Annotated in this window: 33 protein-coding genes, 1 tRNA gene and 1 pseudogene; 16 read left to right on the top strand and 19 right to left on the bottom strand. The window is 69.5% G+C overall.

Annotated features, from left to right (window positions below; all coding sequences use genetic code 11):
* Positions 1-100 precede the first annotated feature (100 nt).
* The gene (locus SSNG_RS13355) at positions 101-580 is read left to right on the top strand and encodes an SsgA family sporulation/cell division regulator (protein ID WP_007264357.1); all 480 of its coding nucleotides are present in this window, start codon (positions 101-103) and stop codon (positions 578-580) included.
* 31 nt (positions 581-611) lie between these two features.
* On the opposite strand, the gene SSNG_RS13360 is transcribed toward SSNG_RS13355, so the two are convergent.
* Complete coding sequence (locus SSNG_RS13360) at positions 612-1,982, bottom strand: FAD-linked oxidase C-terminal domain-containing protein (protein ID WP_042800955.1); 1,371 nt, start codon at positions 1,980-1,982, stop codon at positions 612-614.
* A gap of 96 nt (positions 1,983-2,078) precedes the next feature.
* Here SSNG_RS13360 and SSNG_RS13365 point away from each other — a divergent pair, with 96 nt between their 5' ends.
* Positions 2,079-3,623: a tetratricopeptide repeat protein gene (locus tag SSNG_RS13365; protein WP_007264359.1), complete on the top strand. Its 1,545-nt coding sequence runs from the start codon at positions 2,079-2,081 to the stop codon at positions 3,621-3,623.
* Positions 3,624-3,896: 273 nt separating this feature from the next.
* Here the strand turns inward: SSNG_RS13365 and hppD are convergent, their stop codons facing one another.
* Positions 3,897-5,042 (bottom strand): 4-hydroxyphenylpyruvate dioxygenase, encoded by a 1,146-nt coding sequence (gene hppD / locus SSNG_RS13370; protein WP_007264360.1) that lies wholly within the window; start codon positions 5,040-5,042, stop codon positions 3,897-3,899.
* 129 nt (positions 5,043-5,171) lie between these two features.
* Here hppD and SSNG_RS13375 point away from each other — a divergent pair, with 129 nt between their 5' ends.
* The 5 genes and pseudogenes from SSNG_RS13375 to SSNG_RS39550 form a co-directional block, all read left to right on the top strand.
* Positions 5,172-5,642, top strand: a complete 471-nt coding sequence (locus SSNG_RS13375; RefSeq protein WP_007264361.1) for an Lrp/AsnC family transcriptional regulator — start codon at positions 5,172-5,174, stop codon at positions 5,640-5,642.
* A 79-nt stretch (positions 5,643-5,721) separates the two neighbouring features.
* On the top strand, positions 5,722-6,333 hold the full coding sequence (locus tag SSNG_RS13380; protein ID WP_007264362.1) for a helix-turn-helix domain-containing protein: 612 nt from the start codon (positions 5,722-5,724) through the stop codon (positions 6,331-6,333).
* Between the two features lie 91 nt (positions 6,334-6,424).
* Positions 6,425-6,649, top strand: coding sequence for a hypothetical protein (locus tag SSNG_RS13385; RefSeq protein ID WP_007264363.1), 225 nt, complete (start codon positions 6,425-6,427; stop codon positions 6,647-6,649).
* On the top strand, positions 6,646-7,947 hold the full coding sequence (locus tag SSNG_RS13390; protein WP_007264364.1) for an MFS transporter: 1,302 nt from the start codon (positions 6,646-6,648) through the stop codon (positions 7,945-7,947). Before SSNG_RS13385 ends, SSNG_RS13390 begins: the two co-directional genes overlap by 4 nt.
* An 814-nt stretch (positions 7,948-8,761) precedes the next feature.
* Positions 8,762-9,744 (top strand): annotated as a pseudogene (locus SSNG_RS39550) (site-specific integrase); the annotation flags it as partial.
* Between the two features lie 625 nt (positions 9,745-10,369).
* Here SSNG_RS39550 and SSNG_RS13410 read toward each other — a convergent pair.
* From SSNG_RS13410 to SSNG_RS13420, 3 genes are all read right to left on the bottom strand, one after another.
* A complete protein-coding gene (locus SSNG_RS13410) occupies positions 10,370-10,783 on the bottom strand; it encodes a polymorphic toxin type 43 domain-containing protein (protein ID WP_128636948.1) in 414 nt (137 codons plus the stop codon).
* A gap of 680 nt (positions 10,784-11,463) precedes the next feature.
* Positions 11,464-11,694, bottom strand: a complete 231-nt coding sequence (locus SSNG_RS13415) for a hypothetical protein (RefSeq protein WP_007264369.1) — start codon at positions 11,692-11,694, stop codon at positions 11,464-11,466.
* Positions 11,691-11,888: a hypothetical protein gene (locus tag SSNG_RS13420; protein ID WP_007264370.1), complete on the bottom strand. Its 198-nt coding sequence runs from the start codon at positions 11,886-11,888 to the stop codon at positions 11,691-11,693. Before SSNG_RS13420 ends, SSNG_RS13415 begins: the two co-directional genes overlap by 4 nt.
* 155 nt (positions 11,889-12,043) lie before the next feature.
* Between SSNG_RS13420 and SSNG_RS13425 the strand changes: the two genes are divergently transcribed.
* A complete protein-coding gene (locus SSNG_RS13425) occupies positions 12,044-12,766 on the top strand; it encodes a GntR family transcriptional regulator (RefSeq protein ID WP_007264371.1) in 723 nt (240 codons plus the stop codon).
* 70 nt (positions 12,767-12,836) lie between these two features.
* On the opposite strand, the gene SSNG_RS13430 is transcribed toward SSNG_RS13425, so the two are convergent.
* On the bottom strand, positions 12,837-13,682 hold the full coding sequence (locus SSNG_RS13430) for a GntR family transcriptional regulator (RefSeq protein WP_128636949.1): 846 nt from the start codon (positions 13,680-13,682) through the stop codon (positions 12,837-12,839).
* Between the two features lie 258 nt (positions 13,683-13,940).
* On the opposite strand from SSNG_RS13430, the gene SSNG_RS13435 reads away from it, so the two are divergent.
* The 5 genes from SSNG_RS13435 (at position 13,941) to SSNG_RS13455 (ending at position 18,530) form a co-directional block, all read left to right on the top strand.
* Positions 13,941-14,267, top strand: coding sequence for a hypothetical protein (locus tag SSNG_RS13435; RefSeq protein ID WP_241695228.1), 327 nt, complete (start codon positions 13,941-13,943; stop codon positions 14,265-14,267).
* Positions 14,267-15,595 (top strand): FtsK/SpoIIIE domain-containing protein, encoded by a 1,329-nt coding sequence (locus SSNG_RS37910; RefSeq protein WP_007264374.1) that lies wholly within the window; start codon positions 14,267-14,269, stop codon positions 15,593-15,595. Before SSNG_RS13435 ends, SSNG_RS37910 begins: the two co-directional genes overlap by 1 nt.
* Before the next feature lie 136 nt (positions 15,596-15,731).
* Positions 15,732-17,090, top strand: a complete 1,359-nt coding sequence (locus SSNG_RS13445) for a replication initiator (RefSeq protein WP_007264375.1) — start codon at positions 15,732-15,734, stop codon at positions 17,088-17,090.
* The gene (locus tag SSNG_RS13450) at positions 17,083-17,265 is read left to right on the top strand and encodes a helix-turn-helix domain-containing protein (RefSeq protein ID WP_007264376.1); all 183 of its coding nucleotides are present in this window, start codon (positions 17,083-17,085) and stop codon (positions 17,263-17,265) included. Before SSNG_RS13445 ends, SSNG_RS13450 begins: the two co-directional genes overlap by 8 nt.
* Positions 17,265-18,530 carry a site-specific integrase gene (locus SSNG_RS13455; protein WP_042800960.1) on the top strand — a complete coding sequence of 422 codons (1,266 nt, stop codon included), beginning with the start codon at positions 17,265-17,267 and terminating at the stop codon, positions 18,528-18,530. The genes SSNG_RS13450 and SSNG_RS13455 overlap by 1 nt, the downstream gene beginning before the upstream one ends.
* Positions 18,531-18,727: 197 nt before the next feature.
* On the opposite strand, the gene SSNG_RS41145 is transcribed toward SSNG_RS13455, so the two are convergent.
* Together SSNG_RS41145 and SSNG_RS13460 are read right to left on the bottom strand one after the other, a co-directional pair.
* Positions 18,728-19,036 (bottom strand): hypothetical protein, encoded by a 309-nt coding sequence (locus tag SSNG_RS41145; protein ID WP_007264378.1) that lies wholly within the window; start codon positions 19,034-19,036, stop codon positions 18,728-18,730.
* Positions 19,033-25,698, bottom strand: a complete 6,666-nt coding sequence (locus SSNG_RS13460; RefSeq protein ID WP_241695042.1) for a polymorphic toxin-type HINT domain-containing protein — start codon at positions 25,696-25,698, stop codon at positions 19,033-19,035. The genes SSNG_RS41145 and SSNG_RS13460 overlap by 4 nt, the downstream gene beginning before the upstream one ends.
* Before the next feature lie 430 nt (positions 25,699-26,128).
* On the opposite strand from SSNG_RS13460, the gene SSNG_RS13465 reads away from it, so the two are divergent.
* The gene (locus SSNG_RS13465) at positions 26,129-30,133 is read left to right on the top strand and encodes a ricin-type beta-trefoil lectin domain protein (RefSeq protein WP_129593303.1); all 4,005 of its coding nucleotides are present in this window, start codon (positions 26,129-26,131) and stop codon (positions 30,131-30,133) included.
* 84 nt (positions 30,134-30,217) lie between these two features.
* Here the strand turns inward: SSNG_RS13465 and SSNG_RS13470 are convergent, their stop codons facing one another.
* Both SSNG_RS13470 and SSNG_RS13475 read right to left on the bottom strand, forming a co-directional pair.
* Entirely contained in the window at positions 30,218-31,015 is a 798-nt protein-coding gene (locus SSNG_RS13470) for a S16 family serine protease (protein ID WP_042800962.1), read from the bottom strand.
* 146 nt (positions 31,016-31,161) lie between these two features.
* Complete coding sequence (locus SSNG_RS13475; protein WP_007264382.1) at positions 31,162-31,803, bottom strand: helix-turn-helix domain-containing protein; 642 nt, start codon at positions 31,801-31,803, stop codon at positions 31,162-31,164.
* Between the two features lie 370 nt (positions 31,804-32,173).
* Between SSNG_RS13475 and SSNG_RS42060 the strand changes: the two genes are divergently transcribed.
* Positions 32,174-33,199: a hypothetical protein gene (locus tag SSNG_RS42060; protein WP_042800963.1), complete on the top strand. Its 1,026-nt coding sequence runs from the start codon at positions 32,174-32,176 to the stop codon at positions 33,197-33,199.
* Positions 33,200-33,268: 69 nt separating this feature from the next.
* Here SSNG_RS42060 and SSNG_RS13485 read toward each other — a convergent pair whose 3' ends face one another.
* The gene (locus SSNG_RS13485) at positions 33,269-35,056 is read right to left on the bottom strand and encodes a DEAD/DEAH box helicase (protein ID WP_007264384.1); all 1,788 of its coding nucleotides are present in this window, start codon (positions 35,054-35,056) and stop codon (positions 33,269-33,271) included.
* Positions 35,057-35,409: 353 nt separating this feature from the next.
* On the bottom strand, positions 35,410-36,885 hold the full coding sequence (locus tag SSNG_RS13490) for an MFS transporter (RefSeq protein ID WP_007264386.1): 1,476 nt from the start codon (positions 36,883-36,885) through the stop codon (positions 35,410-35,412).
* A 196-nt stretch (positions 36,886-37,081) separates the two neighbouring features.
* Between SSNG_RS13490 and SSNG_RS13495 the strand changes: the two genes are divergently transcribed.
* A tRNA-Cys gene (locus SSNG_RS13495) sits at positions 37,082-37,153 on the top strand.
* Between the two features lie 76 nt (positions 37,154-37,229).
* On the opposite strand, the gene SSNG_RS13500 is transcribed toward SSNG_RS13495, so the two are convergent.
* From SSNG_RS13500 to SSNG_RS43745, 7 genes are all read right to left on the bottom strand, one after another.
* Positions 37,230-39,572 (bottom strand): hypothetical protein, encoded by a 2,343-nt coding sequence (locus SSNG_RS13500; protein WP_042800964.1) that lies wholly within the window; start codon positions 39,570-39,572, stop codon positions 37,230-37,232.
* A gap of 24 nt (positions 39,573-39,596) precedes the next feature.
* Positions 39,597-40,013 (bottom strand): hypothetical protein, encoded by a 417-nt coding sequence (locus SSNG_RS13505; RefSeq protein WP_007264388.1) that lies wholly within the window; start codon positions 40,011-40,013, stop codon positions 39,597-39,599.
* 28 nt (positions 40,014-40,041) lie between these two features.
* Positions 40,042-41,145, bottom strand: a complete 1,104-nt coding sequence (gene mycP, locus SSNG_RS13510) for a type VII secretion-associated serine protease mycosin (protein WP_241695043.1) — start codon at positions 41,143-41,145, stop codon at positions 40,042-40,044.
* 102 nt (positions 41,146-41,247) lie between these two features.
* Positions 41,248-42,651, bottom strand: coding sequence for a hypothetical protein (locus tag SSNG_RS41150; RefSeq protein WP_007264390.1), 1,404 nt, complete (start codon positions 42,649-42,651; stop codon positions 41,248-41,250).
* A complete protein-coding gene (locus SSNG_RS13515; protein WP_241695044.1) occupies positions 42,651-43,172 on the bottom strand; it encodes a DUF2563 family protein in 522 nt (173 codons plus the stop codon). The genes SSNG_RS41150 and SSNG_RS13515 overlap by 1 nt, the downstream gene beginning before the upstream one ends.
* Positions 43,173-43,250: 78 nt before the next feature.
* Positions 43,251-45,566 carry a xanthine dehydrogenase family protein molybdopterin-binding subunit gene (locus SSNG_RS13520; RefSeq protein ID WP_007264392.1) on the bottom strand — a complete coding sequence of 772 codons (2,316 nt, stop codon included), beginning with the start codon at positions 45,564-45,566 and terminating at the stop codon, positions 43,251-43,253.
* A 50-nt stretch (positions 45,567-45,616) separates the two neighbouring features.
* Positions 45,617-46,934, bottom strand: a 1,318-nt coding sequence (locus tag SSNG_RS43745; protein WP_241695045.1) for a (2Fe-2S)-binding protein, incomplete at its 5' end; no start/stop codon positions are given.

Consider the following 46,934-nt stretch of genomic DNA (forward strand, 5'->3'; position numbering starts at 1 on the left):
GCGGAAACCCGCGTCATACCCGGGCACGAGGGTGCTCTCTCCTCGTGCGGGGCGAGATCCGCCCCACGTCCGCAGACGAACGCACCGAAGTGAGGCCGCGATGCACCACCCCGTCATCGAGCGCGAACTCGAACTGAAGCTGGTCCTGTCCCCCGAGCGCAGCATCCCCGTCCCCGCGAAGCTGCTGTACCTCACCGACGACCCCTACGCCGTGCACGTCACCTTCCACACCGGCTCCAGCACCCCGGTCAACTGGACCTTCGCCCGCGAACTGCTCGTCGAGGGGGTGTTCCGGCCGTGCGGCCACGGCGACGTCCGGATCTGGCCCACGAAGATCGACAACCAGTCCGTCCTGTGCATGGCACTGAGCTCCCCCGACGGCGACGCCCTCCTGGAGGCCCCGGCCGGCTCGGTGTCGGCCTGGCTGGAGCGCACCCTGCGCGTGGTCCCGCCGGGGACGGAGGCGGAGCGGCTCGGCCTGGACGACGCACTGGCCGAGCTGCTCACCCCCACCCCCGCCGACGAGCTGTGGCTGCGCGACCCGTGGCCCGCGGACGAGTCCGCGGACGGCGACCTGTGAACGGCACCCGTACGACGCGGCGACGCGGACCTCAGAAGAGCTTGCCGGGGTTCAGCAGCCCGAGCGGGTCGAAGGCCTGCTTCACGGCGCGCTGCATCTCCAGCCCGACCGGGCCGAGTTCGCGGGCCAGCCACTCCCTCTTCAGCACCCCCACCCCGTGCTCCCCGGTGATCGTCCCGCCCAGGGACAGCCCCAGGGCCATGATCTCGTCGAAGGACTCCCGGGCCCGCCGCGTCTCGTCCTCGTCGGCGGGGTCGAAGCAGACCACCGGGTGCGTGTTGCCGTCGCCGGCGTGCGCGCAGACGCCGATGAGGAGGTCGTGCGCCGCGGCGACGGCGGCCGTCCCGTCCAGCATCTCGGCGAGCCGCGACCGCGGTACGCACACGTCGTCGATCATCGTCGCCGGCCGGAGCGCCTCCAGGGCGGTGAGGGACATCCGGCGGGCCTGGAGCAGCAGTTCCGACTCCGCCTCGTCCTCGGCGGGTACGACGGAACCCGCCCCGGCGGCGGCGCACAGCCTGCCGACGGCCTCCAGCCCGGCGGGCGCGTCCGGGGTGTCGAAGGCGGCGAGCAGCAGCGCCTCCGTGCTCTCGGGCAGGCCCATCTTCCCGAGGGCGTTGACGGCGCGGACGGTCGTACGGTCCATCAGTTCCAGCAGCGAGGGCGTCAGGCCCGCCTCCATGACGGCGCAGACGGCCTCGCAGGCGGCGGCGACCGAGGGGAACTCGGCGGCGAGCGCCAGCTGCCGGGGCGGCGCCGGCCGCAGCGCGAGGACGGCCCCGACCACCACCCCGAGGGTGCCCTCGGAGCCGACGAACAGCCGCGTCAGGTCGTACCCGGCGACGCCCTTGGCGGTACGCCGCCCCGTGCGCAGCAGCCGCCCGTCGGCCAGGACCACGTCCAGCCCGAGCACGTACTCGGCGGTGACGCCGTACTTCACGCAGCACAGCCCGCCGGAGGCGGTGCCGATGTTGCCACCGATGGTGCACTGCTCCCAGCTGGAGGGGTCGGGCGGGTAGTACAGGCCCTGTTCGGCGACGGCCCGCGAGAGGACGGCGTTGACCACGCCCGGCTCGACGACGGCGATCCGGTCGACGGTGGAGACCTCCAGGATCCGGTCCATCTTGACGAGGGACAGCACGATGCAGCCGTCGGAGGCGTTGGCGGCCCCGGAGAGGCCCGTGCGGGCGCCCTGCGGGACCACGGGGACCCGTAGGGCGGTGGCGGTGCGCATGACGTGCTGCACCTGTTCCACCGTCCGCGGCAGGACGACGGCGGCGGGGGTGCCGGCGTCGCAGAAGCCGGCGGTGTCGCGGGCGTAGGAGGCGGTCACCTGAGGGTCGGTCAGCAGCGCTCCGGGCGGGAGTCCTTCGCCGAGTCGCACAATGAGATCGTCATCCATGGGGCCACAGTGACAGCCGGGGCCATCGGTGTGAACACGGCGGCGACCGGCTTCGGACACCTCGGCGGGCTCTTCATATTGACGCACAGTGAGCGCATGCACGGTTTCGACGAGCAATCCCAGCAGCCCGCGCCGCCCGTGACCTTCACCGGACGCAAGACGGTCGTGGCGGCCGCGGTCGCGGTGGTCCTGATCGCCGGGGCCCTGCTGATCCGCCCGGCCCGTACCGGTGACGACGCCCGCCCGCCGGGGCCGAGCGAACGGGCCGCGTCGGCGGTGGGCATGGGCGCCCCGGCGGCGGCGGTGGACCTGACGGCGCTGGTGGCGGACCGGGAGAAGTGGGTGGCCTCGCACGCCGACGACGACGCTTCGTGGGCGGTGCTCGGGTCTGCGTACCTGGAACAGGCCCGGCGGACGGCCGATTCCGCCTGGTACCCGAAGGCGGAGAAGGCGCTCAAGCGGTCGCTGGAGGTCCGCCCCGCCGAGAAGGGCAACTTGGACGCGATGACCGGCATGGGCGCGCTGGCCGGCGCCCGGCGGGACTTCGCGACGGCGCGGAAGTGGGGCGAGCTGGTACGGGCGCAGGCGCCGCGGCGCTGGACGGCGTACCCGGTCCTGGTGGACGCGTACACGGGCCTCGGCGACTACAAGGCCGCGCAGCGGGCGATGGACCGGCTGATGGAGCTCCGGCCCGGCCTGGCCGCGCACCTGAGGGCCGCCCAGGTGTACCGGGACCGGGGCTGGCGGGAGGACGCGGTGGTGGCGCTGGAGGCGGCGGGCGGGGAGGCGAAGTCCCCGGCGGAGAAGGCGTACGTGCTGTTCCGGCTCGGGGAGCTGGCGTGGGAGCGCGGCGACCCGGCGGAGGCGCTGCGCCAGTACGAGGCGGCGCTGCGCACCGACCCGTCGCAGGGCGAGGCGCTGGGCGGCCGGGCCAGGGCGCTGGCGGCCCTGGGACGGGGCGGCGAGGCGGTACGGGACTACCGGCTGGCGCTGGGCCGCACCCCGGTGCCGAGGCTGGCGCTGGAGCTGGGCGAGCTGCTGGACTCGCTGGAGCGGCCGGAGGAGGCGCGGGCGCAGTACCGCTCGCTGGCCGCGCTGGCGGCGGCGGGCGCCGCGAACGGGGTCAACGAGGAGGTCGTCCTCGGCCTGTACGAGGCGGACCACGGCGATCCCGCGCAGGCGGTGCGCCGCCTGTCGGCGGAGTGGGCGCGGCACAAGAGCGTGCAGGTGGCCGACGCGCTGGGGTGGGCGCTGCACAAGGGCGGCGAGGACTCGGACGCGCTGGAGTACGCGAAGAAGGCGACCGACCTGGGGCTGCGCAGCGCCGACTTCTCGTACCACCGGGCGGTGATCGAGCGGGGGCTGGGCGACGAGGCGGCGGCGCGGCGGAGCCTGCAGGCGGCGCTGCGCACGAACCCGGTGTTTCTCCCCGGTGCGGGGGGCCGCTGGCGAAGGAGGCCCTGGCGTCGATCGGGCAGCCGCCGGCGGGCGGGCCGGAGAACATGCAGCCGCGCACTTCCGTGGGGTGGCGCCGGAGCTCCCGAAGCCCGAGGGCCTGCGGGGCCGAAGCCGGCGGCAGCCCCGAAGCCGAAGCCGAAGCCTGCGGCGCCCCGACCGAAGCCCTCCGCATCGGGCACATAGCCGACCCCCGCTGCGCGGAGCGGTCCCCTACCCGCCCTTCCACCGTTCCCCGGGCGCTGCCCGGACCCGCGCCTCAAACGCCGGCGGGGCTGATCTCAGCCTCGCCGGCGTTTGAGGCGCGGGGTCCGGGGCGGAGCCCCGGGGAACGGGCGAAGGGCGGGGCGGGGAGCAGCCCGCGCAGCGGTACGCCCGTACCCGCCGCCCGGCCCGCGCGAGCGGAACGGCCCCCGCCGGAGGTGACCGGCGGGGCCGTGAAACCCGGGACGGCGCAACCTACAGGTTGCCCCGCTTCTCCTGCTCCCGCTCGATCGCCTCGAACAGCGCCTTGAAGTTGCCCTTGCCGAAGCCCATCGACCCGTGCCGCTCGATGATCTCGAAGAACACCGTCGGACGGTCCTGCACCGGCTTGGTGAAGATCTGCAGCAGGTAGCCGTCCTCGTCCCGGTCCGCGAGGATCTTCAGCTCGCGCAGCTCGTCGATCGGCACCCGCGTGTCGCCGACCCACTCGCCGAGGGTGTCGTAGTACGCGTCCGGCACGGACAGGAACTCCACGCCCGCCGCGCGCATCGTGCGCACCGTGGAGACGATGTCGTTCGAGGCCAGCGCGATGTGCTGGACGCCGGGGCCGTTGTAGAACTCCAGGTACTCGTCGATCTGCGACTTCTTCTTCGCGATCGCCGGCTCGTTGATCGGGAACTTCACCTTCTTGGTGCCGTCCGCGACGACCTTCGACATCAGCGCCGAGTACTCGGTGGCGATGTCGTCGCCCACGAACTCCTTCATGTTCGTGAAGCCCATGACCTTGTTGTAGAACGAGACCCACTCGTTCATGCGGCCCAGCTCGACGTTGCCGACGCAGTGGTCGATCGCCTGGAAGGTCCGCTTGGCCGGCGGGGCGACCATCGGCTCGACGGCCGTGTAGCCGGGCAGGTAGGGGCCGGTGTAGTCGACGCGCTCGACCAGGGTGTGGCGGGTCTGGCCGTAGGTGGCGATGGCGGCGAGCACGACGGTGCCGTTCTCGTCCTTGACCTCGTACGGCTCGTCCAGGCCGCGCGCGCCCTGCTCGACGGCGTACGCGTAGGCGGCGCGGGCGTCGGGGACCTCGATGGCGAGGTCGATGACGCCGTCGCCGTGCTCGGCGACGTGCTCGGCGAGGAAGCGGCCGTGGTCGGTGGTCGCCTTGATGACCGAGGTCAGGACGAACCGCGCGCCGCCGTTGGTCAGGACGTAGCTGGCGGTCTCGCGGCTGCCGGTCTCCGGTCCGGAGTAGGCCACGAGCTTCATGCCGAAGGCGGTGGAGTAGTAGTGCGCGGCCTGCTTGGCGTTGCCGACGGCGAAGACGACCGCGTCCATTCCCTTCACCGGGAAGGGGTCTGCCTCACGCGCGGTCTGCGGGGTGGTGTCCAGGGTCTCAGTCATGAGCGCAGATTCCCGCTCTTCCACAAGCTGCGCAATAGTTTCCATTTCTGCTGTACAGAATGCCCAGCCGAGCCGGAGGATTACTGAGAGATCTGTGCAGTATGACCAGCCGATCGAGGGAAGGTTTCCATGGGCATCGACGAACTCGACGGCCGCCTCATCGTCCTGCTGGCGCGCGAGCCCCGCATCGGCGTGCTGGAGGCCTCGCGCCGCCTGGGCGTGGCGCGCGGCACGGTGCAGGCGCGGCTTGACCGGCTCCAGTCGAACGGGGTCATCCGCGGGTTCGGCCCGCAGGTGGATCCGACGGCGCTGGGGTATCCGGTGACGGCGTTCGCCACGCTGGAGATCAAGCAGGGGCAGGGGGCGGACGTACGGGCGCACCTGTCGGGCGTCCCGGAGGTGCTGGAGCTGCACACGACGACCGGGCACGGGGACATGCTGTGCCGTCTGGTGGCGCGGTCGAACGCCGACCTCCAGCGGGTGATCGACCGGGTGGTGGGCTTCGAGGGGATCGTGCGGGCGTCGACGGCGATCGTCATGGAGAACCCGGTCCCGTTGCGGATCATCCCGCTGGTGGAGCAGGCGGCCGCGGACGACTGACCCCCGTCGGCCAGAGTTCCAAAGAGAAGGTTGCAAAGAAACGCTTGCATAGAACTCTTTGCAAGCCTACGGTTGAGTCATGCCCGAGATCGAGAACGCCCCGGACGCCGAGCAGAACGAGCCGTCGGTCCACACCCTCGACGCCCGCTCACTGCGCGGTCTGGCCCACCCCCTGCGCATGCGCCTGCTGTCCGCACTGCGCAAGGACGGGCCGGCCACCGCCTCCCAACTGGCGGCCGCCCTCGGCGAGTCCAGCGGGGCCACCAGCTACCACCTGCGCCAGCTCGCGGCGTACGGCTTCATCGTGGAGGCGCCCGAGCACGGCAAGGGCCGCGAGCGCTGGTGGAAGTCCGCCCACGACGGCACCCGCCTCGACGAGTCGCTGCTCCAGGACGACAGCCCCGAGACGCGGGGCGCCGCGGCGGCCTTCCGGCACGAGATCGCCACGATCCACGCGCAGGAGCTCAGCACCTGGCTCGGCAACTCGTATTCCTGGCCGAAGGAGTGGCGGTTCGACGCCTCCGACATGAGCGACTTCACCCTGCGCCTGACGCCCGCGCAGAGCCAAGAGCTGATCTACAAGATGCACGAGCTGGTCAACAGCTACCAGGATGCGCCGCAGTCCGAGGACACGGAGACGGTCCGCGTTCACACGCACGCCTTCCCCCGGCACGGCCGCACCCGGCCGTAGCGACCCCGCCCGTAGCGACCCCGCCCGTAGCCACCCCGCCCGCGCGCGGAGCCATACCCCGAGATCTCACCTCCGCAGAAGGAGTCCCGTCATGCACGCCTTCCCGCACACCGAGATGCACGCCGCCCGCACCGCCGAACTGGCCGCCGAGGCCGCCGCCTGGCGCCTCGCCCGGGAGGCCGCCCCCGCCGGCTCCCCCGCTCTCCCGGCCATGGCCGCCCTGCGCAACCGGCTCGGCGAGGCCCTGGTCTCGGCCGGCACCCGCCTGCTCCAGCCGGCCCCCGCCCACGCCCGCGTCCGGCACCACGCCGCATGAGCCGCCGGCCCTTCACGGCGGTCCTGGCCGCCAACACCATCTCCATCGCCGGTAGTTCCCTCACCCTGATCGGCGTCCCGTGGTTCGTGCTCCAGACCACGGGGAGCGCCGGCCGGGCCGGGGTCGTCGCCTTCTGCGCCACCCTCCCCGTCGTCGTCGCCGCCCTGGTCGGCGGTCCGGTCATCGACCGGATCGGCCGCCGCCGGGTCTCCGCGGCCTCCGACGTGGTCTGCGCCGCGTCGGTCGGGGCGGTCCCCCTCCTCCACCACGCGGGGCTCCTCGACTTCTGGATGCTGTGCGCGCTGATGGCCGTCGGCGGCCTCCTGCACACCCCGGGACTGACCGCCCGCTACGTCCTGCTGCCCAGCCTCGCCGAGCACGCCGGCACCACCGTCGCCCGCGCCGCCGGCCTCTACGACGCGGTCTCGCGCGGGGCCCGGATGATCGGGGCCGCGGTGGCGGGCGTACTGATCGCGGCCTTCGGCGCGGAAACGGTTCTCCTCCTGGACGCGGCCACCTTCGCGGCCTCCGCCCTGCTGATCTCCGCCTTCCTGCGCGGGGTCCCCGCCGCCGAGCCCCAACGCACCGGCGAGAAGCCCTCGTTCGCCGCGTACCGCGCCGACCTGGCCGAGGGCCGACGGTTCCTGACCCGCTCGCGGCTCCTGCTGGGCATCACCCTCATGGTGATGGTGACCAACGGCCTCGACCAGGGCTGGTCCTCCGTACTCCTACCGGTCCACGGCCGCGAGGACCTCGGCGGCGCCACCACCCTCGGCCTGATGGTCTCCCTCTTCGGCGGCTTCGCCCTGCTCGGGGCCCTGCTCTACGGGGCCTGGGGCGAGCGCTACTCCCGCCGGGCCGTCTTCGCGGGCGCCTTCCTGATCTCGGGGGCCACCCGCTACGTGGTCGCCGCCGTCACCGACACCCCGCTGCCCCTCGCGGTGACCATGGCCCTGTCGGGCCTGGCCGTGGGCGTGCTCAACCCGATCCTGACCACCGTGGTCTCCGAGCTGGTGCCGGAGGACATGCGCAGCCGGGTCTCCAGCGTGAGCATGGCGGGCAGCGAGCTGGCGATGCCGATGGGCGGCCTCGCGGCGGGTCTGCTGGTCGACGCCTTCGGCGTGGCCCCGGCCCTGCTGGCGTTCGCCGCCGTCTACCTCCTGGCGACGCTGATCCCGATGGTCTTCCCGTCCTGGCGCGGCCTGGACGGGAAGCCCTCCGCCACCGTCAGCAGGACGGAACGTCCTCGTTCCGGTTCAGCGCCCGCAGCGAGTTCACCGCGTCCGTCAGCGAAGTGACGGGGACCAGCCGGACCCTTCCACAGTAACAAGGCTCCGCCTTATGACCCGGGGGTCTGGTACCCCTCTGGTCACCAGTCGAGCCTTCAGCCGCAGTCGCCCGCCCAACCTGGCGCCCGCCGCCGCAACCGCAAACAAACGGCCCCTCAAGTTGTCAGCCGCAGGGGCCGCAACTTTACACCTGAAAGCTAAAGGAAATCGGAGCTCGCTCCACACCTTGGCACCTGGTCACCCTCACCCGCCCCTTCGACAGCTTCCTGGGCCACATCAGCGTCACCGCCGGCGTTTACGCCCACATCCGACTCCGCCTCCAGCATGACGCCATCGACGCTCTGGGCCATGCTCTCGGCAGCCAGGAAGGGGCCCCAACCCACCAGCCGTGGCCGCCGTCCGCTGACGTCGCCGTCACTGTTGCCGTCAAACGGCTCAGAAGCCCCACCAGAAACAAACTCTGGCGGGGCTTCCGGCGATATGGCTATCTTGCGGATTGGCGCAACGCGGCACAACGTCGCGCCGACATTGCGACATTACGCGGTTCCACCACCCCGGAACCTGCGCACTGTCCGCTGGCTCCGCACCCTGGCGCCCGGTTCAAATCGAGTCGCAGCCACTTGATCGTCGATCCTACGCTTCGCCCTTCCACTCTCCAGCGAAACTACAGCCCCCATATAATCAGCTGGCGTGGGGAAGCCTCATGCCCGCCCGCCTCTATGTATCTTCGCAGAGAGGCTTGACTGGACCATATCCAAATTGCATCTATTTTGAATCGACAGAGAAAGTGACGATAGGGCCGTCCTCAGAATCCAGGATTCGCCGCGAGAACACCCACACCCGCTACGCCGCCTGCGTCCGCCTGCACCTCTTTCCCGGCCTCGGCATCAAGAAGATCGTCCGACTCACCGCCAAGGACGTCCGCACCTTCCTCGACCGACTCCGCACCACCTGCCCAGGGACTGGACTCCGAACAGAAGACATGCTGCGCGATCGGCGAGTGCTGCCAGAAACGGCTGTCCCCCTCAACCGTGACCTACGTGCACTCGGTGCTCAAGTCCGCGCTCGAACACGGTCCGGGAGGACGAGCTGCCCCGCAACGTCGCCCGTAACGTCAAAACCACCACACCCCAGCCCAGGCGCTTCCGGCCCCTCACCGCGGCCGAGGCCCGCCAGTTCCTCGACGCAGCCCGCACTGACCGGCTCCACACGCTGTACGAACTCGCCCTGCGCACCGGCCTCCGCAAAGGCGAACTCCTCGGCCTCCACTGGGAAGACCTCGACCTCAACGCCGGAACGGCGAGCATCCGGCTCTGACTCCAGCGCACCCGAACCGGCGGCCTCACCCACCTGCCCACCAAGACCCGCGCATCCGAACGCCGTATCGCCCTCCCGACCGAATGCCTCCACTCGCTCAAGAAGCACAAGCAGCAGCAGGACAAGGAGCGCGAGACCGCAGGGTCAGCATGGAGCGACAGCGGCCTCGTCTTTACCACGCCGACCGGACGGCCTCTCGATCCAGCCAACCTCACACGCCTCTTCCGCAGCTTCCTCGACCGAACCGGGCTCCGACGCATCCGCTTCCACGACTTCCGGCACTCGACCGCCACCCTGCCCCTGAAACAAGGTGTCGACCTCGTCGTGATCAAGGAACTCCTCGGCCACGCCCACATCAGCGTCACCGCCGGCGCCTACGCCCAGGTAAGGCTCCGCCTCCAGCGCCAAGCCATCGACACCCTTAACAACGCCCTTGACCTGAGCGACGACGCACCCGACTACCCACCCGCCGCAGCGGCCGTCCGCTGACGTTGCCCTCAGCGTTGCCGGCAAACGGCCGGATGCCCTCCCGGAACGTCCGGGAGGGCATCCGCCTTTCACTACTCAGATGCCTTCACTAGGCGCTTGGCGACATGCCGGGTCCGTTGATTTGCCCATTTGGCGGTGGACAATTCTCGAAGGAGGTCCAAATGTTCCTGCGAGATACCTCTATCCAACATCCAGTGGACCGCTCGCTCCGCCCAGTGACCGCTTCGACTTTTGATCGCCATCGTTAGCACATCTTCAACGGGAACCAGATTCTGAATATTTTCTGGCGACAGTCCGAACCGTTCAGCAGCGGCGTCCAATCCTGCTCGGACTGACCTCTCGTCTGCATCCAGGATCGTCACCCAGGACGAGGGCAAGCTCCCCGCCGAGGACTCGACTGCACCTTCGAGCCTTCCTAGCGTCCACACCCCTTTCCGGTCGAACCCCAACCAAATTCCCGTCGTGCTGATCTGCACCAGCGGTAGCCATGCAACGGCTCCGGCATGATCCGGGTAGGAAGAGACGATCCAACAGGTCTCGGGCACAGCCGAGAGCTCGACCATCAGATCACTTACTGTCACCGCGCCTGCCTCATGAGGAGAATCCGCCAGGGATGCCACTTTGCCTACCAATGCATGCTCGGGGTGTGACTCACGGTTATCCCGTGTTGGCCCATGAAGTCCTGGAACGCCTTCCTTGCCGAGTCATTCCAGTTCATTCCATAGTGCCCGGACCATTGATTGGTCTGCAATTCCCCATTCGACCCCCGGCGCAGACGACCACCGACCATCGTCGACTTGTCGGCGCCAACCGCGCTCCCCAAGAAATCGTGGCCGCCAACACCTTGGTCGGCTCCAGTCGCGAAGCGCCCTGTGGTCGGGTCGAAGATGAAGTCCCTCTCGCCCTTGGGGCTGAAGTTCTTCACCGCGCCGACAGATTTCACACGGTCACTCACCTCAAGAACCCCCTTGGCCGGACCACTTCCGTCAATAAGGCAATTTGAGTTGTGAACCAGGACCGGAGTCTCGCCCGCCAGCACATAGTACGTGTGCTTGCTGAGGTGCTGTCAGCTGCGTTCTTGCAGGTCAGCGGAATTCGGCCAGTCCGTGGGTGTGCATGGAAGTGCCGTGCTGTGCGCCCCTGTTGCCGTCGGCGTTGCCGTCAGACGGCTACGCGCGTGAGGGCGGTGGAGTGGGCTTTGGCCGGTGTCCTGTTCGGGTTGGGGTCGGGCATGGTCAGGGGGCCGTACGCTGGCCGGCAACTCGGGCAGGCTTTGAGCCTGCCCGGAATTTGAACGAGTGGCCCCCTGGCCTTGCCCGACGCGGGCCCCGGCCCGAACAGGTGGGTAAAGCCCACGGAGCCGACCGGCCCCATCCGCGAGCTACGCACTGGCCAACGCCCTGCCGCTGCCTCGCCGTCGGTCTGGCCCTCGCCGTGCGGGAACGTCCGGGCTTCCTCGCGCTGCTGGTCATCCGCTGCGCTGTCTTTGCGCGGCCTGGTCGCTGGCCGGCCCGCGGTGGCGGAGCCGAGAGCGGGCCGGGTGGGCGGCCGTACCGCGCGCGACCCGCGCCAGCGGGTCGCCTTGAAGACGTAGAGAAAGTTTGGACGCATCCCGCTTCGGCGGTATGCCCTGGCTGTCGGTTGAGCGTTCGGCTGGGCTGCTGGCCTGGCGCGATGGCCTGTGGGGTGTGGGTCCTGTTCCGGCTGGCGGTGGTGGTTCTACTCGGCTCGGGTGACCTTGGCGTGGTCGGTGAAGACGCGTCTGAAGAGGTCGTGGCCGGTGCGTCCGGTGTGGCGGAGTGCCCAGTCCTGTGCGGCTTCCTGCTCGGCATGGGGTCCGGATTCGGCTCCGCAGTCGGGCGCGGCGCAGAACGCCTCGCAGGTGATGCCGCCTTCAGGGGCGTGGCGGATGGTGTGAGTGACGTGCCGGTATACCGCGCGGGGACTCACTGGTGGCCCTCCGGGTGGCGTCGCATGTAGACGTTGCAGTCGCTGACGGTGGTCATGTCTCCAACCACGCGGGCCCGGTCACGCACGTTGGCCAGCTCGACACAGCCCGCACAGCCTTCAACGGGTACCGGCTCCAGCTCCCAGCGCAAGGGGAGTTCGACCGGCGGGGTCGAGTACCTGGTCGGCTCCGTCATGCACATCGCCACCTCTCGAACGTCACATGGCCGACCTCTTGACAGGTCGGTGCTCTAGTTCAGTATTCGAGTGGCCGAAGCACTCCCGCTACGGTTCGCAGTGCACTAGTGTGCCCTCACTGACATCACGTCAACTCAACTGAGGGGCAAGCCTTATGCCCAGTCCCAAGACGTTCACGAAGATCGCGGATCACTTCCGGGAGCGCATCCTGTCGGGAGAGCTTGAGCCCGGCGCCAAGCTGCCGACGAACCGGGAGATCGCCGGGCAGTGGCAGGCCGCAGCCGCCACCGTCTCCCGCGCCTTGCAGGCCCTCCAGGTCGAGAACTTCATCCGCACCACCCCGCGCGGCACCTATGTCGCCGATGACCCGCGCTGGACGCTGTCGGCGCGAGACCGGCTGGCCCGGGTCCAGCGGGTGAAGTCGTTCCTGGCCGAGGGCGAGACGAGCCGGGTGACGGCTGCCGAGCTGATCATCCCGCCGCTGTACGTGGCGGAGATCTTCGATCTGGAGGCCGGGGATCAGGTGGTTCGGCGCGAGTGGCTGGCCGGACGGGGCAAGACCCGGACCGTGTTCGCCGTGACCTGGTACCCGGCCCCGTTCGCCGCCCTCGTGCCGGACCTGCTGAACACCGCCCCGGGCCGCAACCACGGACTGTCCGCCCGGGTCCTGGAAGCCACCGGGCGCACGATCACCCACGCCCGCGACGACATGCACGCCCGCCCCGCCGACGCCCGAGAGTCAAGCGCACTGGGGCTGCCGGTCGGCTCCCCGATCCTGGCCGGCGCCCACCGCTGGTCGGACGCGGAGGGGATCATCGAGTACGGGGAATGGTGCCTGCCGCCTCGATTCACCATCGGCTATGAGTACCAGCCCTGACCGATCCACGCGAAGCGTCCCCGAAAGCCAGCCTGCGGCCTTCGGGGACGCCGTCGTTCACGTACCCGCCTCAGTTGGTGTCGCGGCCTTCGAGGCGTTCGACGCGCTCCTCCAGCTCCTCGATGCGCTCCAGGGCGCGTTCCAGCTTGTAGGCGAGATCCGCTACTCCGGCCGCCGCCGGGAACTCGTTCGGCGGGGCAGCCAACGCTTCGTCCGGCTCGTCCACCGGCTGCACCGTGACCGGCACCTCTGTGCCGAACTCGCCCCCCACGACGACGTACGCCATCGACCCGTTGCGCTGGTGGGCCTTCTTCATCCTGCCCTCCAGGGTGAGGAAGGTCAGGGCCTGGTCTGCGGATTCCGGGTCGCCGCCGATCGTGTCGACCACCTCGTCCACGGTGACCGTGGCGCCCCTAGCCAGTGATCCGTCTCTGATCTTGCGGACCAGGCGGCCGTGGGTGAGCTGGGTGGCGAAGCCGTGGTCGTCCCAGTCGCGTACGTAGACCTCGTCGCCGGGCAGCTCACCGGGGTATCGCAGGAGGAAGTTGCCAGCCAGCAGGGCGATGGCATTGGTGACCACGTTGAGCGGCACCGCATAGTGCTCCGCCAGGACCTCGCGGGCCGGGAGCCGGGAGCCGGGAGCCAGAGTGCCGGAGTAGATCTGCTGTGTGAGATCGCCGGCGACCTTCTCGAAGGCGTCCTCGAAGTCGGCCGAGCGCGTGACGAACGTGCCGCGCCCCTGGCGGGCGATGACCCAGCCCTCGTTCCTGAGCAGCCGGATCGCCTTCTGCACGGTCAGGCTCGATGCCTTGTAGGTCTGCATGAGCTGGCTCTGCGTCGGCAGGAGTTGGCCGGGCCGTAGCTCGCCGTCCCGGATCTGCTGCCGCAGGTCGTCCGCGATGCGTTCGAACGTCAAGCGCGCCTCGTCAGCAGCAGCCATGTCCATCCCTGGTCCCAGTCCGATTCCACCAGCCGCAGGCCGCCCGCTGCCTGTCGTGTTCACCAGCTCAGCGGCCTCACGGGGTCAGGGTAGCCGCCCGATGGATGGACCACCGTAAGAACGGATGGAATTCAATAGGGATGGACTTAGGATGGAATGAATGTATGGTTGCGGCACGCGATCACTCACACGGGTGACTCGCACCCCTCTACCTGGAGGTTTGCCGTGAAGACCATGCCCATCGACCAGTCCCAGGCCCTGGTGATCCTGGCCTCCGAGTCCCGCCCGCACTTCAAGGACCGCGAAGGCCAGCAGCCCGCGATCGACCGGGCCACCGGCGCCCACCTGCACCTGGTGGACGTGATGTTCGCCTTCAACGGTCGAGCCGAAGTGATCACCGTGAAAATCCCGGAGCCCGGTCTCGGCAAGGGCCTCAAGGTCGGCCTGCCGGTCGTCTTCACCGGGCTTGTCGCGTCGGCCTGGGAGAACGAGATCAACGGCAAAGACCGGCACGGCATCTCCCTGCGCGCCGACGCCGTCACCGCCAAGGCGGGCGCCTGATGACCGGAAATCCCCTTGGGCTCGCGTTCCTGGCCGTGGTCGGCCTCGGCGCTCTCGGACTGCTGGGCCGGGCCGGGTTCTGCTTCGCCCGCTGGTACCGGGCCGATGCCGAGATCCGGATCAGCCTGCGGCAGGCGCGGCGGATGCGGTGGGGCTGGAAGCGGCTCGCCCCGATGCTCGGCCTGGCGGTCAAGGACGCCACCCCGACCGTGCTCCAGCAGTACGCCCCGCAGGAACAACCACCGAAGCCGCGCGTGCTGGTCCCGCGCCTGCGCACCCGCGCCGATGCCTTCGGCGTCACCGTCACCGCCGATGCCCTGCCGCAGGTCGGGCTCAGCGCCTGGCAGGACGCCAATGAGGGCCTGTGCGATGCCTGGGGGATGCGTCGCATCCGGATCAGTCAGCCCAAGCCCGGAGTGATCGTCGCGCGGGGGTTTCGGCGTGAGCCGCTAGAGGCGGTGATCCGCTCACCACTGCTCGGCCCGGACGGCTCCCCGGTCTGCCGGCCGGGGCAGTTCGTCTCCACCGATGATGTGCTGCTCGGCTGGGATGAGGACGGCACCCCCATCGTGCTCAACCTCGCCTATTCCGCCCACGCCCTCGTCGCCGGCCTCACCCGCTCCGGCAAATCGATCACCGTCAACACCCTCCTCGCCTACGCCTCGCTCATGCGGGACGTGCGGCTGATCGTGATCGATCCCAACCTCGGTGCGGTCGCGCCCTGGTGGCGTACCGCCTACAAGGTCTCCGACGCCAGTCACCCAGACGAGCCGACCGAGATCCTGCGCTGGGTGCGCGAGGAGATGCAGCGCCGCGAGCGGCTGTTCTGGTCCGGCCGTACAGACCGCATCACCGACTTCAGCCCCGAACTGCCGCTGCTGCTCGTGGTGATCGACGAGGTCGCGAACTACACCCGCCACCCCGACCGCAAGGCCCGCGAACGCTTCGAGGCCGAGTTGCTGGCCATCGCCAGCCAGGGCGCCAAGTTCGGTATCCGGCTGTGGCTGCTCACCCAGAAACCCTCCGCCGACGTGCTCACCACCGCCGTACGCACCAACCTGTCCGCCCGGATCTGCCACCGCGTCGACACCATCGAGGACTTCCTGCACCTCTTCCCCGACGGCCGGGACCTGGACATCACCGCCGCCGACCGCACCATGCCCCAGGGCGTGTCCATCGCCTCCGTCGGCGACATGCGCACCCCCGTCCGGCTGCGCTCGGTCTACCTGCCCACCGAAGCCTGCTGGCAGATCAACGACCTCATGTGCGCCGAAGGGTTCAAGGTCCGCGAGCTGCCCGACCGCGTTGACCTGGGCAAGGCGGCGTGACCGCCTCCTCCTGGTCCCGTTTCGCAGTGATCCCCGGCAAGGGCGTGTAGTCGCCAAACCCTCGCCCTTGCCGGGGCCTCCCTCCCATCCATCCACGGCACACGTGTGTGCCGCAGTGCAGAGAGGTCCCGCCAGCATGCCACCGCACGACCCGACCACCACAATCCCCCGCCCCGAACTCGCCACGGCCGCGCTGCCCACGTTCACCGGGTACCGGGACCTGCTCGGCCTGGTACGGCAGCTGTCCTCCCTGGGTGGCTGCGCCCAGCCGGTCCGTCTCGAAGGCCAGCGCATCGATGTCGACTCCTTCACCGGCGAGATCCTGCGCGAACTGAAGTCCAAGGAACTTCCCGCCGGGCACCTGCTGGTCCGCTGCGGCAACCGCCGCAGCACCCGCTGCCCCTCCTGCGCCGAGCTCTACCGTCAGGACACCTACCACCTCATCGCCGCCGGCGTGCGCGGCGGCAAGAACATCCCCGAACAGGTCGCCACCCATCCCCGTGTCTTCGCCACCCTCACCGCACCGTCATACGGACCCGTGCACGGGCGACGCGTGGGCGGCTCCGCCCGCTGCCGTTGCGGACGCACCCACACCAAGGGCGACCCGCTCCTCGGCACCGCGCTCGACCCGGAGCGCTACGACTACACCGGCGCCGTGCTGTGGAACGCCCATGCCCCGGCCCTGTGGGCCCGCTTCATGCTCCACCTGCGTCGCACCATCGCCGCCGCAGCTGGACTCCCGCAGCGGCTGCTCTCCAAGGTCGTCCGGGTCTCGTACGCCAAAGTCGCCGAGTACCAGCAGCGCGGACTGATCCACTTCCACGCTGTCATCCGCCTCGACGGCCCCGCAGGCCCCTACATCCCGCCGCCCGCCTGGGCCACACCCGACCTGCTGGCCGATGCCATTCGGATCTCGGCCACCCGCGCCCGCATCGACGGGCCGGAGGCCAACGGCCGGGCCCGCGCCTTCGTCTTCGTCTTCGTCTTCGGCGAGCAGATCGACACCAGGATCATCCGGTCCACGGCCTTCCAGGGCGGGACCACGATCACCGAGGGCAAGGTCGCCGGATACGTCGCCAAGTACGCCACCAAGGGCACCGACGCCGCGACTGGCACCCTCGACCACCGGCTGAAGAAGATCACCGACCTCTGGTTTGAGTCCGTGCCCGAGCACGCCGCCCGCATGATCCGCACCGCCTGGGCCCTCGGCGCCCGCGACGACCTCAAGCACCTGAACCTGCGCAAGTGGGCCCACATGCTCGGCTTTCGCGGCCACTGCTCCACCAAGACCCGCGCCTACTCCACCACCCTCGGCGCACTCCGGGCAGCCCGAGCCGCCTGGCACCGCCGCCACACCCCTCCGCCCTTCCCGACCACCCTCGTCCTCGCCCACTGGGCCTACGACGGCACCGGCCTCACCCCCGACCTCGAACGCCTCGCAGCACTCATCAACGGCGGCCCGACACGCGAACAGGCGGTGACAGCCGGTGCGTGACGACGAACTCCTCACCGTCCCCGAGGCCATGGCCCGCCTCAAGATCGGCCGCTCTGCCCTCTACAACCTCCTGCGCACCCGCCGCCTGGCCTCGCTGACCATCGGCCGCGCCCGCCGCATCCCCGCCCACGCCCTCGCTGACTACGTCCAGCGCCACCTGGAAGAGGCCGCCTGATGACCGCCCCCAAGCGCAAGAAGGCCCGCGCCAACGGCGAAGGCACCATCTACCAGCGCAAGGACGGCCGCTGGGAAGCCGCCGGCTACGTCCTCGCCGCCAACGGCACCTGCAAACGCGTCCGCGTTTACGGCATCACCCGCAAGAACGCGGCCGACAAGCTCGCCGAGAAGATCGCCGACAGCAACCGCGGACTGCCCGTCGCCACCGCAGACAGCACCGTCGGCGACTACCTCACCTACTGGCTCGGCAGCGTCGCCGTCCACAGGCTTCGGGAGAACACTCACACCCGCTACGCCGCCTGCGTCCGCCTCCACCTCATCCCCGGCCTCGGCACCAAGAAGGTCGCCCGCCTCACGGCCAAGGACGTGCGCACCTTCCTCGACCGGCTCCGCACCACCTGCCAGTGCTGCACCCAGGGCCTGGACACCGAACGGAAGAGGTGCTGCGCCATCGGCGAGTGCTGCCAGAAGCAGCTGTCCGCTCTGACCGTGACCTACGTGCACTCTGTGCTCAAGTCGGCACTGGAACACGCCGTCCGCGAAGACGAACTGCCCCGCAACGTCGCCCGCAACGTCAAGACCACCACGCACCAGCCCAGGCGCTTCCGTCCGCTCACCGCAGCCGAGGCCCGCCAGTTCCTCGACGCCGCCCGCGCCGACCGGCTGCACGCGCTGTATGAACTCGCCCTGCGCACCGGACTCCGCAAAGGTGAGCTCCTTGGCCTTCACTGGGAAGACCTCGACCTCACCACTGGAACGGCCAGCATCCACCGCTCACTCCAGCGCACCCGAACAGGCGGCCTCACCCACCTGCCCACCAAGACCCGCGCCTCCGAACGCCGCATCGCCCTCCCTACCGAATGCCTCCACTCCCTCAAGGAGCACAAGGGGCGGCAGGACAAGGAGCGAGAGACCGCTGAGTCAGCCTGGCAGGACAGCGGCCTCGTCTTCACCACCCCGACCGGCGGGCCTCTCGACCCTGCCAACCTCACCCGCCGCTTCCGCAGCTTCCTGGACCGGGCTGGACTCCGCCGCATCCGCTTCCACGACCTCCGCCACTCGACCGCCACCCTGCTCCTGGAGCAGGGGGTCGACCTCGTCGTGATCAAGGAGCTCCTGGGCCACGCCCACATCGGCGTCACCGCCGGCGTCTACGCCCACGTCCGACTCCGCCTCCAGCGCGACGCCATCGACACTCTGGGCCATGCTATCGGCAGCCAGGAAGACGACCCCGACCCACCAGTCGCGGCCGTCGTCCGCTGACGTTGCCGTCACCGTTGCCGTCAAACGACTCAGAAGCCCCACCAGAAACAAACTCTGGTGGGGCTTCCGGCGAGATAACTATCTTGCGGATTGATGCAACGTGGCACAATGCCACGCTGACATTGCGACATTATGCGCTTCCACCACGCCGGAACCTGCGCACTGTCCGCTCGCTCCACACCCTGGTGCCTAGTTCTCTATTCCACCGGGGTCGTCACCAACTCCTGAAAATTTCCTTTCGCCAGGGCTTCTACGACCCTGAAGATCTCGGCCCTTGTTACCGATCGGACGACCAGCAAGTTAGGAACGGCAAAATACGCGCGATCCGAATCCAGCTCATCATCGAGTTCTTGAACCAGGCGAGCCCGGTCGTAGACCGTAAGTTCGAATGATCGATTCCCTGCACTCACGACCACTCCCACCAGATAGCCTTTGGCCTCGGTCTCGGCCTCATAGCCATCGAGATAGTCAGGAAATCTGACGTGGTACGACGTTGCCAAGTTCATCCGCCTCCACCGCACATGCATCGAATTTTCGATAGCTCCTCGGTGTACCTCGCCGGGGTTAGATTTGCCCCTGGCGAAGGTACGATTTCATAATGCCTCAGATCCTTGCCTCGTTGAATGACTCGAAGCGTGCTGGGCATAGATGCCGGATCAATTCCATGTGACTCGAAACCACGGCTCGTGATACTTCCAGGATTATCGAACAAGGAAACGCCGTGCGTTTCCTTAACGAATCCTGTTGCGGGGTCCACCTTGTAGTCGTTCGGTCTCGGCACAAAGCTCGGCCCTCCACCCTTGGCGCCGCGGTAATACTCCGCTGGCCCGCAGTTGGAATTGTGCACGAGTACCGGCGTCTCGCCCGCCAGCACATAGTACGTGTGAAGGTCTTCGATCGTCAGGTTGTAGGTCTTGGCGTGCCCCGTGTACGACTCATTTCCAGCAACGATCGCCGTACCACCAACGTCAGTGGCTAGGGACATGCCCGGCTTCAGATCAGCAGCGTTGATCCAGGCGTTCTCCGAAGGAGACCAAAATGGGTGCTCTTGGGTGGCAGTCAGCTCTTCAACCCCTGCACCCGTCACGAGGGACAGCTTATTGAAGTGCTTGTCATCCTCGGTGGCTATAAGGCGCGATACCTTACGCCCACCCACCTCACCCGACCGCGGATCGGTAGCAAGGACTTCGTCGCCGGCCTCAACTTCTTCAATAGCCTTTGAAGCCCCATCAGCCATCACCACACGCGTTCCCGCGAGAAAACACTGACAGCCACCACCCTTAGCAGGCCTATCCTTACCCCCGTCCCGAATCCTTATCCCACCGGCAGACCCGCCCGGGATGTCATACGGAGCAAGCTCCCCGTTCTCAAGCTTCGCCAGCAGGTTGAGAACGAGGTAGTAGCGAAGGTCTGGACAGTCGGTTTCCTGGCAGGCATTTAGCAATGCGGTAGTCTGCGCAGTCCAAATCGTGCCACGCTCATTATTGACAAGGAACTTGAATTCGTTATCGAGCTGCTTCCGATACTCCTTGAGGAACTTCGGCGATGCATTCTTGGGCAAGCGAAGCGGCTTGTTTGACCTGTCGAGCCATGCAACGTCATTGACGGTAGGCTTGAAGGTTGCGTACGTCTCCGGCCTGCTGTTGTACCCGCCGTACATCCCGTGAGGCCTATGCGGGTCGGTTCCTGCCAGATTGTCGTCACGCGGGTTGTAGTGACCACCACAATTGCCGTTCAGGCAGTCCGTCTCGATCTCGCCCGTAGGGTCACTGAGAGAGAACGGGTTGTTGCTCGAATAGATGTACCCATGGAGCTGCTGCGAGCTGCTCAGATCCATGATCGGGTCGACTGATATGAAACGGCCGATCAATGGGTCGTACTCACGCGCGCCCAGGTGGGTGAAACCGCTGTCGGTGTCCTTGGTGCCGCCGACGAACCCTTTCTCGCCCGCCCAATCAGTGGGCTGAGTGCCGCGCTCCTCTCCGAAGACACCCGTCTTGCGGCGGGTCACGGACTGCGCGGCATCGACGCTGATCTGAGTAGTGCCGGTGCCGTGGTGGTCGGCCAGGGTGAAGCTGAGCTTGCCGGCCGTGCGCATTGCAACCGTGCCGTAGTAGCGGGTACCGGTGACCTTGCCGGACTTGTCGAGCTTGAGCTCGTTGCCACCTGGGAGGTAGAGGGTGGTGCCGGTCGAGTCCTTGCGGAGCATGCGCTGGCCGGCGGTGTCGTAGGCGAAGGAGTTGCTGGACGTTCCCTGGTTGAGGGACTTGAGGTGCCCCTCGGCGTCCCACTCCAGGTACTGGGTCTCCTCCGTTCCGATCTTGCGGGTCTTGGTGTTGCCCGACGGGTCGTAGGTGAAGGTTTCGTCTCGCGCCTCCGTGCCCGTCTGCGTGATCTTGGGCAGGTCGTGCTTGCCGGCCGTCGGTGCCGCATAGGTCCGAACCGTGTCGGGTATCGGCCCCGAGGCCGTCTTGTGCTTGGTTTCGGTCTTGCGGTTCCCGACCGAGTCGTACGTGTAGGTGGTCCAGTACGCGTCCGGGCCGCCGACGACCGTTTCAGATGGCGTCGGCGCGCAGGACTCGCCCTTGTTCGTCCAGGCGTCGACGATGCGTCGCAGTGCGTCGAGGTTCACGCACTGGGTGTCAGTGGTGCGGTCCGCGTCCTGCCCGCTGGCCGTGGCGATAGTCGTCAGGTTGCCTGAGGGATCGAGGGTGTAGCGGGTGTCATCGATGCGCTGTGGTGCGACCTCTCGATCGGTGTAGGCGCGGGTGACGTTGCCGGTGTGGTCGTCGTACTCGGTCGAGGTAAAGACCCGCTGGCCGGACGCTCCCAGCTCCTGGCGCGTGGCGCGACCGTAGTGGTCGTACGTCATGGCCGAGACGAGCCTGCTGCTGCCGACGCCTGAGGTGTTGAGCAGACCGGAGACCGACTTGTAGGTGCTACCGATCGTTTCGGCAGGCAGGTCCCCCATCGCGGGCTGCTTCGTTGTGAGCAGTTGCCCAGTGATGTTGTAGGTGTTCGTCCATTTGTACGTACCCGCCAGAGCACCCGTGTCCGGGGTCGCCGGGATGGTCACCTGCGTCTGCAGCGGCTGGTACAAGTGGTCGTAGAGGAGGACCTCCGACTCGTAGGGCTGGCCGTCGATGTAACGGGTCGACTTGGCCGGCTTGCCCTTCGCCACCGTGTCGTAGACGTTCGACGTCAGGATCGTTCCGCCCTGCTTGACTGCCGTGGGGCGGCCCAACTCGTCGTAGTCGGTGTGCAGCGTGTTCCCACGGGCGTCGGTCACGTCCGTGACCTTGCCTGCGCTGTCGTACGTGGTCTTGGTCGTTCCCTTGTCCGGGTCGCTCGCCTCGATCTGGGACCCGCGTACGTCGTAGGTGTAGGTCCACTGCGCGCCGCTCGGGTCGGTGACCCGGGCCAGGCGTCCGAGCCTGTTGTACTCGTACCGGATGGACTGCGAGGTCATGCGTCCGGCATCGGTGTACTGCTTGAGCTCGACGGTACGCCCGAGAGCGTCCACGACAGTGGTCTTCGAGGTTCCACCCTGGGGCGGGATGACGGTGGTGGAGTCACCGGTGTAGCTGGTGGTGGCCCGCTTGGTTTCCACACCGAACCGCTTGGAAATCACCGCGGTGGGCCGACCTGCGCCGTCGTAAAGCGTGTCGGCGGAGGCGGGATAGGCACTCTCCGGGCCGGACACCAGCTGAGCATCCGGAGCGCCGTCTGCGTAGTACGTACCAGAGGAGCGCCAGGGCTGCCCCTTCGTGTCGTAGAACGTCTCGGAGATCAGGCGTCCGGTCAGGTCGGGTGACTCCGTCTGCGTCTGGCGCGGGCGCAGCAGACCATCCTGGATGGCGTGGTTGACGGAGTACTTGTAGTCGTGGGTCAGCGACTTGGACGTGACGACGTTGGGGCCGTCGTTGCGGATCGTGTACTCGAAGACGCGGCTCGGCTTGTCCGGGTTGGTGGCGGCGGGCCAGTTCGGCAGCCAGACCTTTGACGTGCGCCCGAGTGCGTCGTAGCTCGTCGTCGTCACCTTGCCGTTGGGGTCGGTGACCTTGGTCGTCAGACCTCGCAGCGGGTCGAGCTCCGAGGAAGCGGCGTGCCCCTTGGGGTTCGTCACGACCATGGTGGTCGCGACCTCGCCGGCTGAAGGAGTCAGTCCGATGGTGGTGAGCTTGCCGTACTGATCTGCAATGGCGAGCTGACGGCCGTAGACGTCGTAGCAGAGTTGGTCCTTGGCAGCGCCACAGCTGCTGGGGACCGAGGACAGGACCTCGTAGCCGTCGCCCTTCGCGTTGATCGTCTCGGTCTTCGTCAGTAGGCCCGAGCCCGGGACCGTGCCGAGTGCGCCGTTGTCGAAATAGGTCCGGTTGTCCGACACGACGTCCGTCGGCCGGTTGACCGTCGAGCCGCAGGGCACCGCGACCGTCTCGACCCGGCTGACCTTGTCCAGGATCCAGCTGGTCGTATTGCGGGCGTAGCTGTTCGTCGTGCACGTCTCGTCGCCGGTCGTGGTGGTGTCACCGCTCTGGGATTCCCAGTCGACCATGCCGTAGCCGTCGTAGTGGCGGGTGAGTTCCGTCGTGCGGATCCCACCAGTCACGGTCGTGCGGGTAGCCGTCTTCTCCACTCCGGTCTTGTACGAGACCAGATCGGGAAGGCCCGGCCTGACCCGCTTGGCCACGACGTCCGAGCGCCAGGGAGTGCTGGAGGTCGCGCCGACGAGCTTCTCGGTGTCGTCCCCGTCGTAGGTGGCAGATTCCCGAGGTCGCCCGGCGAATTCCGGACGGTCGATGGCGACTGCCCCTGTGCCGTCCTTGACCTCCTTGCCGTCGAGACCTCGGAAGTAGCGCATCTCCGTAAGGGACCTCGACTCGTCGGCAGCTCCGACGCGGACCTGGACACGCTCGTAACCACGGGCCACGGAGTTGACACGGTCCTCGGACTTGGTGAACTCGTCCGTGCTCTTGTCCCAGGCCGCTCCGCCCAGGTAGCTGTACGAGGTGACCTTGTCGGGTGAGCCGGCGATGTTGTCACCCTCGACGACCTTGTCGACGACATACGTGTTGAACCAGTCCAGCTTGGCCGTCTCACCCTCGAAGGCCCACTTCACTGGGTAGCACCGCTTGGTGTTGCTGGCGTCCGCAGCAGGCAGCTCATCGACGGTGCAGTCCGGCTGGGAGTAGGTGACGGCGGTCGTGCCCCCGGACTCGGTTGTCACCTGGTACATCCGCAGGCGGATGAAGGGGGCGAGACCATCACCCGTCTTGTCGACACGGTTGGGCTTCTGCTCGCCCGCGAACGTGATGGGGGGAAGGACGATGTCGGGAGCGTCGCCAGCCTTCGCCGTGCGGGTGATGGACTTAAGCCACAGCGGGGTGGAAATGCCGTCGCCCGACGGCGGGAAGTCCTGCTGCAGGGCCCAGGAGTCGACGTCCTTGTAGGTGCCGCCGGTCAGGATCCTGGTGTTGATGCCCGCCAGTCGCATGCGGGACCAGAAGGTCGGCGAGAACTGGTTCTTACACTCGGTGGATCCGTCCTTGCAGAACTGGTCGTAGGGAGAGTCGGGCCAGTTCTTGGCGTTGCCCTCGTCGAAGGTGCCGCAGTTGGTGAGACAGCGTTCCGCGGCGTTGAAGGAGACCTGGCCCATAGCCTTGGCGCTGTAGACCGACTCGGCTCGAAGGCCGTAGTCGATGCGGTCAAGCCACCCCGATCGGATGTAGGGAGTGACGGTTCCCTTGCCTGTGGTCTGGGAGACGTTCCGCCCGTAGTTGTTGGTCTCTGTCTTCCAGTAATAGGCCATGGCGCTGCCGCCGGGCGCTACCACGTAGTCGAGCTGCCACCTCCACGCCTGCTGGCACCAGGCACTCGCGAAGGAGGCGTTGTAGCAGGGTTCGCCGGCCTGGTTGCCGTAGACGGGTACGGTCCACGTCGAGTTCGTTGTCGGCGTGGAGGCGTCCCTCCACCCCGGAAGACGGTTCAGGCCGAAGAAGTACTGGATTCCATCGGTCGTGGTGATCTTCCAGTGCTCACCGTCGTTGTCGCCATTCGTCGTACCGGTGAGTTTCTCCACCTTTTCTCCGGAGTCGGAGGCCGGGTGCCAGCCCTTGCCCTGCTCGAAGACCAGCTCGGTGGACTTGCCGTTGAGGGACAGCGTGGCGTTGTCGTTGAACCAGCACTGGTCACCGACCTTGGCGCTGTTCGTACCGCCGGTCTTGTCGTCGTTGCACGGTTTGTACTTGCGCTCGATGAAGCCCGGCTCCCAGGACCAGCCGTCGCCGATCCAGGACGCCTGGCTGTTGGACGCGGCAGTGCGGCCGTCAATTGACTGCGAGTTGTAGTCGAGGGAGATCTTCGGTGCGAGGCCTCCCGGGACCGGGGGTATCGCAACGTTGTACGACCAGGTGAACGCGCCGGTGGATCCGCCTGCGTTCCAGGAGCCTGACGGCTGCAGCGGGGTTGCCTTGTAGTCGCCACTCGCCCCGGACGCACCGGCCGTCGCAGCCAGGACCGTCGAGGCGGAAGCGGCAGCAGCTGTGGGCGTCGCCCACAATCCGGTCGCCTTGACCTCCAGTACAGGCGCACCGGGCGTCGTGACCTCAGCCGTGAGCTTGCCCGATGGGATGTCGTTCCGTGTCTCGAGCGACTTCTGCGTACGGCACTCCGGACGGTCCGGGGTCGTCAACGAGCAGGAGGGAAGTTCAACCAGATGCAACCGGGCGGCGTAGTCGCCGCCATACGCCGCGCGGAAACTGTTGTAGTCGACTTCAATCTTGGCGGAAGCCGGTTGCCGGGCACCGTCCGCGCGACCCACCGACAGCAGCACGCCGTCGACGCCAGCCTTGCGTGCCACATCCCGGGCAGCAACGGTCACCTTCATCTTGGCGGCGCTCCCGGCCGCCTTGCCCGGCGCCCCGTACACCGCCACAGGGAACTTGCCTGCCTGCGGCGAGCCTGAGCCGATGGCGGGAGCGTGTGCCCCGCCAAGTCCTAAGGACTTGGACGCCGTTCCTGCGGCGAGGTCCATCTCGACCGAGCCGGCCGCAGGCCAAGTGACCTTCGGAGCCCGCCAAGGGTGTTCCGCCGCGGCATCGGGCCTCTCCGTTCCACCGGCACGTACCGGCTTGACCGGTACGGCCTTCGGCTGCTTGAGCTGCGGCAACGACAGCTTGTCTTTGCTTTCTGCGACGGCAACGGGTCCTGACAGTGTTCCCGAAAGGACCGCTGCGGCTACCGCCACAGACAGCCCTCTCACTCCAAACCTTCTCACACCCCACCCCACTCATCCAGAGAATTCATCGGCGCAATATAACAGCCCCAATTCCGCAGTCCGACACGCCGATAACTGGCTTGAACTCGAACATTGACACCACCATCATCACCCGACCAAAAGTAATATTCTGCCCCAATGGCCACTAAAAGTGCAGGTCAACTGTGGTGCGCGAGACTCGACGGTCGAGTACAGTCGCCGCGAATATCGGACCGTTGGAGCTTGAGTGACGACAAAAAAGAGACTCTCCCGCAGGCCGGCCGGACGGAAGTTAAGCGGAGTCATTTCCTTCGCTCTAGTTGGCTCAATAACAACTATCGGATTGGCCGCATTGCAGCCGCCAGCGGTGGCGGCATCTGCCGACCCGGTCACCGACGGCTCTCTGAGCGCGGAAGACTTCGCGCTTGCCAAGGCAAAAGAATCCGGACAGCCCTACGAGCTGACTTCCGCACGTACTGGTTCCTCCGACACCTGGGCTCTGCCGAACGGCAAGTGGTCCGTGAAGCGGTACGGCACGACCGTGCGAGTGCGTCAGGCCGGGGCATGGGTCGCGACCGACCCGACCCTCCAGTTCGCCGCGGACGGCAAGGTGGCGCCCAAAGCCTCAGCCGTCTCGATCGCCTTCTCCGGCGGCGGCACGGGCCCTCTCCTGACTGGGGTGAAGGACGGCCGGACGTTATCCCTGACATGGCCGAAGGCGCTGCCGAAACCGACCCTCGTCGGCAACGTGGCCACCTACGCGAACGTCCTGCCAGACGTGGACTTGCAGTTGAAGGCCGAGGTCGAGGGCTTTTCCCAGCTCTTGGTGGTGAAGACGGCAGAGGCAGCAAAGTACCCTGACCTCGCGCTGCTGAAGTTCAAGCTCGACACAGTCGGCTTGAACGTGACCGCCGACCCGACGACCGGACTGCTCAGTGCGGTGAACCCGGCGGGACAGGATGTATTCACCGCCTCGACCCCCATGATGTGGGACTCCACGACGACGGGAGCAGCGACTGGACAAGCACGGGCGGCCACGGCAGCCCGCTCGCTTGCCGCGGACTCGGTCCCCGGAGCCGGCACGCCGTCCGACGCCTTCGTGGCGCCGTCAGGGGCGAAGGACGCCCAGATGCCCACAACGGTCGCCGGCGACACCTTGGAGATCAAGCCCGACCAAGCCCTGCTGACCGGCGCACAGACGAAGTACCCCGTGTACATCGACCCGTCTGTCGCATGGGGAGAGCGTCAGAACTGGGCCTGGGCGTACCGTAGCTGGCCGAACAACTCGTACTGGAACACCAAGCAGGACGTTCGGGTCGGGTACGAGAGCGACACCAACGGGCTTTCCCGGACCTTCTTCCAGTTGGACACCGCCAACATCAAGGGTGCCCTCGTCTCGAAGTCGACCTTCCGCGTGAAAGAGACCTGGTCGTGGTCGTGCACCGCCACCCCGGTGGAACTGTGGACGACCGGCCCCATCTCCTCCAAGACCACTTGGAACAACCAGCCGAGCAAGGGCACACGACTGGCCACCGTCACCGCGGCCAAGGGCTACGAGGGATGTGCCCAGGGCAACCTCGAGTTCGACGCGACGGAGGCCGCGAAGGAGTCTGCGTCCAAGGGCTGGTCCAGTGTGACGCTGGGCCTGTACGCGTCGAACGAGAGCGACGTTTTCCAGTGGAAGCGGTTCGATCCCAAGACGATCACACTGGAGACGGAGTACAACAATCCGCCCAGCAGGCCAAAGGGTCTGGGCACCGACCCAGAGGGCCCTTGCGACCTCGCCAGCCGGTTCGTCCCCACCCGCACCATCGGTGACTCCCGCGTGAGCCTCTACGCGACGATCGACGATCCGGACGCCGGCAACCTGGTGGCCGAGTTCCAACTCTTCCAGCGGACTCTCTTCCCTCCCAGCACACCGAAGCTCATCGCAACGCAGTCCGTCCCTGCCAGCAGGGGCAAGGTGGCGACCTGGAGCGTGCCCGATGCGACCCTGCCCAACGGCACGTACACGTGGAAGGTCCGGGCCAAGGACCAGGACAACGCATACTCCCCGTGGTCGACCAGCTGTGCCTTCCGCATCGACCGCAGCCGCCCCAGTAAGCCCCCGGTGATCAGCTCCACGCAGTTCCCTGACGGCAAGAACGGCTGGCCTGCCACCACCGGCCAGGCCCGTACCCCAGGCACCTTCACCTTCTCCGCCAACGGTGTGGCGGACGCCAAGGAAATCCTCTACTACACGGATTCCGAACCCGCGCCCCGGGCTACCGCACCCGGTACGAGCGTCACTCTCACGCCCCCCGGCTCCGGCCCTCACTTCGTCTACGCAATCACGGTCGACAAGGCAGGCAACCGGTCCGACACCGCCACCTACCTCTACTATGCCAAGCGCTCACAGACCACGGACGGCCCGAACGACCTGAATGGTGACGGATTCCGTGACATCTGGACGGTCGATTCCCAGGGCGCTTTGCTCGCCTATGCCGGCCAGGGCAACGGCAAGTTCGCCGCCGCTACAAAGGGCGGGACGTCTTTCAACGGAGCTCAGATCGGCACCCAGGGCGACTGGGACGGCGACGGATACAACGACCTGGTCTCCCTCCAGCAGCCATCCGGCATGACCCAGAAGAAGCTCTGGACGTACCCGAACAACGGTCAGGGGTCGGTCGTCAACAACCCCGTCGAGTTGACGGTGGCCTGTCCGGTCAAGGACCCCGGCGTCGGCTGTGACTACGGCAGCGACTGGAACGGCGACGACCACTGGCACGACGCCGACCAGATCATCGCACCTGGTGACATCAATGGTGACGGTTCGCCGGACTTGCTGGTCAAGCAGGCCAAGCAGCTGTGGGCTTACTACGGCAGTATCTTCGGCTCCCTCGACAGCAATGGGGAGCCTGTCCTCGTCGGAAACGGCGACTGGGACAAGTTCACTGTCGTCGCTCCTGGAGACCTTAACGGCGACGGCATTCCCGACTTGTGGCTGCGTGACGACGCTTCCGGCGATGTCTTCCGGACCTTCGGTAGCAAGGGCACCAACGGTCTACTCGACCCCACCACCTGGGGAAGCTCGGCAAGCCGGGTGAAGGTTGCCGCTGGCATCGGAAAAGCCGCGTACCCGACACTTGGTTCGGCGGGTGACGTCACGGGGGATAAGCTCGCCGACCTCTGGGCGGTCGACGCCAACCGGCAGCTGGCGACCTTCAGTGGCACCGGCACCAGCCAGCCCCTGAATGTCACGGGGATCAACCAGGTCCCGTCCTTCCTCGGCAACCTCACTGCGCCCACGGCCCAGTGGAAGCTGTCTGGGCTGTCCAGCAGTACCAGCACCCCCAGCTCCGTCGGTGTCTTCCCGGCGGAGACTGCCGGGATCACCTGGCCCTCCGCAACGATCGGCGGGCGCAATACGCCCTACTCAGCGTTCGACGGACCCCAGTCCTCCATCACCACGGACAAGCCTGTCGTCGACACCCGCCAGAGCTTCACCATCAGCGCATGGGTGAAGCCGGGCTTCAGCGGCGCCGTCATCAGCCAGGACAATAACCGCAACAGCGCCTTCGCCATCTTCGCCGACCCCGACTCCAAGAAGTGGGCCTTCGCCCTCTCCAACGCCGACGTCGACGGTTCCGCGTATGACTGGTCCAGCAAGACCACCAACGACGCCGCCCGGTTCGTCCCTGACACTTGGCAGCAGCTCACAGCGGTCTACAACGCAGACACCGGCCTGATGAGTCTCTACGTCGACGGCGTCCTCGCCGGCGTCGGCCACCACAACGCGGCCACCAGCCCTGCCCCCGTGGGCCCGCTCGTCATGGGGCGGTACAAGGAGAACGGTAAGGCGGACTATTACCACGAGGGCCTCAAGGGCGGCATCAGCAACGTCGCTGTGTACCCCTACGCCGCCCCCCTCACCGCACCTGGTGCCACCGGCCCCATGTCTCTGACGGCCAAGCCCAGCCACTGCATGGACAATGACAACGCCCGGCCGGTCGACGGCAACAAGATCCAGGCGTGGGACTGCAACATGATTGGCGGTGGGGCCGCCCAGAAGTTCGACATCCGCGCCGACGGCACCATCCGGCACCAGGACAAGTGCCTCGACGCCAAGGACGCGGGCACCACCAACGGGACGCCGCTCCAAATTGTCGTCTGCCACAACCACCCCGCGCAGCAGTTCCTCCCCCGCGCTGACGGCAGCCTCTACAACCCGGTCTCCGGCCGGTGCGTGGACGCGAGCAACATGGAGACGGGCACCCAGCTCTACCTGTGGGACTGCAACGCCACCAACCCGCAGCGCTGGACCATACCCGCTCTGAGCACGGCCCCGTTGCCCGTTCCTCTGTGGTGACAAAGCCGAATAACTGACACCGGAGGGTGTTCGGCAGCCATTGCTGCCGAACACCCGCCGATTCGGTTCACAGTCGTGAATCCATCAGCAGGACGGAACGTCCTCGTTCCGGTTCAGCGCCCGCAGCGAGCCCACCGCGTCCGTCAGCGAAGTGACGGGGACCAGCCGCAGGCCCTCGGGGAGGTCGGACTTCGCGTCCGAGCACTCCGCCTTCGGCACCAGGAACACGGTCGCCCCGTCGCGGCGCGCGGCCTGGGTCTTCAGGCCCACCCCGCCGACGGCGCCGACCGTGCCGTCGGCGGTGATGGTGCCCGTACCGGCGATGCTGCGGCCGCCGGTGAGTTCGCCGCCGCTGCCGTCGCCGTCGAGCTTGTCGACGATGCCCAGGGTGAAGAGGAGTCCGGCGCTCGGGCCGCCGACGTCGGCGAGGTTGAGCTGGACCTTGATGTCCTTGGGGTCCTTCTTGAGGAAGCCGAGGGCGGCGGCCGCGGCGGCCGACTGCGACTGGGCCATTTCCTCCAGGTTGTGCTCCTCGATCTGCTTGTCGCTTCCGCCCGAGGGATACACCGACTCCCGGGGCATGACGGCCTGGTCCGTCTTGAACCAGTGGCCGATCAGCTCGGGCAGCTTCATCGTCGAGGAGGGGCCGGTGGCCCGGATGGTGGTCATCCGGAGCTGGCCCTTGGTGTCCCGCACCGGGGCGCCGGTGACGGTGATCACCGGCTTGCCCTGGTCGGAGCCCAGTACGTCGGCCGTGGGGCCCGGCACGGCCACCACGAAGGGCAGCGGCGCGAGGGCCGCGACGGCGAACAGCCCGAGGACGGGCGCGGCGCAGACGGCCAGGGCGGCGGGACGCGGCAGACGTGTGAGGCGAGAGAGCACCCGGCCAATCTACCGACCCGGGCGGCCCGGCCCGTCCCGGCGGGCCCGGAGCCGGACCGCCGCGGCCTCCCCGCGACGGCCTGGCGGCCCGGCGGGAGGGACCGGTGCGACGACTCCGCCCGACGGCGGCTCCGCCCGGCGGCGGCTCAGCGCAGGGCGTCGGCGACCTCGCGGGCCGCGTCCACCACGCGGGGCCCGACCCGCTCCGGGACGGCGTCGGCCAGCATCACGACGCCGACGCTGCCCTCCAGTCCGGTGATGCCGACGAGCGGTGCGGCGGCGCCGCTGGCGCCCGCCTCCAGCTCGCCGTGGGTCAGGGTGTAGCCGGGCTCGATGAGGGAGCCCTGGCGGGCGGCCAGGATGGCCCGGCCGGCCGCGCCGCGGTCCAGCGGGTGGCGGAAGCCGGCCCGGTAGGCGACGTGGTAGTCGGTCCAGGTGGGCTCCACGACGGCCACGGCGAGGGCCTCGGTGCCGTCGACGAGGGTCAGGTGCGCGGTGGCCCCTATGTCCTCGGCGAGGGAGCGCAGGGCGGGCAGCGCCGCCTCGCGCACGAGCGGGTGGACCTGCCGGCCCAGGCGCAGCACGCCGAGCCCGACGCGGGCCCGGCCGCCGAGGTCGCGGCGGACCAGGGCGTGCTGCTCCAGCGTGGCGAGCAGGCGGTAGACGACGGTGCGGTTGACACCGAGGCGGTTGGAGAGCTCGGTGACGGTCAGACCGTGGTCGGTGTCGGCGAGCAGCTTGAGGACTCTCAGCCCTCTGTCGAGAGTCTGGGAGGTTTCCGCGGTCACGACGCCTCTCCCTCTGTGATCGGTGGGCGGCGGTGACTCTCACACGGTGCAGCGCTGCCGGTCCCTCGGCGACGCACGGAGAGGCCGCCGGTGGCGGCCAAGGCACCGGCTGCGCTCCCGCGGCGGCGCTGCCACGGGGCGTTCGATGCGGGGACAGTAGCGAGCGAGTCCGCTGAGCGAAAGGCCTCGTCCAGAATCCGGGCGCCTACTGCCGGTTTAAGACGTTTTCTGCACGGGGCTGTATCGATTCGTAATGTCCCCTGACCGAAAACCGGTTTACACGGCGCTTAGGCTGATCGTGTTCAAAAAGATGTTGGGGGGGGCGGGGTGCAACGTACCCCGGCACGCATACAAGGGGAGAGAAGCAACAGTGAAGCTGAAGCGCATGGCCGTCGTGGCCGCTGCCGCTGTCGTCGGTCCGACGGTCCTCATGGCCACGCCCGCCATGGCGGACGAGGCCCAGACCCCGGCCGTCACGACGCCCGACGCCGCGCCGAAGGACGACGCCGCGCCCGCCGCGGAGACCCCGGCGAAGGACGCGAAGCCGGCCGCCGAGACCCCGGCGAAGCCCGCCGCGGAGAAGCCGGCCCCGGCTCCGGCCCCGGCCAAGCCCGCCGCCGAGAAGCCGGCCTCCAAGCCGGCCCCGGCTCCGCAGGTCGAGGACGCGGACGAGTACAAGGAGGGCCCGAAGCTGGGCCTGAGCGGCCTCCCGGCCGGCGGCTTCAAGGCCGGCGGCGACTGGACCGAGGTCACCCTGAAGGTCGACAACCGCGGCATCCAGGGCTTCAAGGACTACGGCTTCGCCGTTCTCGGTGGCAACGACAACGACACGCTGCACGCCAAGCACCTCGACATCCAGATCTACAACGGCACGAAGTGGGTCGCGGCCGACAAGGACCCGTCGGGCCAGACCGCCGGCACCGTCTTCGACAGCTACGTCGACGAGGACGAGGTCTTCACGGTCAAGCTGCGCATGAAGTTCAGCAAGGACGCTCCGCTCGGCAGCATCGAGTTCGTCGTCGCCGGCGGCAGCAACAACGTCGACGAGGAATTCGCGTCCGACGCGCAGTTCTACACGTCGAAGATCGTCCGGGGCTCCACCGGCGGTGGCAACACCGGCGGCAACACGGGTGGCCACAACAACGGTGGCAACACCGGCGGCAACACCGGTGGCAACAACAACACCAAGCCGAACGGCGGCGGCACCACCACGCCGATCGTCGACACCAACACCGGCTCCGGCAACACCGGCGGCAGCACCAACACCGGCGGCGAGCTCGCCGAGACCGGTGCGGACGCCGCCACCAGCTGGGCGCTCGGCGCCGGCGGTGTCGCGCTCGCCATGGGTGCGGCCCTGGTCGCCGGCACCGGCCGTCGTCGCCGCGTCACCAACTGACCCGGGCTCCACGAGAACGGGGTCCGTGCGCACCGCGCACGGACCCCGTTTCCCGTTCTCAGGAGGGACTCACCGCATCCGGGTGGCCCACTCCTGCACCTTCTTGATCCGCTCCTTCAGCTGCCCCGCCGTCGCCTCCGCGCTCGGCGGCCCGCCGCACACCCGGCGCAGCTCCGTGTGGATCACCCCGTGCGGTTTCCCGCTCTGGTGGACGTACGCGCCCACCATCGTGTTCAGCGACTTCCGCAGCTCCAGCAGCTCCTTGTGCGAGACCACCGGCCGCCGGTCGGCCGGCAGCTCCAGCAGGTCCGCCTCGGAGTCGGGCTTGCGGCGGCTGTGCGCGATCTGCCGGGACTGCCGCTTCTGCAGCAGCAGCTGCACCTGGTCCGGCTCCAGCAGACCCGGGATGCCGAGGTAGTCCTGCTCCTCCTCGCTGCCCGGGTGCGCCTGCATGCCGAACTCGGCGCCGTCGTACAGCACCCGGTCGAAGACGGCGTCGGATTCGAGGGCCTCGAAGGACATCTGCTCGTCCTCGCCGGTGTCCTCGTCCTCCTGCCGGTTCGCCTCCTCCATCTCCTTCTCGGACTCGGCGTACGGGTCGTCGTCCTCCCCCGCCTTCTTCGGCCGGTCCAGGACGTGGTCGCGCTCGACCTCCATCTCGTTCGCGAAGCCGAGGAGGTAGGGGATCGTCGGAAGGAACACGGACGCCGTCTCGCCGCGCCTGCGCGATCGTACGAAGCGGCCGACGGCCTGCGCGAAGAACAGCGGCGTCGAGATCGTCGTCGCGTACACGCCCACCGCGAGGCGCGGGACGTCGACGCCCTCGGACACCATGCGGACCGCGACCATCCAGCGGTCGTCGTTCCCGCTGAACGTGTCGATGTTCTTCGAGGCGCCCGCGTCGTCGGAGAGCACGAGGGTCGCCTTCGTGCCCGTGATCTCCCGGATCAGCTTCGCGTACGCGCGCGCCGCGTCCTGGTCGGCGGCGATGACGAGCCCGCCGGCGTCCGGGATGCCCTTCCTGACCTCCGTCAGGCGCTGGTCGGCGGCGCGCAGCACGTTCGGCATCCAGTCGCCGCGCGGGTCCAGGGCCGTGCGCCAGGCCTGGGAGATGGCGTCCTTGGTCATCGGCTCGCCGAGGCGGGCCTCGATCTCGTCGCCGGCCTTGGTGCGCCAGCGCATGTTGCCGCTGTAGGACAGGAAGATCACGGGGCGGACGACGCCGTCGCCGAGGGCGTTGCCGTAGCCGTAGGTGTAGTCGGCGGAGGACCGCCGGATCCCGTCGTTGCCCTCCTCGTACGTGACGAAGGGGATCGGGTTGGTGTCGGACCGGAAGGGCGTACCGGTCAGGGCCAGGCGCCGGGTCGCCGGGTCGAAGGCCTCCAGGCAGGCCTCGCCCCAGGACTTCGAGTCGCCGGCGTGGTGGATCTCGTCGAGGATCACCAGCGTCTTGCGCTGCTCGCAGCGGTTGCGGTGCAGCATGGGGCGCACGCCGACGCCCGCGTAGGTGACGGCGACGCCGTGGTAGTCCTTGCTCAGCGGCCCGGCCGAGTACTCGGGGTCGAGCCGGATGCCTATGCGGGCGGCGGCTTCCGCCCACTGCTTCTTCAGGTGCTCGGTCGGCGCGACCACGGTCACCTGCTGGACCACGTGGTGGTGCAGCAGCCAGGAGGCCAGGGTGAGCGCGAAGGTGGTCTTGCCGGCGCCGGGGGTGGCGACCGCGAGGAAGTCCCGCGGCTGGGTCTGGACGTACTTGTCGAGCGCCCCCTGCTGCCAGGCTCGCAGCTTGCTGGCGGTACCCCAGGGGGCACGGCCGGGGAAGGCGGGTGAGAGGTGGTGGGAGGCGGTAGTAGTCACGGTCTCCGGTTCGTTGCTCTCGGCGGTCGTGGCAGTCGTGGCCGTCCCCGCCGACGTGGTCGTACGTAGGACAACCGGGCCACCTTACCGGCGCGGGCCCGCCCCTCGCGGAGGGACAGGCCCGTGACCTCGGCGGGTGCGGCGAGGGTCACACCGGCCGGACACCCTCCGCCGCGCGGGCGTCACAGCGAGCGCAACCGCCGGGCGATCGACCCGAGATCGGCCTCCCGGCCGGCCGCGACGTCCACCCCGTTCACGGCGGGGAAGGTTGCGGCGGGATCGGCCTCGGGGGGGGGCAGGCCCGGCGGGACCGGGCTCGGGCGCCGGCTGGGCCGGGCTCGCGGAGCCGCCGATCAGGCCTCCGCAGGGTTCGGCTTGGGGTGGGGTGGGTCCAGGCGGGTTGCTACCCATGCGCCGGCCAGGGCCACGCAGGCCATCGGGAGGAACACCACCAGGAACGCCGCCGGGTGCGAGGCCGCGGCCCCGGGCGCCGAGGCGGCGGCCTCGTGCCCCGCGCCCACCGCCCCGCCGCCCAGCGCGGCGAACGCCGCGCCCCCGGCCGCCAGCAGCACCACGTTGGCCAGGGCGTCCGAGATCTGCAGCGCGGCGGAGTTCGCGCCCGCCTCCTCCGGCGCGGACAGCTTCAGCAGCAGCACGCTCGTCGAGCCGATCACCAGCCCCATCCCGAGCGAGCCCACCGCCCAGGCCAGCGCCAGCGTCCACACCGGCACCTCCTCGACGAGCACGGCCGGGGCCGCCGCGATGGCCACCGCCACCATCACCATCCCGGCGACCATCAGCCGCTCCCGGTAGGGCGCCGTCCGGCCCTGCGACTGCACCCACGATCCCAGCGCCCACGTCACCCCGCCCAGCGCCAGCGAGAAGCCCGCCCACGTCGGGCTCAGGCCGCGCTGGGTGACCAGCATCAGCGGCACGAAGCTCTCCGCCCCGATGAACGCCCCCGCCGCCACCCCGCGCAGCAGCACCACCGAAGGCAGCCCGCGCCGCGCCCGGTACGTGCCGCGCGGCAGCAGCCCCAGCACCGCCGGCACCAGCAGGGCCGCGCCCGCGACGCCGGGCAGCAGCGACAGCCACCGCAGGTCCTGGGCGGCGTACTGGAGCAGCCCGGCGCCCAGCGAGATCCCGAGCGCCAGCCGGATGCGCCGCCGGTCGAACGTGACGGGCGAGGAGGGGTCCACCGGCCCGGACGCGGTGCGCCGGATCGCCGGCAGGGCCACCATCAGCGGTACGACGACCAGCGCGGGGATCCCGAGGAACACCCACCGCCAGCCCAGGTGCTCGGTGACCGTCCCCGCCGCCAGCGGCCCGACGATCGACGGCACCACCCAGCTCGCCGCGAAGGCCGCCATGATCGCGGGCCGCAGCCGCTCCTCGTAGGCCCGGCTGACCACCACGTACAGGGCGACGATCACCAGCCCGCCCCCGAACCCCTGCACCGCCCGCCCGAGGACGAACACCCCCATCAGCTGCGCGGTCCCGGAGCACACCAGCCCGGCGGCGAAGGCCCCGATCCCCACCGTCAGCGGCCGCAGCGGCCCCTGCCGGTCGGCCCACTGCCCGGACAGCACCATGGCGAAGAGGCTGGTGGTGAAGTACGCGGAGAACCCGAAGGCGTAGAGCCCGATCCCGTCCAGATCCCGCGCGGCGACGGGCATCGCCGTCCCGACGGCGGTGGCCTCGAAGGCGATCAGGAAGATCACGGAGATGATCCCGACGCTGAGCGTCCGGTACGCCGGCCCGAGAATGCCGCCCTGAGGCGGCGGGGCGGCGACGGTCGTCTCGGATATCCCGGGTTCAAGGGCGCTCATCGCCCCAGAGTAAGTTCCAAGGGACGCTCTCGCCCCTGTCATTTCGACCGATCCCGCCTCGGCCGCACGACCTAGGTCCGCGAGCCCGTGTGAACGCCGTATGGCAGTCACATTGCAGCCCCCGCGCCGCCCTTCCCCCGCCGCACCGGCCCCCGTACGTTCGTACTCGTCACCACGCACCACCGATCCACCCCACAGCCGTGTGCCCGAGTGGTTGAGGGACTCGCCTGCAAAGCGGGTTACGCCGGTTCGATTCCGGTCACGGCTTCTGCGCGGCGCCAAGGCCGTCCGGACGATCTCCCCCGGACGGCCTTCGTCGTGCCCCCGCCCCCGGCCCGCGCGGCCTACTTCGTCTGCGCCTCGTGGCCCTGCTGCCGCGCGACGGAGTTCCCGGACACGTACCCGACCCGCACCGACTCGGCGAGGTCGTTGCCGAATTCGCCGTTGAGATCGATGCCGTGGCGCTCCGCGAACTGCCTCATGGGCGCCTCGGCACTGTGCTCACCCGCCTGAAACATCGCCTTGTTGGAGGCGTGCGTCTGCCCGTCGACCCCGCCCTTGTGCTTCTCCTTGGCCTCGTCGGCCCACTCCCCGATGACGCCCGAGGCGGCCTGCTCCACGGCACCGCTGCCGGTGTCCACCGCCAGCGGGACGACGACCGCCGCCGCACCGGCCGCGGCGGCCGTGGCCGGCAGGAAGGCCACGCCGGCGGCGATCGCGGCGGTGGTGCCGAACTCCACCCAGTGCGAACTCCCCTCGTGCGCCTTCTCGTACGCCGTGTGCTCCTTCTCGCCGACCGCCCGGACCTGCTCGGCGCGGGACTCGTCGAGGATGCCCTGGACCTCGGCCCCGGTACGGACCACCGACCGGGCCCGGCCCTGGTCGACGGTGCCGTCGTGCACCGTGCGGCTCTCCAGGACGCTCGCGGTGTGGACACGTTCGGCGGCGGACACGGTGGCGTAGGCGTCAGGGTGCTGCCCCAGCGCGGCCAGCAGGTCACGGGCCTCGCCGCGCTCGAACTCCGCGTGCGCCTGCCGGTCGTCGGCCCCCGGAGCGAAGACGCTCCGGTCCCCCTTGTCGTCCAGCGCCCGGTTGACGTCGTCGATGTACCCGGCCGTCATGCGGCCCACGCTGTCCGCGAGGGCCTCCTGGTGCTTGAGCAGCCCGGCGTCGGCGCCGTACGTCTGCACGACGGCCTCCATGACGCGCGCTCCGGCCTCGGTCCGGTCGAGTCCGGGTGCGGGGTCGTCCCACGCATGGCCGAGGGCGGCCGCCTCCAGGGCGTGGCCGAGGGCGTCGGCCACGTACGCGCGGGCCTTCGCCAGGTCGCCCGGGCCGGTGCCCGTCGTGTCGGTGGTGGAGCGGTACTCCTCCCTGGCGAAGAAGTCGAGGTAGCCCGTGATCTGCCTCCCCTTGGCGTCCCTGCCGAGGTCGGGGGCGCCGGGCCGCACGCTGCCGTCGTGGCCGTAGGCGGGGCAGGACCGCTCCGGGTCGAAGAACTCGGCCGCGGCCGCCGGGCTGTGCCCCAGGGCCTCCAGGAAGCCGACGACGGGGTCGTAGCCGGCGCCGTTGGTCCCGGAGGGGTTCAGCAGGTTCCTGCCGGGGCCGGCGCCCAGGTGGCGGCCCCGGTTGAAGAAGTCGGGGTCCTTGGCGTGGATCTGGGTCGCGTGGTCGGCGATCGGGACCAGGAAGCGGGGGTCGTAGTTCCCGTACCGCATGATCCCGCCGAGCAGCTGGTACCCGAACGGCGGGTTCTGCTCGTACCGCCCGAGGGGGATCTGCTGGGTGCCGAGCCTGCGCAGCTCCTGGGCATAGCCGTCGGGCAGGTGCGGCTCGGTCGTGGAGCGGGTGGCGGTGGCCAGGTTGAGGCCGAGGTTCTTCTGGAGCTCCTGGACGTCCGTCAGGCGCTGCTCGTCGAGCCTGCCGTAGGGGTGGGTGTCGGTCGCCATGGTGCCGAAGAACCGGAGCGCGCCCTCCGGGCCGAGGTTCCCGTAGAAGGCGGTCGCGAACTCCGGCTTGGCGGCGTTGTCCGCCAGCAGCTCGTTCAGCTCCGCCAGCTCGGCGTGCGAGAGGTCGCGGCCCTTGCGGGCGAGGTCGGTCGCACGGCCCGCCTGCTCGGCGGTGAAGCCGGCGTACTTCGGGGCGGTGAAGTCGTGGCCGTCGGCGACGTTGGCGCCGAGGAGCCGGGCGAGGGACCGGTCCACGTCGTCACAGGCGTCGACAGCCGCATCCACCTTCGCCTGCCAGCGCGGCCGGTTGACGCGGAGGGACTCCTGGTAGTCGGGATCGTGGCGCGCCGCGTGCCGGTCGGCGTCGGTGGCCAGGGGCAACGCCTCGACCTTCCCCTTCCCGTCCACCCGGAAGCCCGCGGCGGGGGCCTCCTCCTCGGCGATCTTCCTCAGCCGGTCGCGGGAGGACCTGAAGGTGTCGTGACCCTGGGCGAGGGCCTGGTGGACGCCCTTGGCCTCCTTGGCGGCGTCCTCGAACTCCTTGGCCGTCCTGTCGACGAACGGCCGCGCCACGCCGGCGGTGACCCCGCTCCACTCGGCCTTGTCGGACTTGGCCTTCATGCCGTTGCGGGCGGCCTCGGCCAGCTCCTCCAGCTTGGCGGCCATGGCCTGCCAGTCGCGGACGGCGGTGGCGAGCTTGTCGATCGGGGCGTTCAGCACGTTCTCGTACGTCACCACGGCGGTGCCTGCTCCCCCTCTCCCCTACTTGAGGTAGGCGTCGAGCTTGGAGGTGGTGAACTCCGCGTGGAGGCACTGCTCGTCCGCGCGGTGGGAGGAGAGCGAGTAGTTCAGCCCGTTGGAGATCTGCGCGCAGGCGGCGGCGAGGGTCTTGACCTGGGATTCCCACCGGGTGTTCGCCTTGGCGAGCGCGGCCCCGCTGCCGAAGCCCTCGCGCGCGAGCGCGCCGGCGGCCTCGGCGGAGGCGGTTGCGGCGTGCCGGCCGTCGGCCTGGAGGCGGGAGTGCAGCTTGTGCGCCTCGCTGCCGATGGCGCCGATGTGGTCCTGGTTGAGGACGAGGTCGGCGGCGCCGGCGGCGGGCGGCGCCGCCTGGTTGAGGCGGGTCGAGATGTTGGCCGCGGCGGTGGCGCGTGCGGCGGACCACTCCTCTTCGAAGGACATCCCGTGTGCTCCCCACTCCGTGTCTGCGTCAGGGCCTCGCCCGCCGCCGTACGACGACTGCGGCGACGGCCCCGCCGATGAGGACACAGGCCCCCAGCCCGAGGGCGATCCAGGGCGGATCGCCGCCGCCGTCGCCCTTGTCTACCGCAGACCCGGCCCGGGGTGGGGGCGGGGAGGTGATCTTTCCCCCGGTCGAGGGAACGGGCGCGCCTGATGCTGCCGACGTCGCTGCGGCGAGGTCGAGCAGCGGGTACACGTCCGCCGGGCCGGGGTCCCCGGGGGTGGGGAGGGCGACGCGGGGGCGGACTACGCCGTAGCCGATGTAGTCGTTCCGCTCGACGCCGTCGACGGGCTTGCCGGCGGTGTTGAGGAGGACGCGGAGGATCTGGTTGTTGGTCCAGGTGGGGTGGGCGGACCAGAGGAGGGCGGCGGAGGCCGAGGTTAGGGCGGTGGCGTCGCTTGTGCCGTGGCCTGTGCAGAGGCCTGTGCCGCCGCTGCACGCCGTGACGATGTCTGTCCCGGGCGCGGACATGTCCACCGCGGCGTTGTGCTGCGACTCCTCGGTCGCCGCCCCGTCGCGGTCAACGGCCGCGATGCCCACCACTCCTGGTGTGCCGGAGGGAAAGTAGATCTCGTTATGGCCTTCGTTGCCTACGCCAGCAAAGATCAACTTGCCCTTTGCGAGCGCGTACTTGACTGCTTCGGACAGCTCAGCCGAATCGGGCCAGCCGATCATCGCGATATTCAGGATCTTGGCATCTGAATCGGCAGCAAATCGAATCGCGTCCTTCAGGGTTGTGTCCCGGGAAACGCCATTGCCGTGCAGATCCACACGCAATGGCAAGATCTTCGCGCCGGGAGCAAGCCCGATGGCGCTGTCCACCCCGCCAGGACCCTTCCCATTGGCAGCGATGATGGCAGCCATGCTGGTGCCGTGGCTCTCATAGTCAGTGCGCTCATCGCCCGCGATCGTGTCCGGGGCGAAGTCCCTACCTGGCAGCACTTGACCCTCAAGTTCGGGGATGCGGGCCACCCCGGTATCGATCACCGCGACAGTGACACCCTTACCCGTGCTGATCTTCCACGTCTCGTCAGCCTTCATGGCATCGAGGTGCCACTGCTTGGAGCGCACGCTGTCCGCGTGGGCTGGGGTCGCGGCAACCCCAGCAAGCACCAAACCCACGAGGGCCGAGGCCACCCTTCGCGTACGCATCCCGTGCAACGTCCGTTTCGCTCAGTCGATCACTGGAGGGACAACACGACGGTTTCCCTGCCAGGTCTCTTCATCCTCAGCCAAGTAGTCGGGGCGGTCGCCCATCTGGCCTCCCCTCCTGCGGCTCGGAGTCGGGGAAGCAGTACCACCATGACCCAGCGCGCCAACGCCCGCTCCTCGTACGAGGCCCGAGCCGCCCTGCGTGAATGGCTGGCTGCCAGCGGCCGCCTGACGGCCACCAACAACCCCACCGAGCTCCACCGCCAGTCGTCGACCGGTTGCAGAGCCACCCGGAGAGTTATGCGGACTGCCGAACCCGCCCCCCATCATGCCGGGCACTGCGCGCCCACCAGCGTGCGGCCCGTCCGCGCCGATGACCGTGCCACGGGGGATGCCTGCGCTCGGACCGCCGCTCACGATCGGCCGCCCGCCCACGATCCCGGTGTCTCGGGGAGTTGGAACCGGGATACTGCCGGCCTTGCCGCCGATTCCAACAGGCGGCCGCGTGATTGGTGGTACCGCCCCGGCACTTGGCGGAAGCGGCAGAGGCGGAACAGGAACGCCGGGAGGAGTCCAGCCATTGCCAGGGCTGCTAGGGCCAGGAGCGACAGGCAGACCCGTGGCTGGTGGCAGAGTCTTGTCCGGAAGCGTGGCAACACGGTCAAGGCCCACATCCACACCACCATCCGGGAGCCCCGGCGATGGGAGCAGCCCTGTCGTGGGCGGCACAGCATCATCGCGCAGCGCCAGACGGCCCGACACCTGGCTGGACTCATTCGAGGGGCCGCTCAGAGGTGACGCGAAAGCCCCACCGCCAGAACCAGACGAAGCAGCGCTCGCGGAACCATCAGTCGGTCGCGCGAGATAAGTGCCCTGCTCCACCCCGGCAGGCGGCACGAAGTCCGGCGGCGGCGCCGGAAACGTCGGCACAGTCGCCTTGTTCATCTCCGCCGACGACTGCTCGTACGACTGCGCCAGCTTCGTCAGCTGCTGCACCGCCTGCTGGTGGTCGGCGGTCAGCTTCGTGTAAGCGGTTCGGCCTAGTTGTTGGGCGTCGGGGTCGTTGTGGAACTTGTGCGCCGCGTCCAGGTTCTCGGCCGCCGACGTGTCGTACTTCGGGGTGTTGGCCTTCACCTCGATCATCGTCTGCGCCGCCTGCGTCATCCACTTGCCGCCCGCCGCACTGTAGTCACTCAGCAGCAGCGTCGCGCTGCCCGCGCGGCTGACCCAGTTCTGGAAGGCATGTGCGGCCTCGCCCTCCCATCCCTTGACCTGGTGCTTCTTGAGGGCGCTGCCGATCTCCTTGATCACGGCCGCAGCCTCCACCAGCTGCGTCGCCCGGGCCTTGACCGTCTCCGGGTTGACGGACGCGATCATGGCCAGCAGTTGCTCGTGCGAGTAGCCCTCGAAGTTCGTCGTCGCCATCAGATCGTGCCCTTCGACGTGCTCGGGGTCGGGGCCGGCTGCGAGGCCGGGGCGTGCTTCCGGGCCTCGCGTTCCTGTTGGACCAGGGGGTCGCGGTCCGGGACGTAGGCGTCCTTCGAGGTCTTGACCAGCGCTCGCATGCGGGCCTGCGTCTCCTCGTCCACGCCGCCGTAGCCCTTGCCCGCCGTCAGGATGGCGATGCCCAGCGCCTCGATCTGGCCCGCCAGGCCCGCCGACAGCTTCTGCAGCTCGCCGTGGACCGTCGTGTACGCCTTGAACAGGGCGTCCGCCTCGGCGAAGCCCGTGCCCAGGGTGCCCGTCGGCAGGGTGCCGTGGGCCAGTTTGCGGGCGTCCGCCTCCGAGCCGTCGAGGGTCTTCAGCAGCGCGTCGACCCGGTTCTTGTAGTCGGTCAGCGAGTCGTACTCGACCTCCAGGGCCTTCGCCTGGGCCATCAGACCGGCCGCGACACTGCCGGCGACGTTCACCCCCAGCAGCCCCGGACCCGCGCTGTCCACCGCCACGATGCCTCCCCCGCTCCCCGTCCCCGTGCGCACCCGCTCGCGCCACTCTAACGAGCGGCGCCGACAGGCCCCAAGCGGCTAGGAGTTGGGCACCGCCGACGCCGGTGCCGCGACCGCCGCCGATGGCCGGATCGGGATCCTGTTCACGGGCCGGCCCGTCGCCGCGCGGACCGCCGAGGCCACCGCCGCCGGGGTGGTCACCACCGGGACCGCGCTCGCCGCCTTCGCGCCGAACGGGGCCACCACGTCGCGCTCCTCCACCAGCCGGACGATGCGCACCGCCGGGGCGTCCAGGGACGTCGGCAGGGCGTAGCCCGTCAGGTCGGGGTGGCGGACCAGGCCGGCGACCGAGCGGAGGTTCTCCGTCAGGGCCGCGCCGACGCCCTGGGTGACGCCCGCTTCGATACGGGCTTCCAGCTGGCGGGGGTTGAGGACGCGGCCGACGTCCTGGGCGACGGCGAGCTCCACCACCCGGACCGTGCCCAGCTCGATGTCCACGTCGACCACCGCGCGGATCGCGCAGAAGGCGAGGCCGACGAAGGCGTCGCCCTGGCCGTCCGAGTCCAGCGGCTCCGTGGGGTGGGGGCGGCACTGGGCCGTCGCCCAGAGCTCCTTGCCCTCTATCGCCTCCGCGACCGTCATCGAGAAGGCCCCGTCGTACGACGTGATCCGGCCGTCCTGGATCTGGAGGAGTTCCGTCGACATGCCGAGCTTGTGGGCCATGGGCTGGAGGAGCTGCGTACGGACCATCTTCGCGGCCCGTTCGACGGCCCCGCCGGAGACCCACGTGTGGCGGCCGTGGGCCGCGGGGCCCGCCGGCGGCTGGTCGGTGTCGACGGGGGCGCAGGTCACCTCGTCGATGCCGAGGACCTCCTGGACGATCTGGCGTGCGAGGGTGGCGAAGCCCTGCCCGGTGTCCACGGCCGCGCAGATGACGGTGGCGGCGCCGCCGACGACCTTCACGGTGGCGGTGGAGACCTCGTCCGCGCCCTCGGCGCCGAGCATGTGGACCATGCCCACGCCGTAGCCGACGCCGCGCCGCACCGCGCCGGGTTCGCCCGCGCCCTCGGGGCCGCCGGGCAGCAGCCACTCCTCCTCGGGGGTGTCCTTGGGGAGGGAGGGGAGGGGGAAGTCGCGGACCGAGCGCAGGAGTTCGGCGACGGGGGCCGGGCAGGTGACGGTCTGGCCGGTGGGGAGCAGGTCACCGGTGGCCAGGACGTTGCGCATGCGCAGCTCCGCGCCGTCGATGCCGAGGGCGGCGGCGAGCTTGTCCATCTGGCCCTCGTACGCGGCGCAGACCTGCATGGCGCCCTCGCCCCGGACGTGGCCGGAGGGCGGGTTGTTCGTGCGGACCGCCCAGCCCTCGACGAAGGCGTGCGGGACGACGTACGGGCCGCAGGCGAAGGCCACGGCTGCAGCGAGGGACTCGGCGGAGGCGTCGGCGTAGGCGCCGGCGTCCATCAGGATCTGGGCCTCGACCTTGACCAGCCGGCCCTCGGCGTCCGCGTGGTGGCGGTAGCGCAGCAGGGTCGGGTGGCGGTGGGAGTGGCCGAGGAAGGACTCCTCGCGGGTGGCGGCCAGTTTGACCGGGCAGCCCGTGCGCAGGGCGAGGAGGCCCAGCGGCAGCTGGAAGGCGGCGTCCTCGCGGTCGGCCGTGGCGCCGGGGACTCCGGTGACGACGACGCGGACGCGGTCCGGCTCCAGGCCGAAGCAGGCGGCGGCGAGGTCGCGGTCGGTGTGCGGGTCGGTGGAGGCGGTGTAGATCTCCACGCCGCCGTCGGGGCGGGGCACGGCGAGGCCGGCCTCGGCGCCGATGGGGGCGGGGTCCTGGCGGCCGATGCGGTAGAGGCCCTCGACGACGACCTCGCCGGTGGCCTCCGGGTCGCCGTAGCGCAGCGGGATGTGCCGGATCAGGTTGCCGTCGGGGTGCAGCGGGGCCGCGCCGAAGGACTGCTCGGGGTCGGTGACGGCGTCGAGGAGTTCGTACTCGACGATGATCGCGGCGGCGGCGAGGCGTGCCGTGTCGGGGTGGTCGGCGGCGACGGCGGCGATGGGCTCGCCGTGGTGGCGTACGACGTCGTGGGCGAAGACCGGCCGGTCGGCGATGCGCCGGCCGTGGGTGGCCGCGCCGGGGACGTCGGCGTGGGTGATGACGGCGCGCACGCCGGGCATCTCGGCGGCGGCCGAGGTGTCGATGGAGCGGATGCGGGCGTGGGCGTGCGGGGAGCGCAGCACGGCGGCCCACAGGAGGCCCTCGGCCCACAGGTCGGCGGCGTAGGGGAAGGTGCCCTCGGCCTTGGCGCGGGAGTCGGCGGAGGGGACGGAGACGCCGATGCCGCGCAGGGGGCGCGGCTGATCGGTGTCGCCGTCGGTGCCGAGGCTGACCGTCGCCATGGTGGTGGTCGTGGTGGTGCCGGCCGTCGCCGTGGCCGCGTCCTGCCCGCTCACGCCATGCCTCCGTTGTGCTGGTCCCCGCCGAATCCGTTCCCGTTCGGGCCGCCGAAGCCGTCGGCTCCGTGTGGGCCGGGGAGTCCGTCCGGTCCGGGGAGTCCGTCCGGTCCGGGGTGGCCGTCCTGTCCGAGGAATCCGTCCGGTCCGGGGTGGCCGATCGGGGTGCCCCGGCCGTCGGTCCCGTGCGGGCCCGTATGGCCGGCGAAGCCCGCCTGGCCGCCGTCGAACACACCGGATCCCGGGTTCGAGCCGAAGGGGTCGAACCCGTCCGTCCCGTGTGCCGCCGGGTGGGCCTGGTGGATCCCGCCCTCGCCGGGCTGTGCCTGGTGCGGGATGAGCGCCTCGGTCTCCGCGGCGGTCGCCTCCCGTTCCGCGACGACCTCGCGGACCGCCTCGATGACGCCCTTGTAGCCCGAGCAGCGGCAGAGGTTGCCGCACAGCGCCTGGCGGGTCTCCAGGTCGCTGGGGGCGTGGTTGCCCTCCAGCAGGTCATGGATGGTCATGGCCATGCCCGGCACGCAGAACCCGCACTGCACCCCGCCCGACCTGCACAACGCCTGCTGCACGTCCGAGAGTTCCCCGCCGCTCGCGAGGCCCTCGACGGTGCGCACCTCGCTGCCGGCCGCCGTCGCCGCCGGCACCAGGCAGGAGGCGACGAGCCGCCCGTCGACCTGGACCGCGCAGGCTCCGCACTCGCCCTGCGAGCAGCCGTCCTTGGCGCCGGCCAGGCCGAGCCGCTCGCGCAGCACGTACAGCAGGGACTCGCCGATCCACGCACCGGTGACGGGCCGGTCGGCGCCGTTGACCCGCAGGACGTACGACGCCGACGGGTGCTCGTGCTGGGCGACGGCGGGGATCCGCTCTTCCTCGTACGCGGTCTCCTGGAGCGGGAAACTCCCGGTGTCGCCCTCGGCCGGGGGTGTCACACCGCTGTCGGCACCGCCGTCGCCCGGCACGGGCGCGGCCTCCGCTTCGGCCGGAGCCGCCGCCGGGGGCTCCGCGAAACCGGATCCGGCGGTCCCGGCGCCCTCGGCACCGCCGTCGGCCTCCACCGGACGCGGCCGCTCGCCCTCGACCGGCATCTCGGCCGGGCCGTGGGAGGCCTCGATGTCCGGGGCGGCCGCGGGCACGGCCTCGGGCTCCGGCCCGGCCTGGAGGTAGCCCTCGGGCAGCGGGGTGCCCACGCCGGGGCCGCCCAGCACCCTGGGGCCGCGTCCGGCCGACGGGGCGGCCGCGGGCGCACCGGCGGCGCCGCCCGGGAGCACGCCGGAGCTCAGCAGCACCCCGGGAGCCGCCTCGGCAGCCGCCTCG

Source organism: Streptomyces sp. C, assembly GCF_000158895.1.
Classification (GTDB): Bacteria; Actinomycetota; Actinomycetes; order Streptomycetales; family Streptomycetaceae; genus Streptomyces; species Streptomyces racemochromogenes.

What these genes read in the sequence shown, in the direction of transcription:
- SSNG_RS13355 (WP_007264357.1), top strand. Translation starts at nt 101, where the DNA reads ATGCACCACCCCGTCATCGAGCGCGAACTCGAACTGAAGCTGGTCCTG.
- SSNG_RS13360 (WP_042800955.1), bottom strand. Translation starts at nt 1,982, where the DNA reads ATGGATGACGATCTCATTGTGCGACTCGGCGAAGGACTCCCGCCCGGA.
- SSNG_RS13365 (WP_007264359.1), top strand. Translation starts at nt 2,079, where the DNA reads ATGCACGGTTTCGACGAGCAATCCCAGCAGCCCGCGCCGCCCGTGACC.
- hppD (WP_007264360.1), bottom strand. Translation starts at nt 5,042, where the DNA reads ATGACTGAGACCCTGGACACCACCCCGCAGACCGCGCGTGAGGCAGAC.
- SSNG_RS13375 (WP_007264361.1), top strand. Translation starts at nt 5,172, where the DNA reads ATGGGCATCGACGAACTCGACGGCCGCCTCATCGTCCTGCTGGCGCGC.
- SSNG_RS13380 (WP_007264362.1), top strand. Translation starts at nt 5,722, where the DNA reads ATGCCCGAGATCGAGAACGCCCCGGACGCCGAGCAGAACGAGCCGTCG.
- SSNG_RS13385 (WP_007264363.1), top strand. Translation starts at nt 6,425, where the DNA reads ATGCACGCCTTCCCGCACACCGAGATGCACGCCGCCCGCACCGCCGAA.
- SSNG_RS13390 (WP_007264364.1), top strand. Translation starts at nt 6,646, where the DNA reads ATGAGCCGCCGGCCCTTCACGGCGGTCCTGGCCGCCAACACCATCTCC.
- SSNG_RS13420 (WP_007264370.1), bottom strand. Translation starts at nt 11,888, where the DNA reads ATGACGGAGCCGACCAGGTACTCGACCCCGCCGGTCGAACTCCCCTTG.
- SSNG_RS13425 (WP_007264371.1), top strand. Translation starts at nt 12,044, where the DNA reads ATGCCCAGTCCCAAGACGTTCACGAAGATCGCGGATCACTTCCGGGAG.
- SSNG_RS13435 (WP_241695228.1), top strand. Translation starts at nt 13,941, where the DNA reads ATGCCCATCGACCAGTCCCAGGCCCTGGTGATCCTGGCCTCCGAGTCC.
- SSNG_RS37910 (WP_007264374.1), top strand. Translation starts at nt 14,267, where the DNA reads ATGACCGGAAATCCCCTTGGGCTCGCGTTCCTGGCCGTGGTCGGCCTC.
- SSNG_RS13445 (WP_007264375.1), top strand. Translation starts at nt 15,732, where the DNA reads ATGCCACCGCACGACCCGACCACCACAATCCCCCGCCCCGAACTCGCC.
- SSNG_RS13455 (WP_042800960.1), top strand. Translation starts at nt 17,265, where the DNA reads ATGACCGCCCCCAAGCGCAAGAAGGCCCGCGCCAACGGCGAAGGCACC.
- SSNG_RS41145 (WP_007264378.1), bottom strand. Translation starts at nt 19,036, where the DNA reads ATGAACTTGGCAACGTCGTACCACGTCAGATTTCCTGACTATCTCGAT.
- SSNG_RS13490 (WP_007264386.1), bottom strand. Translation starts at nt 36,885, where the DNA reads ATGAGCGCCCTTGAACCCGGGATATCCGAGACGACCGTCGCCGCCCCG.
- SSNG_RS13505 (WP_007264388.1), bottom strand. Translation starts at nt 40,013, where the DNA reads ATGTCCTTCGAAGAGGAGTGGTCCGCCGCACGCGCCACCGCCGCGGCC.
- SSNG_RS41150 (WP_007264390.1), bottom strand. Translation starts at nt 42,651, where the DNA reads ATGGCGACGACGAACTTCGAGGGCTACTCGCACGAGCAACTGCTGGCC.
- SSNG_RS13520 (WP_007264392.1), bottom strand. Translation starts at nt 45,566, where the DNA reads ATGGCGACGGTCAGCCTCGGCACCGACGGCGACACCGATCAGCCGCGC.